Origin of the sequence: Catellicoccus marimammalium M35/04/3, from assembly GCF_000313915.1 — a bacterium.
Lineage (GTDB): Bacteria > Bacillota > Bacilli > Lactobacillales > Catellicoccaceae > Catellicoccus > Catellicoccus marimammalium.
Genome location: NZ_AMYT01000022.1, coordinates 57,672 through 115,342, shown reverse-complemented (window position 1 = coordinate 115,342; position 57,671 = coordinate 57,672). Strand labels below are relative to the sequence as shown.

General features: G+C 33.9%; 56 protein-coding genes and 1 other annotated feature (2 of these 57 cut by a window edge). Of the genes, 13 read left to right on the top strand and 43 right to left on the bottom strand.

The window, feature by feature from the left end; translation table 11 throughout:
• The 8 genes from C683_RS06100 to C683_RS06065 all read right to left on the bottom strand — a co-directional run.
• Window positions 1–298, bottom strand: the 5' portion of a protein-coding gene (locus C683_RS06100; protein ID WP_009492056.1) for a hypothetical protein. 35 nt of this gene lie to the left of the window's left edge; only the first 298 of its 333 coding nucleotides appear in the window; it begins with the start codon at window positions 296–298; its stop codon lies off the left edge, out of view.
• 186 nt (window positions 299–484) lie between these two features.
• Window positions 485–775 carry a bacteriocin immunity family protein gene (locus C683_RS06095; protein ID WP_009492054.1) on the bottom strand — a complete coding sequence of 97 codons (291 nt, stop codon included), beginning with the start codon at window positions 773–775 and terminating at the stop codon, window positions 485–487.
• A 693-nt stretch (window positions 776–1,468) separates the two neighbouring features.
• On the bottom strand, window positions 1,469–2,692 hold the full coding sequence (locus C683_RS06090) for a restriction endonuclease subunit S (protein WP_009492052.1): 1,224 nt from the start codon (window positions 2,690–2,692) through the stop codon (window positions 1,469–1,471).
• 93 nt (window positions 2,693–2,785) lie between these two features.
• Window positions 2,786–3,517 carry a sulfite exporter TauE/SafE family protein gene (locus C683_RS06085; RefSeq protein ID WP_009492050.1) on the bottom strand — a complete coding sequence of 244 codons (732 nt, stop codon included), beginning with the start codon at window positions 3,515–3,517 and terminating at the stop codon, window positions 2,786–2,788.
• A 52-nt stretch (window positions 3,518–3,569) separates the two neighbouring features.
• On the bottom strand, window positions 3,570–5,969 hold the full coding sequence (pheT, locus tag C683_RS06080) for a phenylalanine--tRNA ligase subunit beta (RefSeq protein ID WP_009492048.1): 2,400 nt from the start codon (window positions 5,967–5,969) through the stop codon (window positions 3,570–3,572).
• A gap of 1 nt (window position 5,970) precedes the next feature.
• Entirely contained in the window at window positions 5,971–7,014 is a 1,044-nt protein-coding gene (pheS, locus tag C683_RS06075; RefSeq protein WP_009492046.1) for a phenylalanine--tRNA ligase subunit alpha, read from the bottom strand.
• Between the two features lie 42 nt (window positions 7,015–7,056).
• Window positions 7,057–7,252: a binding site (T-box leader), on the bottom strand.
• Window positions 7,227–7,817 (bottom strand): HDIG domain-containing metalloprotein, encoded by a 591-nt coding sequence (locus C683_RS06070; protein ID WP_009492044.1) that lies wholly within the window; start codon window positions 7,815–7,817, stop codon window positions 7,227–7,229. It overlaps the preceding feature by 26 nt.
• A gap of 15 nt (window positions 7,818–7,832) precedes the next feature.
• The gene (locus C683_RS06065; protein WP_009492042.1) at window positions 7,833–8,582 is read right to left on the bottom strand and encodes a TrmH family RNA methyltransferase; all 750 of its coding nucleotides are present in this window, start codon (window positions 8,580–8,582) and stop codon (window positions 7,833–7,835) included.
• A gap of 91 nt (window positions 8,583–8,673) precedes the next feature.
• Here C683_RS06065 and C683_RS06060 point away from each other — a divergent pair, with 91 nt between their 5' ends.
• Window positions 8,674–8,946 carry an acylphosphatase gene (locus tag C683_RS06060; protein ID WP_009492040.1) on the top strand — a complete coding sequence of 91 codons (273 nt, stop codon included), beginning with the start codon at window positions 8,674–8,676 and terminating at the stop codon, window positions 8,944–8,946.
• 92 nt (window positions 8,947–9,038) lie between these two features.
• Entirely contained in the window at window positions 9,039–10,091 is a 1,053-nt protein-coding gene (gene yidC / locus C683_RS06055) for a membrane protein insertase YidC (RefSeq protein WP_009492038.1), read from the top strand.
• A 44-nt stretch (window positions 10,092–10,135) separates the two neighbouring features.
• On the opposite strand, the gene C683_RS06050 is transcribed toward yidC, so the two are convergent.
• From C683_RS06050 to C683_RS06020, 7 genes are all read right to left on the bottom strand, one after another.
• Entirely contained in the window at window positions 10,136–11,608 is a 1,473-nt protein-coding gene (locus C683_RS06050; protein ID WP_009492036.1) for a HAMP domain-containing sensor histidine kinase, read from the bottom strand.
• Complete coding sequence (locus C683_RS06045) at window positions 11,601–12,293, bottom strand: response regulator transcription factor (protein WP_009492034.1); 693 nt, start codon at window positions 12,291–12,293, stop codon at window positions 11,601–11,603. The genes C683_RS06050 and C683_RS06045 overlap by 8 nt, the downstream gene beginning before the upstream one ends.
• A 94-nt stretch (window positions 12,294–12,387) precedes the next feature.
• Window positions 12,388–12,567 (bottom strand): 50S ribosomal protein L32, encoded by a 180-nt coding sequence (gene rpmF / locus C683_RS06040; protein ID WP_009492032.1) that lies wholly within the window; start codon window positions 12,565–12,567, stop codon window positions 12,388–12,390.
• Window positions 12,568–12,622: 55 nt separating this feature from the next.
• Window positions 12,623–13,183 (bottom strand): YceD family protein, encoded by a 561-nt coding sequence (locus C683_RS06035; RefSeq protein WP_009492030.1) that lies wholly within the window; start codon window positions 13,181–13,183, stop codon window positions 12,623–12,625.
• Window positions 13,184–13,242: 59 nt separating this feature from the next.
• On the bottom strand, window positions 13,243–14,157 hold the full coding sequence (gene dnaI, locus C683_RS06030; RefSeq protein ID WP_244425059.1) for a primosomal protein DnaI: 915 nt from the start codon (window positions 14,155–14,157) through the stop codon (window positions 13,243–13,245).
• 14 nt (window positions 14,158–14,171) lie between these two features.
• The gene (locus C683_RS06025; protein WP_009492026.1) at window positions 14,172–15,455 is read right to left on the bottom strand and encodes a replication initiation and membrane attachment family protein; all 1,284 of its coding nucleotides are present in this window, start codon (window positions 15,453–15,455) and stop codon (window positions 14,172–14,174) included.
• A gap of 121 nt (window positions 15,456–15,576) precedes the next feature.
• Entirely contained in the window at window positions 15,577–16,254 is a 678-nt protein-coding gene (locus tag C683_RS06020) for a hypothetical protein (RefSeq protein WP_009492024.1), read from the bottom strand.
• A gap of 111 nt (window positions 16,255–16,365) precedes the next feature.
• On the opposite strand from C683_RS06020, the gene C683_RS06015 reads away from it, so the two are divergent.
• Complete coding sequence (locus tag C683_RS06015; protein WP_009492022.1) at window positions 16,366–17,175, top strand: DUF1189 family protein; 810 nt, start codon at window positions 16,366–16,368, stop codon at window positions 17,173–17,175.
• Between the two features lie 10 nt (window positions 17,176–17,185).
• Here C683_RS06015 and C683_RS06010 read toward each other — a convergent pair whose 3' ends face one another.
• From C683_RS06010 to C683_RS05970, 9 genes are all read right to left on the bottom strand, one after another.
• Window positions 17,186–18,931 carry a glycoside hydrolase family 13 protein gene (locus C683_RS06010; protein ID WP_009492020.1) on the bottom strand — a complete coding sequence of 582 codons (1,746 nt, stop codon included), beginning with the start codon at window positions 18,929–18,931 and terminating at the stop codon, window positions 17,186–17,188.
• Window positions 18,924–20,531, bottom strand: a complete 1,608-nt coding sequence (locus C683_RS06005) for an alpha-glucosidase (RefSeq protein WP_009492018.1) — start codon at window positions 20,529–20,531, stop codon at window positions 18,924–18,926. The genes C683_RS06010 and C683_RS06005 overlap by 8 nt, the downstream gene beginning before the upstream one ends.
• A 43-nt stretch (window positions 20,532–20,574) precedes the next feature.
• Window positions 20,575–22,830, bottom strand: coding sequence for a glycoside hydrolase family 65 protein (locus C683_RS06000; RefSeq protein WP_009492016.1), 2,256 nt, complete (start codon window positions 22,828–22,830; stop codon window positions 20,575–20,577).
• Between the two features lie 200 nt (window positions 22,831–23,030).
• Window positions 23,031–26,459 carry a discoidin domain-containing protein gene (locus tag C683_RS05995; protein ID WP_009492014.1) on the bottom strand — a complete coding sequence of 1,143 codons (3,429 nt, stop codon included), beginning with the start codon at window positions 26,457–26,459 and terminating at the stop codon, window positions 23,031–23,033.
• 177 nt (window positions 26,460–26,636) lie between these two features.
• Window positions 26,637–27,365, bottom strand: a complete 729-nt coding sequence (locus C683_RS05990) for an epoxyqueuosine reductase QueH (RefSeq protein ID WP_009492012.1) — start codon at window positions 27,363–27,365, stop codon at window positions 26,637–26,639.
• Window position 27,366: 1 nt separating this feature from the next.
• Window positions 27,367–28,032 carry a lipoprotein intramolecular transacylase Lit gene (locus C683_RS05985; protein WP_009492010.1) on the bottom strand — a complete coding sequence of 222 codons (666 nt, stop codon included), beginning with the start codon at window positions 28,030–28,032 and terminating at the stop codon, window positions 27,367–27,369.
• Window positions 28,020–28,781, bottom strand: coding sequence for a TIGR01457 family HAD-type hydrolase (locus C683_RS05980; RefSeq protein ID WP_009492008.1), 762 nt, complete (start codon window positions 28,779–28,781; stop codon window positions 28,020–28,022). Before C683_RS05980 ends, C683_RS05985 begins: the two co-directional genes overlap by 13 nt.
• Entirely contained in the window at window positions 28,774–29,244 is a 471-nt protein-coding gene (locus tag C683_RS05975; RefSeq protein ID WP_009492006.1) for a YutD family protein, read from the bottom strand. Before C683_RS05975 ends, C683_RS05980 begins: the two co-directional genes overlap by 8 nt.
• A gap of 15 nt (window positions 29,245–29,259) precedes the next feature.
• Entirely contained in the window at window positions 29,260–29,844 is a 585-nt protein-coding gene (locus C683_RS05970) for a lysophospholipid acyltransferase family protein (RefSeq protein ID WP_009492004.1), read from the bottom strand.
• Window positions 29,845–29,982: 138 nt separating this feature from the next.
• Between C683_RS05970 and C683_RS05965 the strand changes: the two genes are divergently transcribed.
• The gene (locus tag C683_RS05965) at window positions 29,983–30,705 is read left to right on the top strand and encodes a tRNA1(Val) (adenine(37)-N6)-methyltransferase (RefSeq protein WP_009492002.1); all 723 of its coding nucleotides are present in this window, start codon (window positions 29,983–29,985) and stop codon (window positions 30,703–30,705) included.
• Window positions 30,695–30,988, top strand: a complete 294-nt coding sequence (locus C683_RS05960; RefSeq protein WP_009492000.1) for a GIY-YIG nuclease family protein — start codon at window positions 30,695–30,697, stop codon at window positions 30,986–30,988. The genes C683_RS05965 and C683_RS05960 overlap by 11 nt, the downstream gene beginning before the upstream one ends.
• Here C683_RS05960 and C683_RS05955 read toward each other — a convergent pair.
• From C683_RS05955 to hisS, 4 genes are all read right to left on the bottom strand, one after another.
• A complete protein-coding gene (locus tag C683_RS05955; protein WP_009491998.1) occupies window positions 30,946–31,476 on the bottom strand; it encodes an ECF transporter S component in 531 nt (176 codons plus the stop codon). The two genes, C683_RS05960 and C683_RS05955, sit on opposite strands and share 43 nt — an antisense overlap.
• A gap of 91 nt (window positions 31,477–31,567) precedes the next feature.
• Window positions 31,568–32,452: a YitT family protein gene (locus C683_RS05950; RefSeq protein WP_009491996.1), complete on the bottom strand. Its 885-nt coding sequence runs from the start codon at window positions 32,450–32,452 to the stop codon at window positions 31,568–31,570.
• A 4-nt stretch (window positions 32,453–32,456) separates the two neighbouring features.
• Entirely contained in the window at window positions 32,457–34,220 is a 1,764-nt protein-coding gene (gene aspS, locus C683_RS05945; protein ID WP_009491994.1) for an aspartate--tRNA ligase, read from the bottom strand.
• Window positions 34,220–35,512 carry a histidine--tRNA ligase gene (hisS, locus tag C683_RS05940; protein ID WP_009491992.1) on the bottom strand — a complete coding sequence of 431 codons (1,293 nt, stop codon included), beginning with the start codon at window positions 35,510–35,512 and terminating at the stop codon, window positions 34,220–34,222. Before hisS ends, aspS begins: the two co-directional genes overlap by 1 nt.
• Before the next feature lie 224 nt (window positions 35,513–35,736).
• Between hisS and C683_RS05935 the strand changes: the two genes are divergently transcribed.
• On the top strand, window positions 35,737–37,041 hold the full coding sequence (locus C683_RS05935) for an N-acetylmuramoyl-L-alanine amidase family protein (RefSeq protein ID WP_009491990.1): 1,305 nt from the start codon (window positions 35,737–35,739) through the stop codon (window positions 37,039–37,041).
• A 42-nt stretch (window positions 37,042–37,083) separates the two neighbouring features.
• Here the strand turns inward: C683_RS05935 and groL are convergent, their stop codons facing one another.
• From groL to sufC, 8 genes are all read right to left on the bottom strand, one after another.
• Window positions 37,084–38,706 (bottom strand): chaperonin GroEL, encoded by a 1,623-nt coding sequence (gene groL, locus C683_RS05930; protein ID WP_009491988.1) that lies wholly within the window; start codon window positions 38,704–38,706, stop codon window positions 37,084–37,086.
• Between the two features lie 16 nt (window positions 38,707–38,722).
• A complete protein-coding gene (locus tag C683_RS05925; RefSeq protein WP_211204970.1) occupies window positions 38,723–39,028 on the bottom strand; it encodes a co-chaperone GroES in 306 nt (101 codons plus the stop codon).
• Window positions 39,029–39,219: 191 nt separating this feature from the next.
• Window positions 39,220–39,975 (bottom strand): nicotinamide riboside transporter PnuC, encoded by a 756-nt coding sequence (pnuC, locus tag C683_RS05920; RefSeq protein WP_009491984.1) that lies wholly within the window; start codon window positions 39,973–39,975, stop codon window positions 39,220–39,222.
• A gap of 289 nt (window positions 39,976–40,264) precedes the next feature.
• The gene (sufB, locus tag C683_RS05915) at window positions 40,265–41,641 is read right to left on the bottom strand and encodes a Fe-S cluster assembly protein SufB (RefSeq protein ID WP_009491982.1); all 1,377 of its coding nucleotides are present in this window, start codon (window positions 41,639–41,641) and stop codon (window positions 40,265–40,267) included.
• The gene (gene sufU / locus C683_RS05910) at window positions 41,641–42,084 is read right to left on the bottom strand and encodes a Fe-S cluster assembly sulfur transfer protein SufU (RefSeq protein WP_009491980.1); all 444 of its coding nucleotides are present in this window, start codon (window positions 42,082–42,084) and stop codon (window positions 41,641–41,643) included. Before sufU ends, sufB begins: the two co-directional genes overlap by 1 nt.
• Window positions 42,071–43,306, bottom strand: a complete 1,236-nt coding sequence (locus tag C683_RS05905; RefSeq protein ID WP_009491978.1) for an aminotransferase class V-fold PLP-dependent enzyme — start codon at window positions 43,304–43,306, stop codon at window positions 42,071–42,073. Before C683_RS05905 ends, sufU begins: the two co-directional genes overlap by 14 nt.
• Window positions 43,284–44,492: a SufD family Fe-S cluster assembly protein gene (locus C683_RS05900; RefSeq protein ID WP_009491976.1), complete on the bottom strand. Its 1,209-nt coding sequence runs from the start codon at window positions 44,490–44,492 to the stop codon at window positions 43,284–43,286. Before C683_RS05900 ends, C683_RS05905 begins: the two co-directional genes overlap by 23 nt.
• Window positions 44,492–45,244 (bottom strand): Fe-S cluster assembly ATPase SufC, encoded by a 753-nt coding sequence (sufC, locus tag C683_RS05895; RefSeq protein WP_009491974.1) that lies wholly within the window; start codon window positions 45,242–45,244, stop codon window positions 44,492–44,494. The genes C683_RS05900 and sufC overlap by 1 nt, the downstream gene beginning before the upstream one ends.
• Before the next feature lie 225 nt (window positions 45,245–45,469).
• Here sufC and C683_RS05890 point away from each other — a divergent pair, with 225 nt between their 5' ends.
• The 4 genes from C683_RS05890 to C683_RS05875 all read left to right on the top strand — a co-directional run bounded on the left by C683_RS05890 (window position 45,470) and on the right by C683_RS05875 (window position 48,399).
• Entirely contained in the window at window positions 45,470–46,291 is an 822-nt protein-coding gene (locus C683_RS05890) for a DUF368 domain-containing protein (RefSeq protein WP_009491972.1), read from the top strand.
• A gap of 2 nt (window positions 46,292–46,293) precedes the next feature.
• A complete protein-coding gene (locus tag C683_RS06425; RefSeq protein ID WP_009491970.1) occupies window positions 46,294–47,103 on the top strand; it encodes a DUF805 domain-containing protein in 810 nt (269 codons plus the stop codon).
• A 209-nt stretch (window positions 47,104–47,312) separates the two neighbouring features.
• Entirely contained in the window at window positions 47,313–47,756 is a 444-nt protein-coding gene (locus tag C683_RS05880; protein ID WP_009491969.1) for a universal stress protein, read from the top strand.
• 19 nt (window positions 47,757–47,775) lie between these two features.
• Entirely contained in the window at window positions 47,776–48,399 is a 624-nt protein-coding gene (locus C683_RS05875; protein WP_009491968.1) for an MBL fold metallo-hydrolase, read from the top strand.
• A gap of 35 nt (window positions 48,400–48,434) precedes the next feature.
• On the opposite strand, the gene C683_RS05870 is transcribed toward C683_RS05875, so the two are convergent.
• Window positions 48,435–49,271 carry an undecaprenyl-diphosphate phosphatase gene (locus C683_RS05870; protein WP_009491967.1) on the bottom strand — a complete coding sequence of 279 codons (837 nt, stop codon included), beginning with the start codon at window positions 49,269–49,271 and terminating at the stop codon, window positions 48,435–48,437.
• A 230-nt stretch (window positions 49,272–49,501) separates the two neighbouring features.
• On the opposite strand from C683_RS05870, the gene C683_RS05865 reads away from it, so the two are divergent.
• Window positions 49,502–49,951 carry a PTS sugar transporter subunit IIA gene (locus tag C683_RS05865; RefSeq protein ID WP_009491966.1) on the top strand — a complete coding sequence of 150 codons (450 nt, stop codon included), beginning with the start codon at window positions 49,502–49,504 and terminating at the stop codon, window positions 49,949–49,951.
• Window positions 49,952–49,984: 33 nt separating this feature from the next.
• Here the strand turns inward: C683_RS05865 and C683_RS05860 are convergent, their stop codons facing one another.
• From C683_RS05860 to C683_RS05840, 5 genes are read right to left on the bottom strand one after another with little or no spacing between them, the layout of a single operon-like run.
• Window positions 49,985–50,308, bottom strand: a complete 324-nt coding sequence (locus tag C683_RS05860) for an iron-sulfur cluster biosynthesis family protein (protein WP_009491965.1) — start codon at window positions 50,306–50,308, stop codon at window positions 49,985–49,987.
• Between the two features lie 9 nt (window positions 50,309–50,317).
• Window positions 50,318–50,950: a GDSL-type esterase/lipase family protein gene (locus C683_RS05855; RefSeq protein ID WP_009491964.1), complete on the bottom strand. Its 633-nt coding sequence runs from the start codon at window positions 50,948–50,950 to the stop codon at window positions 50,318–50,320.
• 2 nt (window positions 50,951–50,952) lie between these two features.
• Window positions 50,953–52,401, bottom strand: a complete 1,449-nt coding sequence (locus C683_RS05850; RefSeq protein WP_009491963.1) for a glycoside hydrolase family 3 protein — start codon at window positions 52,399–52,401, stop codon at window positions 50,953–50,955.
• A 17-nt stretch (window positions 52,402–52,418) separates the two neighbouring features.
• Complete coding sequence (locus C683_RS05845; RefSeq protein WP_009491962.1) at window positions 52,419–52,664, bottom strand: GlsB/YeaQ/YmgE family stress response membrane protein; 246 nt, start codon at window positions 52,662–52,664, stop codon at window positions 52,419–52,421.
• A gap of 8 nt (window positions 52,665–52,672) precedes the next feature.
• On the bottom strand, window positions 52,673–53,605 hold the full coding sequence (locus C683_RS05840; RefSeq protein WP_009491961.1) for a serine hydrolase: 933 nt from the start codon (window positions 53,603–53,605) through the stop codon (window positions 52,673–52,675).
• Window positions 53,606–53,945: 340 nt separating this feature from the next.
• On the opposite strand from C683_RS05840, the gene C683_RS05835 reads away from it, so the two are divergent.
• Both C683_RS05835 and C683_RS05830 read left to right on the top strand, forming a co-directional pair.
• Window positions 53,946–55,211 (top strand): glycosyltransferase family 2 protein, encoded by a 1,266-nt coding sequence (locus C683_RS05835; RefSeq protein WP_009491960.1) that lies wholly within the window; start codon window positions 53,946–53,948, stop codon window positions 55,209–55,211.
• Between the two features lie 64 nt (window positions 55,212–55,275).
• Window positions 55,276–56,661 (top strand): Ig-like domain-containing protein, encoded by a 1,386-nt coding sequence (locus C683_RS05830; RefSeq protein WP_009491959.1) that lies wholly within the window; start codon window positions 55,276–55,278, stop codon window positions 56,659–56,661.
• Between the two features lie 82 nt (window positions 56,662–56,743).
• Here the strand turns inward: C683_RS05830 and C683_RS05825 are convergent, their stop codons facing one another.
• Window positions 56,744–57,671 carry the 3' end of a YhgE/Pip domain-containing protein gene (locus C683_RS05825; RefSeq protein ID WP_051011340.1) on the bottom strand. 1,859 nt of this gene lie beyond the right edge of the window, so the window shows 928 of its 2,787 coding nt (coding positions 1,860–2,787); the start codon falls outside the window, past its right edge — the gene reads right to left on this strand; the stop codon is at window positions 56,744–56,746.

Below are 57,671 nucleotides of genomic sequence, written 5' to 3'. Positions count from 1 at the left end.
ACGCTCCTATTTCTGCAAACTTCTCCATCAACTCTTCAATAGGCTCTGGAAAATGATAATATTCATTATTTGTGTCATCATAACGAGTGGATGCTACATGAAGTAGCTCTCGTTCTATTTGATAAGCAATGTATTCAGGATTTTTCCCTTTTTCTAAATTTCTTATTCCTTTAATAAAAATTTTTTCTACTTCTGGATCCAATGGTTGAACTTTTTGATGTACTTTTTTTATTTCTGAAATGATTGTTTGTTTATCTTCTTCTTTTTTCCTCTTCTTATTTTTGAAATATCTAATCATTATTTATTACTCCTTATGTTATAGCCCTACATATCCCTCTATTTTAGTCTACTATATTCCTATTTTTTTTACTGACCAGCAACCTTTTATTATTTTTTCTTATCTTTATCAAAATGAACAAAATAAAGAAGGTCCCACTATTTTAGTTGGAACCTCCTTCTCTTTTATAACTATCAATTATCGATTTTATCCCCAAAAAGGACCTAGTGCTATATCTTCCATCATCAAATATTGTTTTCTAATTTCTTGTACTAATGTATTTAATTTCCCAACATTTTTAGGAATATTTTTCAAATGAGCCAATACATAATGGTTACAAGGAAGCGCAATTTTAGCACAAATAATTTTATAATTTTCTCCCTTTTGAATCTTTTGATATGCTTCTAATAACATTTTTGCAAAATCATTATCTGTATCTTTTACTTCTTCATATGCAGCATGCAATAATGTTACTACTTCATCTTTTTTATTACTCATTTTTAATCCCATCCTCTGTACCCTTACATGTATTTTAAACTGCTTTTTTAAAAATTTTTTTCTATCTATGAAAATAAAAGCACCAAGAAAAATCTCCAGTGCTTTTTTAGTTTATATAAAATCATTATTATCAACTAACATTTTCAATATCCATATGATATACTTTTAAAAGTAAACTAAATAAACAACAATTCCTAGTTCTCAAATAACAGGAAAAGGAGTGATGCGTATGAGTTTATACGTATATAAATCTTTTTTCGAGTCTTGAGAAAGGAAAAGTGTTCTGATGGATTGGCTTTGCGAGCTAATTCTAATAACTGCCGAACATCCATTCGCTAGTGGATTCGTGATTATTTCACTTATCGTACTAGCAATGATTATCAAAAGTGGTAATTAATGTCTTTTAGGACATAAAAAAAGAGCACTTAATGTTGTTGCGAAGACGTTAGTGCTCGAGAAGTCTTGAGAACTAGTGTTTGTTACTAGTTTACTATGCCAGGTGTTGGTAGCACCTGGTTTTTTTATTGCTTTTACACTTATATGTTACCATACACATTTCAAAAAGCAAGGACGAGCTATCTCTGTTCTTTGGAACAAAGTATTACAGATAGCTAAGCTACAACCAATAAATATTTGATAATTTTATCCCCAAAAAGAACTTAATTCTATAGCTCTCGTCCTTTATCTTTACTTTTAGACAAACATTTGTTGCAATAAGCCTTTTTTCTCTTGTTTTAATAAATGTAATTTTTCTTGTTCCTTTTCAATTCGTTGATCTAACAGACTTAAAAAGTTCGCAATTTTTTCTTGTTCTGGTAAAGAAGGAAGTTGGATTTTAATTTTTGATAATCCTTTTTGATTAATACCTTTCGCTGTTGTTCCTGTACTTCTTTTTTGAATTTGATTTTCAAAAGTAAAATCATTCATACATTGAAAAATAAATTTAGGATTACAGTTTTCATTTGTTCTTAAAGCAATAACACGCTGACTTAAAATATATTTTTTATTATCTGGAATTAAAGCTGTATTTCCTAAAGGAGCTTCTGTTGTAAATAAAATATCATCTTGTTTTAAATCTCCCTTCTTCATCCATGCACTATAAAGGTCTTCAGACCCCATATGTACATCTGCATTCCAATCAATATATCCTTTCTTTACATTTAATGCAGATAATGCTTTAATATTTCCATTTCCCCAATCTAATCCTAATTTCTTAGGAGTTTTCCCTCGATAATCTATGATTAATGAAAAAGAATCTAGGAATTTCTTCTCTTCCCAGTCTGGATAGTTATTTCCTTCTTCATCTTTAAAGCGTAGCTCTTGATTGAATATCTGTTGCATATATCCCTTTTTCTCTTCTTCCAATAAAGCTACTTTTCGTTCTTGTTTCTCAATTCGTTGATCTAGCAAAGAGAAAAATTTTCCTATTTTTTCTTGTTCTGGTAGAGATGGACAAAACGTACTTATATTAAGAATTTCTGATTTTGTAATTCCTTTGATGGATGTTCCTTGTAGATAAAAAGATTGCTTATACATCAATTTAGATATTTCATAAAACCAATATTGAGGATTTCCATATACATTTACAAAGGATAAAAAATCTTGACTCGTACTATATTCATGATTTAATAACGCAACTTTTCCAACTCCAACTCTTGTAACTACAGCAATTGATGAACTAGGAATCAATTTAGCTGCACTATTTTTTAATGCCTTATCAGATATATGCTTCTCAACATTTACTTTTCCACTGTTTTTATCAATATCAGAACTTTGAATCCAAGCAATATCTCCATTCCAATATTCTGGTACTTTTGTATTAGGTGTTCCACCACCAATAAAATTTTCTGCAATCTCCCCTAATTTCTTCTCTTCCCAGTCGTCGGTAAATTCTTTAAAACGTAACTTTGGTTTCATTCTTGTTCTCCTATGTATTCTTCTTACTTATCATAACGAAAATATAAATCATTTAAAAGAAAAAAACGCCACTCGCAAAGAGTGACGTCTAAATTAAAAGAATAATTGGATTAAATTATAAGTACCTGCGACCATCATCATTAAATAGGCTAAGCGGCGGACCATAGACATAGAAATTTTATGTAAAATCTTCATTCCTACAAGAGTTCCCACTAAGCAAGAAACAATCGTGAAACAAGCAGGTAAAACAAGGGAACTAGTAAAGTTTCCATGTAAAATATTATTCACGAGCGTACTGCTACAAGTTAAAAAGAAATACACTTGTAATGTAGATTGATAAGTTAATGAATCATCCACAATCGCATCAAAATAAGCAACCATTGGTGGTCCACCAATCGTAAACATTCCACTCATAAATCCACTAAGCGAACCTGCAACAAGTCCAATCCAAGGATTATCCCCTTTTAATTTTACTTTTGGTGCAAGGAAAATCATGTATAACGCAAGCACCCAAAGGAAAATTCCTAAAATTAAGTGTAACGTGCGGTCACTTAGGCCTAACATGAAATTCACACTAATACTGCTACAAATGATTGAACCAATCGCTGGTAAAATTAATAATTTCCACGAAATATGTTTCCAAAGTCGTACCATCACGACAACTTGTAAAAACATACAAGTAAGTAAAATCAATGGTACAGCCTGTTTATAAGGCATAACCATAGGTAAAATCGCTGTACAAACAATACCAAAACCAAAGCCACTCGTACTTTGGACAATGGCCGCAATAAATACAACGATGACCATCAAAAGAATACTGCCCATATTCTTCCTCCTTTCTCAATAAAAAAGGAAGACCAAAGTCCTCCTTTTATCATTAACGAATGACTGCTTGATACGTTTCTTCCAGTGCCGCAATAATTTTATTCATTGCTTGTTCAATTTCTTCATCCGTTAATGTGGCATCTTGTTTATTAAAGGCACATTGATACGCCATAGATTTTTTATCTTCCGCAATATTTTCACCCATGTACACATCAAATAATGTGACTGAACGTAACCATTTTCCGCCTTTTTCTTGGATTAACGCTTCGATTTCTCCGTTAGTAACTGTACGATCTACTAAAATCGCAATATCACGAGTAACGGTTGGGAATTTAGATACTTCTGCAAATTGAATACCTGCTTTTGCGATATCATTTAAAGCATCGACATCTAATTCTGCGACATAAACACGAGATAAGTCACGGCGTTTTGCATCTGTTGGGTGAATTTCTCCTACATAACCGATGATGATATCACCAATTACGATATCGGCACAACGTCCTGGATGCATTCCTTCACGTTGACTCGCTACATATTGTACAGTTTCTACTGGATTTAAGTAAGCAAGAATTCCTTCTACCAATCCTTTTGCATAGAAGAAGTCCACTTCTTTTCCTTTTTCTTGCCATGTATCTGGAGTTTGCTTTCCTGTTAAGGCAAATGCTAAATGTGTACGTTCGATTGGTAAACGATCTGCTCCTTGTTCAAAGACTGTTCCTACTTCGTAGAATGCTAAGTCTTTATTTTGACGAGCCATGTTAAATTGTAAGTCATTTAATAAGCCTGTAACTAAGCTTTGACGTAAAAAGGCATGTTCTTGACTCATTGGGAAGTCTAAAGCGACATTTTTTCCTTCAGCTAAAGCATAACGATTCGCTTCGTCTTCTGTCAATAGTGCATAACTTATCACTTCCTGACAACCTTGTCCCTCTAATTGATGACGGAATTGACGAATCATTTTTTGTTTTGGTGTTAATTGTCCGCTTTCAACAGCCCCACTTGGTAAGGTGCTTGGTAAGCGATCATAACCATAAATACGAGCTACTTCTTCAATTAAGTCTGCTTCGATATGGATATCAAAACGACGAGCAGGAACATGAACATGAATTTCCTCTGCCATTACTTCTGTTGGGAATTGTAATGCACCAAAAATTTCAACCACTTCTTCTGTACTTAAGCTTGTGCCTAATACATGATTAATACGATCTGTAGTAATTGTAATTTCTTCTGGTTTTACTTCTGTTTCCACAACATCTAAACGGCCTTCACAAACTTCTCCACCAGCTAATTTTTGAATAAAGAAGGCTAACGCATCAATCGCTTGTTTTGGCATTGCGGCATTTACCCCTTTTTCAAAGCGTTGGCTAGATTCTGTACGTAAGTGATGACGTTGGCTTGTTTTGCGAATCATACTTGGTGCAAAGATTCCTGCTTCTAAGATTACATCTGTAGTTGTATCTTGTACGGCACTACTTTCGCCACCCATAACACCAGCTAAACTTAAAATTTGATGTTCATCGCGAATGACTAAGTCTTCCGCTGTTAATGTATATTCTTCTTCATTTAATGCTTGGAAAGATTCTCCTTCTTTAGCAAAGCAAACTTCCATGTTTCCAACTTTACTTGCATCATAAGCATGCATTGGTTCACCAAAGGTTAACATCATGTAGTTTACAGCATCAACTACGTTGTTCATTGGACGAATTCCCATATGCATTAAACGATTTTGTAACCAACGAGGACTTGAAGCTACAGTGACTCCTTTTACTTTACGTAAATAAAAATCAGAAACTGCTTCTGTTTCTTTCACAGTAGCCTTTACTTCTAACGCTGTTTTTGGTCCTGTTTCTTGTCCAGTAAAGCTTGGTACAGTAACTTCTTTATTGTAAATTGCGCCTACTTCATACGCTACACCATACATGCTTAAAGCATCCGCACGGTTTGGTGTAATCGCTAATTCTAAAATTGCATCTTCCATTCCTAAATATGGGAAGACAGAATCTCCGTTTACAGCATCTTCTGGTAAGATGTAAATTCCATCGGCATATTCTTTTGGTGTTACTGCTTGTGGAATATTGATTTCTTCTAACGCACAAAGCATTCCATTAGATACTTCTCCACGCATTTTACCTTTTTTGATTTTAATATTATCGACAATGCGAGCTCCTGGTAAAGCAACAATTACTTTTTGTCCTGCAGCCACATTAGGTGCTCCACAAACAATTTGTGTAACTTCTTCTCCTGTATCTACTTGGCAGATATGTAGGTGGTCACTATTTGGATGGTCGATACATTCTTTTACTTCACCAACCACAATTTTTTTCAAGCCAGCACTTAATTCTTTGACTTCTTCAATCTCGATTCCTGTACGAGACATTTTTTCTCCTAATTCTTCTGGAGTAATGCCATCTAGAGAAACCCACTCTTTTAACCATTGGTAAGAAACGTACATTCTATTCTTCCTCCTTGTTAAATTGTTCTAAGAAACGGATATCATTCGTATAGAAGTTACGAATATCATTTACCCCATAACGCAACATTGCGATACGGTCTGGTCCAATACCAAAGGCAAATCCACTATAAACGCTAGAATCAATTCCAGACATTTCTAAAACATTTGGATGTACCATACCTGCACCTAAAATTTCAATCCATCCGGTATGCTTACATACAGAGCATCCTTTACCACCGCACTTAAAGCAGCTAATATCTACTTCTACAGAAGGTTCTGTAAATGGGAAGTAAGAAGGACGTAAACGAATACTGCGGTCTTCCCCAAACATTTTTTTCAAGACTAATTCTAAGGTCCCTTTTAAATCCGCCATTGTAATATTTTTATCAATCACTAATCCTTCAATTTGGTGAAATTGATGACTATGAGTCGCATCATCGGTATCACGACGATATACTTTCCCTGGGCTAATCATACGTAAAGCCCCTTTACTAAAGTCATGTTTTTCCATTGTACGAGCTTGGATTGGAGAAGTATGCGTACGTAATAAAGTATCTTTTGTAATATAGAATGAATCTTGCATATCACGAGCTGGGTGATCTTGTGGTAAGTTCATACGTTCAAAGTTATAGTAATCTTCTTCCACTTCACGTCCATCGACCACTTGATAACCCATTCCTAAAAATAGATCTTCAATTTCAGTAATAACTTTTGTTAAGACATGAGAACCGCCAATAAATCCATTTGCACTTGGTAAAGTAACATCAATCGTTTCTGCTTTTAATTGTTCTTCTAAGGCTAATTGTTCTAAATCTTCTTTTTTCGCTTCTAATGCATCATTTAATACATCGCGAATTTCGTTTGCAAAAGCTCCAATGATTGGACGTTCTTTTGGATCAACATCACGCATTCCACGTAATACTTCTGTAATTGGCCCTTTTTTCCCTAACGTATTTACGCGAATTTCATCTAATTCTTTTAAATTTTTCGCTGCTAAAATCGCTTGTAGCGTTTCGTCACGTAGCGCTTCTAATTTTTCTTTCATGACAAATCTCCTTTCTTTGGCAAAAAAAAAGTCCTCATTCCGTAAAGGAACGAAGACACCCGTGGTACCATCCTTATTTATGATCACTCATACACTCAAAGAAGATAACGGCTCCCACCGGTTTTATCAACAATTCAGGAAGTGAACTTCATTTTCCCTCGTCTCTTCTACTTTCAGCCAAGGTAGAAGTCTCTGGATTCGGAGTTGGAAAACTACTCTTTTCCCTCAACATTTTTCGCTAATGGTTTCATTTTTTCTTTTTTGATTTTATCAAATTTCTCTTTACATTTCAATGTTGTCTCATGATTTTGCACAAAGGATTTTGTCTTATCTTTTGTCTTTTGCCAAAATGGAGAGCTCACATCTTTAATCGAACAATACTTATCCATTAACGTAACAATATAGCTTTCTTTGTAATGAGGAACCGTCATTGTAGCTCCAAACATATGGCTATGAATAATATCTTTTTCAAGATCACTTAAATCTGTAATTTGAGCGGCATTTATCGCTGCAATTTGTGGATGCACTTTATAATGATTTTCCCCATTCAATACTTCTTTTGCGGTTTCATTATCATAGTAATACATATCATGAAGCAAACCTGCTCTTGCGACAGCTCGAGCATTAGCATGCATCTTTTTTGCAAGTAAATAACTATAATACGATACCGCAATCGAGTGATCTAAACGATTTGTATAATGATGATGTTTATAATTTTTTAATTCTTGTACTTGTGGTTTTTCTAGTAAATCATCGACATAAGTTCGATATTCTGCATCATAACACCAATCTCTTTTTCCCATTTTTATCCTTCTTTCTTATTGCCAAGCAAATAATAAAATGGCAGTTGCGATGGCGACATTCAAACTTTCCGCTTGCCCTCTCATTGGAATAAAAACATTTTGATTGGTTTGATCCAATAATTCTTTCGCAACGCCTTTTCCTTCATTCCCCATTAAGATGGCATAATCTCCTTGTGGATGTACTTCTCGATAATCTTGAGCATTTTTATCTAATTTTGTGCCATAAACTTTTCCACCTTGAGCTTTAAATTGTGGGATAATTTCGGTTAATGATTTTTCGTAAACCGGAATGTGATATTGGCTTCCTTGCATCGAACGCAATACTTTATCATTATAAAGGTCCGCACATCCTTCGCCTAAAATCACACCTTGATATCCTGCCGCATCTGCAGTACGAATAATGGTTCCCACATTTCCTGGATCTTGAACTCGATCTAAAAAGACCCAAGCTCCCTCTAACGTTAATTCTGGATATTCCCATTGTTTAGCAATCGCTAATACTCCTTGTGGTTTTTCTGCACTACTCATTGCTTTTAAAACAGATTCTGTCACACAATAGACAGGAATTCCTTCTACTTCTTGTAACCGTTCTTGTTGACTTTCTAAAACAAAAATTTGTTCAATTTTGGCTCCTGCTTTTAACGCTTCTTCTAGCAAATGCCATCCTTCTAAAATAAAACAGCCCGATTCTTTACGTCCTTTTCTTTTATATAAAGTCTTTACGGTTTTCACCCATTGATTTTTCGTTGAAGTAATAATCTCCATCTTTTTCCTCCTTTAGTATAGTCTTTATTGATATTCATTCTCAAATAAACTGCACTCTTTCTTTGCTATAATAACACTAGGAGGGATTTTTATGAAGACAATAAAGATGAATGTTCAAGGTTGTGTCCAAGGAGTTGCTTTTCGTTACACAACAAAAATGAAAGCAGATGAACGAAATGTCCATGGTTATGCTAAAAATTTAAATGATGGTTCTGTAGAAGTCATTCTTCAAGGCAATGAGGAAGAGGTAGATGACCTAGCGACCATCGTTCAACGTTGTCCCAGTCCCGCTGGATTTGTTACTTCTTATACGAAAGAAGTCGTTTCCAATGAGCCACAATACACTCATTTTTCCGTACTATAAATTTAATTTTCCCCTTTCTTTCTTGGGATGAATATTGATTATTCTTCCTGTTTCCTTTATAGTTAATCTGTATATTTAGAAAGGGGAAACATATGAAACAACGCAAAAAATTATATCTTTTTGGTGGCTTATTGTTTTTAGCGGTCCTTTTAACAGGATGTGTACAGACGGATGCTTCTGGACATCCTACAGGAGACGGTTGGGTATATAACTTATTAGTTCGCCCAATGAGTGCAGCCATTCATTTCTTTGCGAATAACCTACACCTAGGATATGGATTAGCAATTATCGTTATTACCTTAATTGTTCGTCTATGTATCTTGCCATTAGGATTAAGTCAATCCAAAAAAATGATGCTACAACAAGAAAAAATGCAAGCCATCCAGCCAGAGATGCAACGAATTCAAGAAAAAATGCGTTTAGCTCAAACCGAAGAAGAAAAACAAAAATTGACCATTGCCTATGGAGCGTTGATGAAAGAAAATAACATCAGTTTATTTGGTGGAATGGGATGTTTACCATTAATCATCCAAATGCCATTCTTTACTGCGTTATACTTCTCTGCTCGTTACACACCAGGGATTGATCAATCGGTCTTTTTAGGTTTCTCATTAGGAAAAGCAAGTATGCTATTTGCTTTAATCGCGATGGGTGCTTATTTCTTACAAAGTTACTTAAGTTCTCTATCTGTACCAAAAGAGCAACGTAAACAGATGATGATGCCAATGATGGTAAGTCCAATTATGATTGGTATGATGTCCTTTAACGCTCCTGCTGGAGTAACTTTATATTGGATTATTGGTGGTATTTTCAGTTGTATTCAAACATTAATCATCAATTTCTACCACAAACCACGTATCAAAAAACAAGTGGCAGAACAATTGAAGAAAAACCCACCAAAAACAACGATTGATGTGGATGAAATCATCCCACAAGACATGATTGACCGTCACCGTGAACGTCAAGAGCGTCAACAAGTGCAAGCTCAAGGACAGACAGAAGATCATCGTCGTAATGCCGGAAAACAAAGACATCGTCATGATACTCATGACGTTGTAAATCAAAATAACGAACCAACTTCTGACGAATCAACCTCTAACGAAGATCATCGTCGTAATGCTGGAAAACAAAATCATCCACATTAAGAAGTTCAAACAAAAAAGCAGAGAGAACAAAATTCTCTCTGCTTTTATTTTTCCTTTTTAATTGGTAATTCGATATGGAAAACCGTACCTTCATCCAAAATGCTATCCACAGATAATTTTCCGTGATAAACCTCGACTAATTTTTGCGCAATAGCTAATCCTAATCCATTTCCACCCTTTTGACGACTTCTTGCTTTGTCTACTCGATAGAAACGATCAAAGATTTTTTGTAAATCTTCTTTAGAAATTCCTTCTCCAAAGTCTTGAACGGCAATTTCTAAATGACGAGTATTCGCAGATAAAGTCACATGAACGACTTTTTTATCCGTTGAATATTTCACGGCATTATCAATTAAAATGACTAACAATTGTTCTAAATGACGATGACAAATACAAACTTCTACAGGCTCGAGTAATTCATCATTTAAAACAAATGAAAAGTCTGGATATAAAATTTGGAAATTATTTAAAACTTGTTGCACTAAACTGCGAGCCACACAAGTTTCATTTTGATATTGTAATTCTTCTTGGTCAATTCTTGTTAAATCAAGCATTTCTTGGACTAATGCTTTCATTCGGTCAATCTCTTGTAAGGACGCCTCTAATGATTCAGATAAAATTTCTGGATCATCTTTTCCCCAACGGTTTAACATTTGAAGATGCCCTTCAATAATCGCTACCGGCGTTCGCAATTCATGAGATACATCTTCAACAAACTGCTCTTGTTGATGGATATAGCGCTGAACTTGATCCATCATATGATTACTTGATTTGGTTAATTCCCATAATTCATTTTTATCTTTAGGTAACGGCGTTCTTTCATCGGTCATTGGGTCTTCTTGCATTATTTTCATCGTATTCACGAGTTTTTGTAGTGGATCTAAGAAGTAATGCGAGATTAAAATTGCTCCTAGGAAAGAAATAATTAAACCAATAACCACAAAAATTTCAATGTTATGAACAATATCTTTGCGAATATGGTTCAAATCATCCAATTCATAAAATAGCTGGACGTAACCGACTACTTTATTTGTTTTTTTCGAACGAACTTCCTTTCCTACAACAAACCCTGGCATTCCATTTACGCGGCGTAAGTGAATATTTTGAACCAATGGTTTTGACTGGTAGTCTTTTTTTGGTCTTGTTTCCACTACCAATTTTTTATCTGCAGAATAAACATAAGCATAGAGCTCATCTTGTCCTAATTCAGCGATTAAATTTCCAACATTTACGGTATAGTTTCCTTTTCCACCAGAAATTTTAACCGCTTTAGACAATAGAGTATTCGATGTTTTTTTATCAAGAGACTGGTCCGATTGTGATAATTGACGTACCATATCCTCAATTGTCAACTCAATATTTTTTCTTCCTTCAATGGACATCATTTGTGTCGCATTGTAATAAATAAAGGTAGAAAAAATTAAAAACATCCCTAAAATAAATGTTAATGTTAATGTGACCCATTTGACCCGTAAAGATTTAATACGAAATTTTTTAAAGGAATGTTCCTTATTCATTCGTACGCATTACATAGCCGGTACCACGAATCGTTTGAATATAGCTTTCTGCGCCATAGACATCGATTTTATTACGTAAATAACGAATATAAACATCTACTACATTGGTTTCAGAGACACTTTCGTAGCCCCAAACATTTTTTAGTAATACTTCACGTGATAGAACCACATTTACATTTTCCATCAACATTACTAATAGTTCATATTCTCGTTTAGTGAGTTCAATAATCTCATTATTGCGACGAACAATGCGATTTTCCTTTTCTACCACTAAATCACGATAAGTTAAGGTTGTCTTTTTGTGTACATTTTTATCTACTTCAATATCAATTCGACGTAATAAAGCACGTAAACGGGCTAATAATTCTTCAATCGCAAAAGGTTTTACGATATAATCATCGGCTCCATGATCTAAACCAGAAACACGATCAATCACAGAATCACGTGCAGTCATCATAATAATTGGAGTATCTTTCACTTGGCGAATGCGACGGCAAACTTCCAATCCATTTAATTCTGGTAACATTAAATCTAATAAGATTGCGTCCCAATCTTCATTCAACGCTGCTTCTAATCCTGTACGTCCATTGTAATGAACTTCTGTCTCATATCCTTCATGTTTTAACTCCAATACAACAAAACGAGCTAAATTCTTTTCATCTTCAATAATTAAAATTCGATGCATTGTAGTTTCCCCCTATGTTTATTTAAAAAAAAACCTCAAGACTCCATGGTTGCCTTGAGGTTTTGATACTCCACTATAATTCAGTATCTTATTATTACGCTTCGTTGCCACGAACGTCTTGACCTTTATAAGTTCCACAAGCTGGGCATGCATGGTGACTACGTTTCATTTCACCACAGTTAGGGCAAGCGCTTAAACCTGGCATTTGTAATTTATAATGTGTACGACGTTTTGCTTTTTTAGCTTTAGAAGTTCTTCTAGCTGGTACTGCCATTAGTCCATATACCTCCTTATTTATTCATGACAAAAGTCATGTATTCCAAACCATCTTACTCTTCTTCCTCTGTTTCTGCAAACAAAGTTGATAATTTAGCAAGACGGGGATCAACAGTTTCTTCTTGTGTTCGTTTCTTCTGTTCTTCGTAATCACTTTCTAAAATGACTTCCCAACCTTGTCCCATTGGTAAATCTTCTCCTGCTTCTTCTTCTGGAGATAATACTTGAATGGGTAGGTTCAATAAGAGATTATCCTCTACTGCTTCTGTAATGTCAATTAAATCTTTTTCTAAGACAAAAACAATTTCATCTTGTAAAGATTCTGGACGATTACGATCTTGTTCGGGTGTCATATAGATTTCTTGAAAATCGAAATCTAAAGGAACCGTCACGGGAGTCAAAGAACGACTTGAAGGTAAAGTCACTTCACAAGTAACATTAGCGTTCAAAAGAAAGTCACTATCTTCAATGACTAAATCTCCTTGAACATGTATCGGTGATACATCGATAAGTTCATCATCACGAGCTAATAAACTCGCTTTGACATCCATTGTTTCATCAATGTGTACCACAGCCTCATTTTTTTTTCGTAATTCTTGAATCGACCATTTCATACAATCACCTCTACCTATAACAAAAATTATTATAAGCATTGTTTTTTTATTTGTCAACGTTATTTTCTTGACACCTGACGATTATTTTTATCTTCCACTAAGAATGGATCGGCTAAAAATAGGATACGTTCCATTAAGCGTTTGGCTTTTAAATGATTCGTACTCGTTCTTGTGTCGGCAAAATGCTCTTCTAGTTTTTGAGGACTTAAATTTGAAGTAAAACAAGTCGTCTTTTCCTCTTGCATGCGATATTGTAATACAGGCATTAATATATCATCGCGTACCCAATCACTCATTGATTCCATCCCAATATCATCCATTACTAATACCGATACCGTCTTCATTTTTTGCAAAATATGCTGACTATAACTGCGATATTCAGGAGTCCCCATTTTTTCTTTTAATTCACTAATAAACATTGAAAGATTAATCAATAAAGAAGAAATATGTTTTTTGGCTAGTTCATTACAAAGAGCTGCCATCATAAAGGTTTTACCCACACCAAATTCACCATAAAGGTATAAACCAGGTACATAATTTCCTTGTCTTTCATCTAAGGCTTCAATCATATGTAAAATTTTAGGGAAAAGTTTGCTTTTATTGCCTTTAAAATTCACTTGTTCTAAAGAGACGGTTTGTAAAGAACGTGGTAGATAAAGACAATTCATATAAGATTGCTCTTTTTCTTGTTTTTGACGTCTCTTTTCTTGTTCTGATAATTGATACTCGACTAAAGCATGACCTTCCTGCCAAACTAATACAGGTACATAACCTGGAAAATGAGTCAATTTCCCTTTTGCTTCTATTTCTTTTTTTTCTTCATAATATTGTTGCAACACTAAGAAATTATCATTGATTTGTGATGCAGTTAATTGTTCTTTTTGTAAAAATTCTTGAATGCATGGGGCAGTCAAAATTTTTTCTTTTTGCTCGGCCATCTTTTCTTGTAAAAAAGGTGGCAAAGGTTGTATCATTTCTGTCACTTTTCTCATTTCTTATTCCTCAACGCTTCTAATTGTGCCAATAAATCTGCTTTTTCTTCCTCAGAAGCTTCTTGAACTGGTTTTTTCTCTTTTCCTTCCCACTCTGGACGAATCACTTTCTTTTCTTCTTTATTTTTCGTATAAGAAGCTTTTTTAGCTACTGTCTTTTTATGTTTTGGATCTAGGTTTGGTAATGCTTGCCAAATTTCTAAAACATCTGTGTATTGATGCTTTCCTAGTTGATTGATGATGCGTTCAAATCGATTCCGAGGCAATTCTGGTTCTTTTTCTACAATCAATAAATAATACAAAACAATGTTAATCAAGAAAGGATGGATTTCTTGTTGTAATAAATCTGTAATCGCAAATTTCTCTGTAGTGATAATACTACCGTGTGTTTGCTTTTTGATGGAAGATAGAAATTCCAAAGGTTTCAATTGTTTTGCAATTTCAAACATCTTTTGTAATCGTTGATCTTTCATTTTGGGAATAGAAATACTGTCTTTTACTTCTTGCGGTTCTTTTTTGCCTTCTTGTTGTAATTGAAGAACTAATTTTTGTAATTTTTCTCCATCTAAAACTCCATCCATTGGATCACAAGAAGCTTTAATTAATTCTACCCAATAAAAGTCAGAAAACTGAAACGAGCGATGTAAAAACAAAATTCGTTTTCGCTCGCGTTGTACTGAAGATAAATCAACTTCCATTTCTGGAAGCAATTCTAGCCATTGTTGGAACCATTGATCATCTTCTTTTGTCGTTTTAAATAATGGCTCTACACAAGGAGTAGATTCTTGATATAGATAAGGTTGTGCTTCTTGGAACTGCTGTTCAGAAAATTCATATACCTCATCAAATCGTTTCGTAATTTCTTGATATCCCGTGAATTCCTTTTTGGGTAGGAAATAATTTTTCAATCGTTGGAAGCTATACTCGCCAATTTTATGAAAAAGTAAAAAGCTTAAAATATCATCCGCAAAAAACTGCTTCGCTGATAAGGGCGAGAATAATTCATAACGATAATTTTGACCTTCTTCCTCTTGATACGTTTTTAATAGACCCATGGCTTCTAAATGAGATCGAGCGGTCAAAAATTCCTCTTGGCTACAAGATAAGAAAGAAAACATCGCCTCATGTAAGAAATTATTTTCTTCAGGTAACACAAGTAAAAAACGATAGACGCTAAGATCAAAAGGCTCTAACATCGGTTGATAAAGTAAGGTTAATACTTCTTCTTTAAAATCTTGAAAGCGATAATTTTTAAATACTTGGTAACAACTTTCGTTCATCATTTCCTCCTTTCTTTTCTGCTCTTTGAATGTAGTTTTATCTTACCATATTTACCTCTACTTTTTTTCTCTAGAAAGAAAAAAAAGATGAGGAACTACTCCTCACCTTTTTTGGTTTCAATTATTTATCTTCTTTTTCTTTCGCTTTTTCTTCTTTTGCTTCTTCTTTCGCTTCTTTTTTCTCAGCTCTTTCTTTTTCGTATTGAGAATATTTTGCATGCCATTCTTCTTTACGAGCTTCACGTTTTTGTTCACGTGCTTCTTTTTTCTTTAAGCGAAGTTGTTCTTTTGCTTCTTTAGCAATTTTTTTATTTAATTCTTTTGTTTCTTCGATTTCTTCTTTAATATCTTCCATAGAATAACGAGTAATCATCGCATCTAAGCCATCAATAGTATGATTAATGACATCGTAGTTATCTTCATCAACTACAGCGATAATAGATAAATGATTATCATGTAATTTTTTACTCATATCGGTTAATAAAGAATTATCTTTATTATCTTCGTGGTCATCTACCATTGCACCAACTAAAATCCCAACAGAAGTCCATAATGCCCAACCTAAACCACCAGTGAATAAGCCAAACAATAGACCAATGAAACCACCAAATAAAGTATTAGATGTAGAGTCTTCCGCAATACCAAAAGATTCTTTGATTTCTAAGTTTCCGTTGTCTTCTTTCACCAATGCAGCTTCTTCTACACTACTTTGTTCTACTTGAACATTTTGTAATTTAGAAAATCCTTCATAAGCATCGGCTTCATTTTTAAAATCGATTAATAATACATTTTTCATCATCAATCACTCCTTTTCTTTCTATCCTTATTTTATAACAAGAGGATTATTTTTTAAAATAAAAGCTATCGATGATATAATAAATTTTGTTAATAAGAAATATGGGAGGTTATTATGAACTTTTTTACCATCATTAAAAATGCTCTGTTTCATCCCACACGTCTTGCCCAACAAAAATCAATAAAAACTTCGCAATGGATTTTATATTTATTTTTATTGGCGTTTCTTTCACTATTACCTTTACTTAATTATGGTGTCTCTTTAACTCATGAGATGAAAGAAACGATGCAAAACTATGTGGAAAATCTGCCAAAAGAAATGAAGATTAAAGATAATGAATTAGACGCTCCTTCAGACAGTGGATTCATTTATCAAAATGGAAACTTCACCCTTTCTTTTGACCCAGATAATAAACAGTCCGAAAAACAATTACAAAAAGAATTAAACAACGATGAAGTTGGTATTAGTTTACAAAAAAAGAACATTATTTTTGCTTTTCCTAATAACTCTATTGCTAGTTCGATGCTACCAGAAAATCCAACAAAGGTTTCTTATAAGCAACTCGACTGGAATGGAATTACAAAAAATAAACTAGAAAACTTAGTAGACAGCGTTGAGCCAACTATCCCATTGATTTTATTTGGGATTGTAATCGGGATTTTCCCAATGCTTATTCAATTATTGGTGAACTTAGTGATTACTGCGGCAATCGCGTTTTTCTATTGTAAGATGGTCCGCATTCAAGTTCGTTTTTTACCTGTCTTTAAATTAGTGACTTTATGTAGTACATGGCCAACGATTTTAACGATTGTGAGTCAAATCTTCTTCCCACAATTTTTATTTGCCAACTACATTTCAGTCTTGACGATTATTATTTTCATTTTTGTTGTCAATATGGCACAACGGCCAAATCGATCCAATTAAAAAGAACCGCTTAGCGGTTCTTTTCTTTTTCTTGCCAAAGGATATAATCCCAAGTTCCATCACTTCTTTTTTCCCCAGCGATTTTATTGTCTTTTTCTACTACAATTCCTTCTTTTCCTTGAGCAAAACAGCCGATGATTTTTTCTTTATTTCTTGCTCGAACTACAGTAATTTGTTCTCGTTCCTTATCATATTGAAATTCAATCGTGCCATCACTTAAAATCATCGCGTATTTTTTCCGCCATAAAATCATCTCATGCATCTTTTCCCACAACGATTGATTCCAAGTACTTTTATCCCAATTCATACAAGCTCGATTCAATGGATCTGGTCCACCTTCCATCCCAATTTCTGTTCCATAATATAAGCAAGGAGTTCCAGGTTGTAAAAATAAAAAAGCAAATACTTTTTCTAGTAATTCAACGTTTCCTTTCATCTGCGTTAAAATTCGCTCTGTGTCATGAGAATCTAGTAAATTCAATTGATAGCGATTTACCTCATCCTGATAAAGCATGAGTTGTTGATACAAAACAGAGATGAACTGTTCTTCATCGATTTCTTTTTGTACAAAATATTGGACAATACTCTCACAATAAGCATAGTTCATCGTGCCGTGGAATTGATCCCCTTGTAGCCAAGGTTGAGCACTATGCCAAATCTCACCTAATAAATAGATATCCTTTTTTTCTTTGACACAAGCCTCTTGAAATTTTCGCCAAAATCGGTGATCTACTTCATTGGCTACATCTAACCGCCAAGCATCGATATCTGCTTCTTCAATCCAATAGGTTGCGGCTTGTAATAAATATTCTTGTACTTTAGGATGAGCTGTGTTCCATTTTGGCATGTGTGGATTAAAGGCAAATGTATCATAATTTAAGTTTTTCCCTACTTCTGCATTTTCTGTTACTTGATATTCTGGTTTTTCTCCTTCAATATGATACCAAGAATAATAAAGAGAATCTTTTCCATAATGTTGTACTTCTTGCCAAAATGCCACTTGATCTCCTGAATGATTAAAGACAGCATCCAACATCACTTTCATCCCTCGTTGATGGGCTTCTTGAACTAAACGTTGAAGATCTTCTTTTGTCCCAAATTGAGGGTCAATCATAAAATAGTTCCAAGTATCATATTTATGATTAGAAGAGGCACAAAAAATCGGACAAAGATATAATCCGTTAACTCCTAATTTTTCTAAATCATCGAGATGATCTATAATTCCTTGTAAATCTCCACCAAAAAAGTTTTCTCGTGTAGGAGCTGTAGAGCCCCAAGGTAAGGTCCCTTCTGGATCATTACTAGAATCACCATTCGCAAAACGCTCTGGAAAAATTTGATACCAAACCGTTTCTTTAACCCACACTGGTGCTTGATAGGCATCCACTTCATGTAAATAAGGCAAAGAGAAATAAAAATTTGGAATGGTGTAATATTCTTTTTTTAAAGGATAAATTCCTCGATCTCCATAAAAAATACATTCGGTTTCATCACAAACCTCAAAGGCATATTTTAAACGGCGATACGGAGGATGAACAGAAACTTGCCAATAAAAATGTTCATTGGTTTTAGCGACAAGTTTCATCTTTCTTTTTTCTTGTAGCCATTGTTCTCCGTCTAATTCATAAGGGTCTCCCCATAAGAGAAAAACTTCCTGAATCTCTTTTCCAGTTTTTAATCGAAGATGAACTTCTCCTTTTCGATAAAGATATGCATATTCACTTTCTGGTCGATGTTCAATTGCTGCTTTATTCATCTTCTTCCTCCTCAATCACTACACTTGCCCATGGGGCAAAAATCCAAGTTTTCCCTTCTCTTTTTATTCCTTGCTCTAACAGAACTTTTCCTGTAAATTTAGAAGTCATTACTTCTTTTTCACTTACATTACAAAGAACATACGCTTTTTTTCCTTGATATTCTCTTTGATACGCATAAAGTTCTGGGTAATGTAAACGTTGATAAGTTCCTTTCGTAAATAATTCCGTCTTTTTCAATGCTAATAACTGTTGATAATAATGCCAAATGCTATCGACTTCTGTCTTTTGATCGTGGACATTATAGATTTTTTCTTGATTGCCTCCAAGCCAAAAGGAAGACGAACCAAATCCTAAATCTTCTGCATCCTTCCATTGCATAATGCCTCGACTAGCATTTCTTGTTTTTTTAGCCAGTTCAGCTAATACTTTTTCTTTTTGTTCTCCGTTGGCAATTCGCACTGTCGCTTCTTTTTGTAACTCTTTTTCTTCTAACTCATCGATGGAAGAAAGTTCATAATTTTTCATGCCAATTTCTTCCCCATACAATAAAATCGGAATTCCTTTTTGTAAATACATTAAAGTTGCCAGCGTTTTTTGACTCTCTGCTCGATACGTTTCACTTCCAAAACGACTGACCATCCGTGGCATATCATGATTATTCCAATATAAAGTAGGATATCCTTTGGTTCCAATCTCTTCTTGCCACTCATCCATCGTTTGTGCAAATTTTTCCCAAAACGCTCGACTTCCCTCTTTTTCATCAGGAAAATAACGAAAAGAAATTACACTATCACATTCTGTTTTCTTGGGAAATACATAGCTTTTTGCCTGTTCTACTCCAGCACTCGCCGCTTCTCCTACAAAAAAGAGGTTTGGAAATTCTTGGCGTAACGTTTGGCAAAACTCTTCTAAATACGTATGAACTTCTGGAAGATGGGCATAACATTCTTCTTGAATTTCATACTCTCCTTTTTGTTTTCCTTCTGTAAAATTTGCTTTTCCTAAATGAATAAAAGCATCTAAGCGCAAGCCATCAATTCCTTTTTTTGCCCAAAAGCGAGCAATTTCTAACATTTCTTCTCTTACCTTTGGTTCCTTCCAATTTAAATCGGGCATTTTTTTATCAAAAAGATGGAAATAATATTCTCCATTCTTTGTTTGGTCAAAAGTAGAACCGCCAAAAAAGGAAGCCCAAGCATTCGGACGCTCTTTAGTAAAATAATAGTAAGAATGATAAGGACTCTTTGTATCTTTAATCGCTTCTTGGAACCATGGATGTTGGTCAGAAGTGTGGTTGAGTACAAAATCAAAAATCAATTTCATATCCCGAGCATGCACTTCCTTGATGAATTGTTCAACATCTGCCATTGTGCCAAATAAAGGATCAATCGTTTGATAATCGATAATATCATACCCATTATCTACTTGTGCTGATAAAAAAATAGGATTCAACCATAACGTATTCACTCCCAGTTCTTTTAGCGTATCTAGATTGGCAATAATTCCTTGAAGATCTCCTACACCATCTTTATTTTGATCCATAAAACTTTTAGGATAAATTTGGTAAATGATTGCTTGTTGACACCATAAATCGTTCATCTTTTCCTCCTAGCAAAAAAGAGCTGACCGAGCAGCTCTTTTTTTATTTTTCTAATGGAACATATAATTCATTTTCTAATGAATATTCTTTATCATAAATAGAAAGTACCATTGGTTTTCCTTCTAATAATTGTACTTCAACGCCCGCTTCACTAACTTTGATGAACAATAAACGTCCACGATAGTTGATATGGAACGCATATTGTTTCCATTCTGTTGGTAAGAAAGGTTGGAAATGCAGTCCATCAAAAGTACGCATTCCAGCAAAACCTTCGACAATAGATAACCAACTTCCTGTCATTGAAGTGATATGTAGGCCATCTTCTGTGTCATTGTTATAATTATCTAAATCTAGACGAGCTGTACGTTTATATAATTCCACTGCTTTTTCATTTTTCTTCAATTCAGCGGCTAAAATCGCATGAATACATGGAGATAAACTTGATTCATGTACTGTCATTGGTTCATAAAATTCAAAGTTACGACGTTTTTCTTCTAGCGTAAATTCATTATTGAAATAATATAGTCCTTGTAATACATCGGCTTGTTTAATAAAGCAAGAACGTAAAATTTTATCCCAAGACCAGTTTTGATTTAATGGCAAATCTTCTTTGGCTAAATCAGAAACTGGCATTAAATCTTTATCTAAAAACGTATCATGTTGGACAAAGATTCCTTTTTCTTCATCTTTTGGTTCATACATATGTTCAATAATATCTGTCCATTTTGCTAGTTCAGCTTCAGAAATTCCTAGCTCTTCTTTACGATATGCATAAGTATTTAATGTTTCTTTGGTGTAAGATAACACCCATTTGGCTAAGCGGTTGGTTAACCAGTTATTGTTGACATTATTTTCATATTCATTAGGTCCTGTTACCCCATGAATCATGTATACACCTTTATTTTTTGCATAATGAACACGATCTGCCCAGAATCGAGCAACTCCTGTCATCACTTCTAATCCTTCATGTTCTAGATAGCTTGTATCTCCTGTATATAGCGTATAGCGATAAATAGCGTAGACCATTGCGGCATTACGGTGAATTTCTTCAAACGTAATTTCCCATTCATTATGACACTCTACTCCAGTAAAGGTTACCATTGGGTATAACGCACCTTTTAAACCTTGTTGGCGAGCATTATGATAAGCTTGTGGCAATTGTTGGAAACGATATTCCAATAAATTACGAGCAACTTTTTGATCAGTTAGTGCTAAATATAAAGGTAAGCAATAAGCTTCTGTGTCCCAATACGTTGCCCCACCATATTTTTCTCCAGTAAATCCTTTAGGTCCAATATTTAATCGTGCATCTTCTCCATAATAAGTAGAGAATAATTGGAATAAATTAAAACGAATTCCTTGTTGGTCTTCGACAGATCCTTCAATTTCTACATCTGCATATTTCCAACGTTCTAACCAAGCATTTTCTTGTTGCTCTTTTAATTCTTGATAAGAAAGAGATTGTAAGCTTGCTTGTTTTTCTTTTGCTTTTGCTAATACTTCCTTTTCTTTATAATCACGAGAAGTCGTCACAATAATACGTTTTTCAAATTCAATTGCTGTATCAACATCCACTTCTCCAAAGAAGTTCATTGTTACTTGAAGTTCTTCTTCATTATGTCCGCTATAGCTTAAGTTTTGGACACGATGATCCATATTTGCAGCGACCGTAAATTGCTCAATACCAAAGGCATTAGGAATCGTTTGCACGACTAAGCCACCTTCTTCTTTCGCGATCGATTGCCAAAACATTTCATCATAGTTCGCATCTTCATTTGTCACTTCATTATCTAAATAAGAAATGATTTCAACCTTTGCTTTTTGATTACTTGTGATTTTTACATTCACAGCACATAATTCTTTTGTTGTTAGAGAAACAAAACGCTCAAACGCTAATGTAATTTTTTTGCCTCCACGTAAAATCGTATAGTGACGTTGTAAAATTCCATGCTGTAAATCTAAGCCTAAATAGAAATCTTCATATTGTTCTGTAGCTAAATCAACTTCTTTGCCATCAATGGTAATTTGTAGGCGTAAAAAGTTCATTGCGTTGATCACTTTTCCAAAGTATTCTGGATATCCATTTTTCCACCAGCCGACACGAGTTTTATCAGGATACCAAACACCACCTAAATAAATTCCTTGATGATGATCTGCAGAATACGTTTCTTCAAAATTACCACGCATTCCCATATATCCATTCCCTAAGGAAGTAATGCTTTCTTGTAATCGTTTATCTTCTTTATCTAATGTTGTTGTATAAACCTTCCATGGATCTACTGCAAATTTTCGTTTCATCGTGATCCTCCTCTCTTTTCTTCTTTTTCAGATTATCATGCAACCGATTGCATGTCAAATCTATATTCAATATTTATAGATAATAACTAAAATACACTGCGATATTTTTGCAATCGATTGCAACTTTGTGCAATAAAAAATCCCAGGTCATAGACCTGAGATTTTACCTTTATAATATAAAGCTATCTTATTAGGGACATTTAATTTTTCTGACGAGCTTCACCGACAAGCATAGAAACTTCAACTGGACTTGTTGCCATCAAAATACTATCTTTGTAGTATTCTTTATCTTCTTTTGAAAGATTTGAACAAGCTTCTAATTTTTTCAATCCAGATTCTTGGAAACGTTTCATTTCTTTTTGATTTTCTGCATATACTTGGTTGAAAATTTCATTCATTTTATCTACAGAATGTGCCTTTTCAATTTCTGTTTTGGCTTGATCTGTATCTACTAAAGCTAAATCTTCTAATTGGTTGATTAATTGTGTACGAACGACAGCTACATTTCTATGTTGCTCTTTTACTTTTTCAATCATTTCTTGCACTTTTTTCACAGCATCATATTTTACTGCTTTTAATAAAGCTGCTTTTTGGTAATGATTGACTTCTAAACCTTTCACTTCTTTTGCTAATTCTTCTTTTGATTGCTCTTTATCTGCTACTTTCGTATCTGCTTCAAAGAAGTTTAATAATTGACCAGAGAAGAAGCGATTTAATATTTTACCATAAGTTTGGTTTGCTTTTAATGCTACATATTTAGCTTGGACTGGTTTGTCTAACGTAAATGTTTTCATTTCACGACTAGCAGAAATATTAGTAAAGGTTTGTGCTAATTTCCACTCTTTACCATCTAAACTTGTGTAAATAGAAACTTCTTTTAATTTACCATTATCATTTCCCGCTTGACGAGGTAAATATTGGATAGTTTTTAAGTTTTTCACTTGGTTAAATTCTACACTGTAGAATAAGTTATCATTTCCGCCCCAATCATTGTGCCATAATGTGTTTTTATCACCATCAATCATATTTTTCGCAGCTTCATCTGTATTGTTGTGTTCGGAACAGAATTTGTATAAGGAAATATCAGAAACTGGAATATATGTTTTTTGGTCTGTACTTGCCGTAAAGTTAAATTCTTGTGCTGAACTTGCCATTTGTTGACCATGAGCTGCAGAACGGAATTTCACTTTTTGATCCCCAGCAAAACGAACTGTATTTGTATACGGTTTCCATTGACCATCTTGATCTTGATATTCTAATGGTTGGTTTGAGCCTAATAAACGGTTTTCTAAATCATTGACATGGAATTTCTTATCTAAGTTTCCATCTTCAATTTCAATTTTATGAATTTCATCCGTTCCTACAAATGAAATTTGAATTCCATCTTTTGCATTGATTTTAGCAATTTCTTCTGATGATAATTTTAATTTTTTATCATTTACTTCTTTTTTCGTTTTGCCACCATCTAATGAATATTCCCAACGAATATCAGAATCTTGATAACGTTCATTCATTACGATAGTACCTGCATCTTTTCCATCAAAAGAGAAAGTAGCTACAGTCATATCACGATCTCCTAATAAGAAATCAGCCATTCCACGACAAACGTTCGCTTGGATATATTCTGAATCACTTACTTTCTTCATATCTTTCAATGTGCGTAAGCGTAAAGAATCAATCGCTGCTTTATCATTTGCAGATTTCATTTGAGAACGAATTTCATTCATCACATCAACAAATGGTAGTGGATAATATTTCAAGTTTTTCGCTACTTCTTTTGCAAAGCGTAAGTAATCTGCATCAGAAACATTTAATGATTTCATATTTTTTAATAAGCCCATAATGGAGTCCATATTTAGTCCTTCAACTTCTAATGCTTTTTGATATGCTTTCACTTTATCTTCTGGTGAGTTAAAGCTATTTGCTAATAAATTGTAGTAGTTTGCATTCATAAAGGCACGATAATCATTTAATGCTGCTTGAGCTAATAATACATAACTACCATTATAATTTGTAGAAGAATATTTAGGTCCCCAGAATAAGAAATCTCCACGATCTGATTTCATAAAGCCAAAGATATCATTATAAATATTCCATACTGGTTTTCCATCTTTTTTATCATAGACAAAAGATGCAGCATGTCCTGGTTGTCCACAAACTGCAGCAGGTAAACCAAATACTTGTTGGACATTAGTGTAAGTTTTTGCTAATCCACCACAAACAGAACCTTCCTCAAAGACTTGCCATAAGTGTTGAATGTTTCGGTTGGTATATTCTTCTTCACTCGCATATAATTCTTTGAAATCGTATTTTTTATTCCATTTTTCTGCTTGTTTTAAATCATGATATTCTTCTTTACCATAGTTATAGCCATCTGTATAGTTAATGTAATTATAGGCATCTAGGTAATTACGACCTTTATCTTTTTCTTTTAAGGCATAATTTGCAAACCAATTAATTTCTGGAGTGTGCATTTTAGCATTGACAACCCAACGTAATAATACAGGTGGTAATGTTTCAAAGTCTTTAATATTTCCTGTACGGATTCCTTTGGCCATTGTTCCATTCTTATATAATTTTTTGAATGAAGCATAACGCTCTGTAGCTACAGAAGGTTGTCCAGAACCTGTCCAGAAATAAATATCACTACCATGAGTAATCGCTGTCGCGATTGCTAATTTTAATAAGACTGGACTTGTGAAATCATCATGGTAATTTTTATATAATTCAGTCCAAGATTTGATTACTTTATCTGTTGAAGCTGCACGGTCCATTTCTCCTGCATGGATAAAATGAGATAAGGCATTGTAGTTATTTAATAACCAGTTTAATGCTTCGGTTGTTTCTTGGCTATTTTTAGTTAATTTATTGATTGTATGATATCCACAACGAGCAATAAAAGTACGTTGTAAGATCAATTTTTTAATCGATTCATTTAAAGTATTGTTATTTGCTGCGTATGCTTTTTTAATTTCTTCATCATAAACGCTAACTGGTTTCACCACAGCTAATGATTCTCCAGGTGCATCACTATACTCTTCTGTTGTTAACATTGGATTTCCGTAAGCAGCATGATCATCGCCATTTCCATGGTTATCATTTGCTTCTAAACGAATATATTTTGCTCCTTTAACGTTTACGCGAATTAATTTTGCTTTAGAATCAGCACTTAATACTTCGGTATGATCGACTTCTTTCCAATTTTTATTATCTTCTGATGTATATACTTTAAACGAAACAGAACCACGATTTCCACGTGAATAATCTACACCGACATACGTTTGGAAAATTGGATATTTTTCTGAATATTCTGAGATATTATATTCTACTTTTGAATAGGCATGAGCAACAATTCCTTCATCAAAAGTAAATACTTCATCATTATCCAACTTCAAGCGGATTGGCTGATTGTCCAAGTTTTTATTGACTTTCAATTCGCCCCAACCAATTTTTGTATAACAAGGGGTTAGTTTTGTTAAAGAAATACGTTCATCTTTATGTTCTTTAACTGCATCTACTGTATGTTTTTTATCATTTTCTTCTTCTGCAGCAAATGCATCGACGTTTGTTAATAAACCAACGCTAAATAAGCAACTTGCGACTGTTGTATATAGTGTTTTCTTTTTCATTTGGGGTATGTTCTCCTTTATACGTGTCATTTATTAATTCAATAGTACAAGATTCACAATAAAATGTGTTATCAATATTTTCTCATACTTTAGATATTTTTCAAAAAAATACTATTAATAAACACGGAAATTAAAGGAAAATTAAAAAGCTCAGTCGATCTTTGACTGAGCTATTTTCTATTTTTGATTCTGTTGAATATTCCATTCAATTTGTTCTCGTAATTTAGGAATGGCTTCTTTTGCTTCTTTGCTAATTGCTTTTAAATCTAATTCTTGTTGTCTTGCCGCAAAGACACAACCACAATAACATTGACGGTAAATATCATAAATTTCACACATCTCTACTGTTCTACGATAGCCATTATTCTTTTTAAAATCACTAGGTAGATAAGAGACAGCACGCTCTTCTTCTACATCTAATCCCACTTCATTGATCACTTGGCTATTTTTGTGCGGAGAAACTGTCAATGCACTAGCAAAATAGTCATAACCTAATTCTGCTGCTTTATCCGCTACAGAAGAAAGACGCATATCAAAACATAAATGACAGCGATCTCCGCCTTCTGGTGCTTCTTCTAATTTAGCTTCTTGAACCATTTGGACAAATTTTTGTGGCTCATAAGGAGCAGAAATCAATTGAATATTTGTTCCATAATCACGATTAAAATCTTGGACAAATTTTTCTTGTACTAAGCGACGACGTTCATACTCCGTTGCAGGATGAATATTAGAATTCGCAAAGTAAATATCCACATCGGCATATTTTGTTAAATATTCTAGAGTATATGTACTACAAGGAGCACAACAACTATGTAGTAAAATTTTAGGTCGAAATGCTTCTTTCTCCCATTCTTGAACCATTTTTTGTAGTACTCGATCATAGTTAATCTTTTGATTTTTGTGCATTTTATCTAGCACTTCTTTTGCTTCTATCACTATAGTTTTCCTTTCTCTTAATATAAATTTTTAATGCTATACTGATTATCAAAAGCAGCATTCCCCAATAACAGAAATAAAATTGGAATAACGATTCTGGTAAAAGGTAAATAATTGAATCTTCTGGTAAATGAAAAAGCCATTTTTGATTAGGAAAAAGTAACAAATGGAATACCGTAAATAACGGTCCAAATGCTAAAATCATTAAGCCAAAAAGAAGGAAAAATCCTTTTTGTAATGAAGAAATCCACTGTTTAATCCAATACCATTGATATTTCAAACGAAAAAGGCTCCAATAGGCTGGTAAACTTAATAAAAGACCTACACTATTGTTTAATATAAACCAAAAACGCACCTCTGCAAAATGTTGCTTTGCTGCTAAAGAAGCAGAAAAAGGAGCGAGTGGTAATGTAGATTGCCATCCTTGAAGATAAAATAATAGATGACGAAATAAGCTTTCTAATTCGCCTACAGAAGTATGTGTTTTCTGAGCAATATCAGAGGCAAAAAAGAAATCAAAGCAAAAATAACTATTCCACACCAAAAAATTACAAAAACAAAAGACAAAGAGAGTGACCCAAAATAGAGCCTGCTTTGTCGATTGTTTTCTTTTAAAATAAGTTTTTATAGTTTCCATTCATCTAATGAATTTAAAACATGAGTCGGTTGTTCTGGTAAAGTAGGTACTTGTTCTTTTTTAGTAAAGCCTGTCAATACTAAAATCGATGGAATATCATTATGAATTCCTGCTAAAATATCGGTTTCATAATTATCCCCTACCATTGCGACTTCTTGTTTATCTAGTCCTAATCGTTGAACAGCCCCTTCCATCATAATCGCTTCTGGTTTTCCAATGACAGTGGCTTTTTGTCCTGTCGCAGTTTCCAAGTAGGCAATGGATGGGCCAGCACTTGGCATTAATCCTTCATGGGTAGGAATATTGCGATCTGGATTCGTTCCAATAAAAGTCGCTCCTTTTTGAATCGCTAAAGATGCGGTACTTAATTTTTGGTATGTTAATTCACGGTCTAAACCAACCACGACAAAAGATGGATTTTTTTCTTCATAAGAATATCCATGAGCACTCAAACTTTGTTTAATTCCTTCATGACCAATCCAATAAACCGTTTTTTCTTTTCCTAAGCGATCCATATAATCTGCTGTCGCTTGGGCAGAAGTATAAACGTGGTCTGTCGTTACTTGGATAGAAAATTTCGTCGCTAACATCCGAACAACTTCTTCTGGTGTACGACTACTATTATTCGTCACAAATAAAAAAGGAATTTTTTCTTCTTGTAAACGTTCTACAAAACGTTTCCCTGCTGGAATAATTTCATCTCCTAAATAGATGGTTCCATCTAAATCAATCAAATATCCTTTATACATTGCGTTCTCCTCTTTTTTTTCTTTTCTTTGGATTTGGTTTTTTCTTATTTTTATAATTTGGTTTCTTTTCTTCTTGTTTCTTATGGTTGCGTTTTTTCGGTGGAATATAACGACCTTTTTCTCCACTTAAACGTTCTAAAACAAAATAAGGACAACCAAAATTACAATATTCATATAAATAATCTTCTAAAGTAGAAATTTTCCATTCTTTTGGTGTATTTTTCACATCATCATAGAAAAAACCACGAAGACGTAATTGTTCAAATCCCCAATCTCCCACGATAAAATCGTATTTTAATAAAAGATCAATGAATTTTTCTTGAAATACTTCTAGTTGAAACGCATCGCGATAATTTTCTACTAATTGAAAAACAACATCTTCTTGGTAGACAAAAGTCTTTCCTTCTACCGTCGAAAGCTGCCATAGTGGCGCTTCTTGAATTGGTTCTTTTTCTTCTTTCATCGTATTCATCTCTTTCTATTTTTCCTTATGTAATTCAGAAAAGGCTTCATTTAACTGTTCCATCAATTGTTCACGCCCTGCTTCATCTGTGGTTACTGTCTTTGTATCAATAGGATCACCAAAGCGAATCGTCATTTTATGACGTAACAAAATATCTTTAATAGTAAGTGGTCCTTCATATACGGCAGGAACAATCGGTACACGACTCATTTTAGCAATCAAAGCAATCCCACCTTTTAACTCTTCTGAATGACGTGTGCCAGAAGGAAAAATCATTAAGCTCAAATCTGTTTTTTTCAAACGTTGAACTGGAAGTTTAATCGCACTAGGTCCTGGATTTTTACGGTCTACTGGGAAAACATTCACTTTGCCTAATACCCAAGAGAAGAATTTATTTTTAAATAATTCTTTTTTCGCCATAAAAGTAAATTGTTTAGGTAAACAAGCAATCGCTAGCACTAATGGATCCCACCAAGTTTTATGGGGAGCCGCTAAAATATAATTCCCTTCTGGTAACTTCTCTTTATTTTCAACTTTAATTTTGCCATTTAAAATATAAAAAATTCCTTTAATAAAGGAAAATGCAACTTTGTAAAACATAATTTCCTCCGTTCTTTTCTCTGTTAGAATACCATATTTATTTCAACTTTTCATGATTTCTTCGGAGTGCTCTTCCTTTTCCTTTTTTGATTATGGTACCATAAGAAAGAATGTAAAAGAAGGAAGGATACTAATTTTATGGAACGAATAGATGATTTAAATTTCAATGGATTAAAAATTATTCAAAGTAATGAAGTATTTTCTTTTTCTATCGATGCGGTTCTTTTAGCTCATTTTGGTTATGTCCCTAAAAAAGGAAAAATCATTGACTTATGTGCAGGAAATGGCGCAGTTGGCTTACTTTGTACTGAAAAAACAAAAGCGAGCATTGATTTTATAGAATTACAACCCCGCTTGGCAGAAATGGCCGAACAAAGTATTGCTTTAAATAAAAAAGAAGCACAGTGCCATGTCCACTGTGCTGATTTAAAAGAACTCTCTCAATATTTTGCTCATGATACCATTGATGCTATTTTATGTAATCCACCATATTTTCCTGTAAGAGAGCAACAGTTACAAAATCCTAATCCGCATTTAGCGATTGCTCGTCATGAAATTTATGCCGAAATTGAGGATATTATGCAACAAGCCAGTTATGTTTTAAAAACGAAAGGGCATCTTTCTTTAGTCCATCGTCCAGATCGTTTCCTTCCCATTTTAGAAGCGATGCAAAGACACCAAATTACTCCTAAAAAGGTTCGCTTTATTTATTCAAAAATGGACCGTCCTGCAAAAGCGATGATTATTGAAGGAATCAAAAATGGAAGTAAAGAAGGATTTATCGTTGAGCCTCCATTTATCATCCAAAACGAAAATAATGAATACACTAAAGAAATGATGGATATTTTCCATGGAAAATAAAATTCACTACCTTTATGTTGTCGAATGTAAAGATCACTCTCTTTATACTGGATATACTACAAATTTAGAACGAAGAATCAAACAACATAACTCCGGAAAAGGAGCCAAATATACTCGTGCTCGCAGACCAGTTATTTTACGTTACTATGAAGAATATCCAAATGCTTCTAGTGCTTTAAAAGCGGAATATGCCTTTAAACAAAAAACGAGAGCACAAAAAATACAATATATTCAACAATACTATCCAATGCGTTCCTTTTTAGAAACAAAAGGTAATTTTTGACATTCATGGACAATCCAATGGACAAGTGCTGTTTTGACGATTAAATATGGCAATAACGCACAGAATAAGTAAATACATAGTGAATATGGTAGTTCAAAATGTAATAACATCTCGTACGCTGGCAATAAAAAGAAAATATTGGCCAATACTGAGACGATAAATTGCAAGATGATTTGTTTCCATAATGATTTGATTTTTGGATAGCTACAAATATAAGTCCAGGTAAAGACTAGATGACCCACTAAACCGATCAATACAGGCAAAGAAAAAGCTTGTATACTCCAATATAACAACGCACTTAAGATACTACCAACAAGGGCATATCGACGCTTTGTCATCTGTGCTAATAAAAGTAAGGACACATCGCTAATGTCTACCGTCAAAAAAGGAGCCAAGGGGATAATCGGGATGGCGATAAACATTAAAATTGTAGCTAGGGCACTAAAGACAATCATTTGGATTTGCTTACGCATTGATTTTATTTTCATACTAAACTCCTCTCCTTTATAACAGTAAGGGAAAGAAAAAAAACTGTCAAAAAAAAGAGACCTTTACAAAGAAAATGTAAAGGTCTTTTGTTTATTCCATTCCAGGATCATAGAAATTACCCAAAATTTTAATATTATCCGCAATCGATACGAACGCTTGGTCATCCGCTTGTTTCATTGCTTTAGATAATTGCGGTAATTCATAGCGTGTAATAACTGTAATTAAAATCGTTTGACTATCATGACGATAAGCTCCTTCTGCTCCATGAATAATCGTAATTCCACGACGCAATTGTGCTTGAATGGTATCGATTACTCGTTGTGGGTGACGAGTTACAATCATGACTTGCATTTTTTGTTGGCGAGTATAAATTGAATCTGTCATTTTTCCACTAATAAAGATGGAGAACATACTATAAAATGCATGTGGCCAACCGAATAAAAATCCAGCCGCTAAAATAATACAAGCATTAAAGAGTACAGAAATCGATCCGACACTCTTTCCTGTCTTTTTCCGGATATAAAGAGAAATGATGTCCAATCCACCTGAAGATACTCCGTTTCGCATCGCAAATCCAACACCAATTCCGTTAATCGCCCCACCAAAGATCGCACAAATTAGTGGATCATTGATTAATGGCACTTCAGGAACAATCTGAATCATCACTGCAGAAATCGTAACACTTAAAATCGTAAATAAAGTAAATTTTCGCCCTAATTTAAACCAAGCTAAGATAAATAAGGGGATATTAATTCCATAAATGACCATAGAAATAGGAACATTGATATGAAGCATATGAGAAAGAAAATTATCAATTAACTGAGCAAACCCAGTAATTCCACTAGCATAAATATTTCCTGGTTGCCAAAAAACATTCAAGGCAATCGCAGAAACTAATCCATAAGTAATCGAAGCAGAAAATTTCTGAGCATAATCTGACTGCATAATCTTCCCATCATTGCGCTGTATATTCATGATTTTATCCTTCTTTAGTTTGAACTTCTAACGCTAATTCTTCTAATTGTTGTGGAGACACTAAACTTGGAGCTTGTGTCATTACATCCATCGCTTTACTATTTTTAGGGAAAGCAATCACTTCACGAATATTATCTTCTCCTGCTAATAACATCGCAAAGCGGTCTAATCCAATCGCTAATCCACCATGTGGAGGGAAGCCATAATCCATTGCTTCTAGTAAGAAACCGAATTGTTCTTCTGCTTCTTCTTTTGTAAAGCCTAAAGCAGTAAACATTTGTTCTTGAACTTCACGTTGATAAATACGTAAAGAACCACCACCTAATTCATATCCATTTAAAACGATATCATAGGCATCTGCATGAACTTTTTCTGGAGCAGAAGCTAATAATTCTACATCTTCTGCTTTTGGCATCGTAAATGGATGGTGCATTGCTACATAACGGTTTGCTTCTTCATCAAATTCTAGTAATGGCCAATCTACAATCCATAAGAAATTAAAGGCATCATGATCGATTAATCCTAATTCTTCTCCTAATTGTAAACGAAGTGCTCCTAGACTTGCGGCAACCACATCTTTTTTATCTGCCACAAATAATAATAAGTCGCCTTCTTTTGCTCCTGTTGCTTCTAATAAAGAAGTTTGTAATTCTTCATTAAAGAATTTCGCTACAGGACCTTTCACACCTTCAGCATCGACTTTCAACCAAGCTAATCCTTTAGCACCAAATTGTTTTAAGTGTTCTGCAATTTTATCTAAGTCTTTGCGAGAATAACGATTAGCTGCTTGTGGAGCACAAATAGCTTTTACTTCTCCTCCATTATGAATAGCATCTGCAAATACTTTGAAGTCGATATCTTTTAAAACATCATTTAAAGCAATTAATTCCATACCAAAGCGAGTATCTGGTTTATCACTACCATAACGACTCATCGCTTCATGATAGCTCATACGTGGGAATGGTAAAGTCACTTCGATACCTTTCACATCACGCATTGCTTTTTGAATCATGCCTTCTACTAAAGTTTGGATTTGTTCTGCACTTAAGAAAGAAGTTTCTAAGTCTACTTGCGTAAATTCTGGTTGACGGTCTCCACGTAAATCTTCGTCACGGAAGCAACGTACGATTTGGTAATAACGGTCAAATCCAGCAGCCATTAATAATTGTTTTGTAATTTGCGGACTTTGTGGTAAAGCATAGAAATGTCCTTCATGAACACGAGAAGGTACTAAATAGTCACGCGCTCCTTCTGGTGTTGATTTTGTCATATATGGAGTTTCAATGTCGATAAATCCTTGTTGATCCATATATTCACGAATGCTATGAGTTAATTTAGAACGTAAAGCTAAATTCTCATACATTGGTTTGCGACGTAAATCTAAATAACGATATTTCAAACGTAATTCATCATTAACTTTTGTTTCTTCTGTAATTTCAATCGGTGTAGTTTTTGCACGATTTAAAATATGAATTTCTGAAGCAATAATTTCTACTGCTCCTGTTTTTAATTCCGGATTTTCTTTTTCACGTTTTTGGACTGTACCACGAATTTCTAATACATATTCCCCACGACATTCATTGGCAATTTCCCATTGCTCTTCATTTCGTTTTGGATCAAAAACAATTTGTACAATTCCTTCGCGGTCACGTAAATCAATAAAGATTAATCCACCTAGGTCACGTCGTTTTTGGACCCAACCTTGAACGGTTACTTCTTCTCCTACATATCTTTCTGTAATTTCTCCACAATATGCTGTTCGAATCATTATGCTTCCTCCATCATTTCCATATACAATGCGTTAAAATCTTCATAAATTGAAGCTAATGGCACTGTTTTTTGTTCCCCAGTATTCATATTTTTCAAGTTAATTTCTTGTTTTTCTAATTCATCTAATCCTAGGGTCAATACAAAACGAGCATTCATTTTGTTTGCTGTTTTAAACTGTGCTTTTGGTTTACGATTTAAATAATCGCGTTCTACCTTGTATCCTTGGTGACGTAAAGCAAGCGCTAATTTTAATGTTTCTACGTTTACTTCTTGACCAATTCCAACAATATAGACATCTAATGAATCATCAATCGGTAATTCGATATTTTCTGCTTCTAATGTCAATAGTATACGTTCAACTCCTGAAGCAAAACCAAAGCTTGGTACTTCCGGTCCACCTAATTCTTCCACTAATCCATTATAGCGACCCCCTGCACAAACTGTAGTTAATTTTCCATCAAAAGCTTTACTATCACTCATAATTTCAAAAATAGTATGATTGTAGTAGTCTAACCCACGTACCATATTCGTGTCGATAATATAGTCAATATTTAATTCTTCTAACATCGCTTTTACTTCTGCAAAGTGAGCTGCACTTTCTTCATTTAGATAATCCAAAATAGAAGGTGCGTTCGCTACAATTTCTTTATCTTCTGGTTCTTTACTATCTAAGACACGTAAAGGATTTTGATAAAGACGACGTTTTGAATCTTCACTCATTTTATCTTGTAAAGGTTCTAAATAAGCAATTAATGCTTCACGGTAGCGTAAACGACTATCTTTATCTCCTAAAGTATTAATAACCAATTTCAAATCTTTAATTCCCAAACGAGAGAAATATTCTAATGCCATGCTAATTCCCTCTACATCGGTAGCTGGATTTTCTGAACCAAACATTTCGACTCCAATTTGATGGAATTGACGTAGACGTCCTGCTTGTGGGCGTTCATAACGGAACATTGGTCCAATGTAATACGTTTTATATGGTTTTAAAAAGTCATTCCCAAATAATTTATGTTCAACATAAGCACGAACAACAGGAGAAGTTCCTTCTGGGCGAAGAGTAATATGGCGATCTCCTTTATCATAAAAATCATACATTTCTTTTTGTACGATATCTGTAGAATCTCCTACACGGCAAACCACTTCATAATGTTCAAAAATAGGAGTTCTTACTTCTTTTACTGCATAATCTGCAAATAAGTCACGAGCTACTTGCTCTACGTATTGCCAAGCTTCCACTTTTCCTGGCAAAATATCTTGGGTTCCTTTTGGTTTTTGTAAAGCCATAATTTCCTCCTCTAGTAAAATCAAAAAATTAAATTTATCGGGAAAAAAGCATTCTTTTTTTCTTTTCCCTTTTATTTTTCCGATCTTTTCTTCTTATTATGTCTTATAGTATAGCACGAAATCCGTTGTTTTTTCTATCCTATCTCCTCTTTTTATGGTATCGTTCTTTATTAAAAAATGATAGAATAATAAAGGAAAACGTTAACGGAGGAGGAATGTCCTTTTTGCAACTGAAAAAGAAAATAAAGAAAAAATCTTTTTTTATTTTTCTGTTTCATCTAGGAATCATCTTACTTTGCGGTCTATCTATTTTTCTATGTCAAAAGCAAGAATCTGCGACAGTAGAAAATTTAGCTTGGACGATTTATGAAAAACCAAATCTCCATAGTTCTCGTATTACACAAATTCCTTATGGAAAAAAAATTAAAATTTTGAAAAAATTAGATTACTGGTATCAAATCTCCTATCAAGGAAAAGAAGGCTGGGTACCAAGTTGGATTGCAGATACAAAAGAAAAACCAAATACAAAAGAAAAAACTGCCTACACGATGAAAAAGGTAGCGTTAAAAGAAAATGATTATGAAACAAGTCCAACGCTGACCTCCTTAAGCAAAGGAGAAAAAGTCGAAATTTTAAAAGAAAAATGGAATTGGTCTTTTGTTAAAGTAAAAGATGATTATGGTTGGATTCCAAGTAGTAACCTAAGTGAATTGAAATACAACACCAATCCTGTACAAACAGAAGAACAAAAAAATAAAGTAAATCCTCGTATCCTTTATGTTCGTCAACAAGATACAAAATTACGAACAAAACCAAGTACTAAGAGCGAATCTAAACAAACGCTACGTGCTGGTGCCAAAGTAACCGTGTTAAAAAACAAAACCGATCAATGGTACTATGTACAGACAGCTAGTGGAGAAAAAGGATATATCGCAAGTTGGCTATTAACTACAGAAAACTTAAGTCATGATAATAAGCGAAAAAATAACCTCAAAGGAGCAGTCATTGTCATTGACCCTGGACATGGTGGACAAGATGCAGGATCTGTTTCTCAAGATAATCGCTATGAAAAAGATGCTACTTTAGCGACAAGTAAATGCTTAGAAAAAGAATTGAAGAAACAAGGAGCTAAAGTCATCATGACTAGAAACGATGATGAATATGTTAGCTTAGAAGAACGAACAGATATTTCTAATAAAAATGAAGCAGATGCTTTTATCTGTATTCACTTTGACTCTACAGCCTCTTCTAATGTAGCCAGTGGGACTACAACCTATTACTATCATGAAAATAGTAAAGGATTAGCGAATAAGATTAATCAACAAATTAAAAAATTACCATTACCAAATCGTGGAGTTCAATTTGGAGATTATCAAGTAACTCGTGAAAATAATGAACCTGCTGTATTACTAGAACTAGGCTATATGAGTACAAAAAAAGATGAAAAATATATTTTCTCTAAAGAATATCAACAAGACGTAGCCAATGCAGTCACAAAAGGATTACTAAACTATTTTTCAAACCAATAAAAAAAACTGAGTTCAAATGAACTCAGTTTTCTTTTTTATTTTTTACATCATTCCACCCATGTTTGGGTCATTTGTCATTCCGTTATCTGTTTTTGGTAAATCAGCTACTACTGCTTCTGTTGTTAAGATTAATGCAGCTACGCTTGCAGCATTTTGTAAAGCAGAACGAGTTACTTTTGTTGGGTCTACAATACCACTTTCAATCATGTTTACCCATTCTCCTGTAGCAGCATTGAAACCAATACCTTCGTCAACATGTTTTAATTTTTCTACGATTACTGCGCCTTCTAAGCCAGCATTCATTGCGATTTGACGAATTGGTTCTTCTAACGCACGTAAAACGATTTCTACCCCTGTACGTTCGTCACCTTCTGTTTCTGCTACTAATTTTGCAACTTCTTTTGTTGCTTGGATTAATGCAACTCCACCACCAGAAACAATACCTTCTTCTACTGCAGCACGAGTAGCATTTAATGCATCTTCAATACGTAGTTTTAATTCTTTTAATACAGTTTCTGTTGCAGCACCAACTTTAATTACTGCTACACCACCAGATAATTTAGCTAAACGTTCTTTTAATTTATCACGGTCAAATTCTGAATTTGTTTCTCCAATTTGGCTGCGGATCAATTCGATACGTTCTTTGATTTCTTCTTTGTTACCAGCACCTTCAACGATTACTGTTGAATCTTTATCTACGATTACTTTATTAGCTTGACCTAAATCAGCTAAAGTTGTAGAAGCTAATTCACGACCTAAGTCTTCAGAAATCACTTGTCCACCAGTTAAAATTGCGATATCACGTAACATTTCTTTACGACGGTCACCAAATCCTGGAGCTTTAACCGCACAAACATTTAATGTACCACGTAATTTGTTTACTAATAAAGTAGTCAAAGCTTCTCCATCCACATCGTCTGCAATGATTAATAATGGACGATTTGCTTTAATGATTTCTTGTAAAACAGGCATTAAATCTTGAATGTTAGATACTTTTTTATCTGTAATTAAGATGTAAGGTTTATCTAATTCTGCTTCCATTTTTTCGTTGTCTGTTACCATATATTGTGATAAGTAACCACGATCAAATTGCATACCTTCTACAACATCTAATTCTGTTTCAATTCCTTTAGATTCTTCAATAGTGATAACACCATCGTTTCCTACTTTTTCCATTGCAGTAGCAATTAATTCACCAACTTCTTCATGACCAGAAGAGATAGCAGCTACTTGAGCAATTTCTTCTTTAGAACTTACTTCTTTAGACATTGTATGTAAAGCATCTACTGCTGATTTTGTTGCTTTTTCAATTCCGCGACGGATACCTACTGGGTTTGCTCCTGCAGTAACATTTTTAATTCCTTCTAAAACAATCGCTTGAGTTAATACTGTCGCTGTTGTTGTTCCGTCTCCGGCAATATCATTAGTTTTTGAAGCTACTTCAGAAACTAATTTTGCTCCCATATTTTCAAAATGATCTTCTAATTCAATTTCTTTTGCGATAGAAACGCCATCATTAGTAATTAAAGGTGTACCAAATGATTTTTCTAAAACCACGTTACGACCTTTTGGCCCTAAAGTTACTTTTACTGTATTCGCTAATTTATTTACACCTTCTACTAATTTAGAACGTGCATCATTATTATATTTGATTTCTTTTGCCATTTTTTCTTCCTCTTTTCTAGCCTTCTGTTACAATTGCCATAATATCTTTTTCATGCATGACAACGTATTCTTCTCCATCATGTTGGATTTTAGAACCAGCATAAGATTCAAACATTACTGTATCATCAACGTTTACTTCCATTGGAATACATTGTCCATCTTCAGAAACTCTTCCTTTTCCAACAGCAATTACTGTTCCTAATTTTACTTGCTCTTGATGATTAGAGGTTAAGATAATTCCTCCAACATTTTTTTCTGTTTCTTTTTCCGCTTTAATGATTACGCGGTCTGCTAATGGTTTTAGCACGATGAACCCCTCCACTTCTATTTTTAGCACTCTCTTTATCAAGTGCTAACTACATTTATAATAATATCATGATTCTAATATAATGCAAGAATATCACCTCATTTTTTGTAATCGATTTCATGTTTTTTTCGTTTTCCTTAGAATACGCTTCTTTTTTTACAAAAAATCAGTAACAAAAAAGAGCAATGAAACCATTGCTCTTTTATTTATTCAATTTTTTCTAGACCCATTTTTTTGCGTCCCATGTTAAACCATGGAGATACAGTAAAGGCAATGATATCATTGACCAAGTAAACAGAACTAGAAACTAACATCGCGATTGTTGCATCGCCTTGAGCATAGGTTAATGCCCATAATATAATTTGGAAAATGCTAGAAAATGTCCACCAGAAATATTGATTATTATAGCGTAAGAAACAAATAATTCCTCCAGTGACACTTACTGCAAAACTTAATCCATCGATAACTGGACGGGGATCATTGGTAAAAGTACCAATTAAATAAGTAGAAATTCCCCAAACGACTAAAACAGAACATAAACTGATTACCCAATTTTTCTTTGTAAACTTCTTCAAATGGTGCACGGTATCTTCATTCCAAGATTTTACTGAGAAAATCACCGGTAAGTCTAATGTAATAATATAAGCTAATTCTTCTAACATCACTAAATAGTTATGGGCACTATACCCGACATAAATTTTACATGCTGCTGAAATCAATCCTAAAATTCCATTCACAGATTTTGCGGCATTGATACTTACAATACATAACGTTCCTAAAATCGTTCCGATAAAAGTAATTGTTGATAATAGCGTAATTGGTTGAGTCACATAAATCATCAACTGTGATCCGACTGCAAACCAAAATAAACAATAATTGGCGGTATGCCATCCTGTAATTTGTTGTTTAAACCAAGTCCATGGTTGGTTAAACATTGTAACTTCTTTTGTTGTACTACTCATTTAATAATCCCCTTTACATTAATAGCTTTCATGCAAGACCATATTCCGTTCTTTCCATCTTGCACCGCTTGTGTTTTTTAGTACGGGATTTATTGTAGCAAACAAAAAAAATAAAAAATAGGACTTGATAAAATAGAAAACTCCCTCATTCCTTTAAACATCATCATAAATAACTTAAAAATTTTATTTTTATTCTTATTTAATTGAAAGTTAAACCTTATACAAAGACAACATTGTTCTTTTCAAAAAATAAAAAAGGCAAGAGAAGTTCTCTTACCTTTTTGTTATTCTATCCAATCGCATCCTTCATTTCATAGCCAATTAAGCGGTTTAATTCTACTGCATATTCCATTGGTAACTCACGACTAAATGGTTCTACAAAGCCCATAACAATCAATTCTGTCGCTTCGTCTTCAGATAATCCACGACTCATTAAGTAGTACAATTGTTCTTCTGAAACTTTAGAAACGGTTGCTTCATGTTCTAATACCACATCTTGACAATGCGCTTCATTAATTGGAATTGTATCACTCTTCGAACGATCATCCATTAACATCGTGTCACATTCAATATGTCCTTGACTACCATGAGCATGGCGGCCAAAATGAACAATTCCACGATAGTTCGTTGCTCCTCCATCTTTTGCAATTGATTTAGAAACAATAGAGCTTGATGTATTCGGCGCTAAATGAATCATTTTTGCTCCAGTATCTTGCACTTGTCCTTCTGTTGCCATCGCAACAGAAAGCATCATTCCTTTTGCTCCTTCTTCCGCTAAAATTACGGCTGGATATTTCATAGTTACTTTAGAACCGATATTTCCATCTACCCATTCAACCGAAGCATTTTTATAAGCTTTTGCACGTTTGGTTACAAGGTTATAAACATTGTCAGACCAGTTTTGAATTGTACTATAACGAATGCTTGCATCTTCATGTGCATAGATTTCTACAATCGCTGCATGCAAGCTTTCACTGGAATAAGTAGGAGCGGTACATCCTTCAATATAGTGAACACTTGCTCCTTTATCGACAATAATTAATGTTCGTTCAAATTGCCCTGCATTTTCTGAATTAATACGGAAATAGGTTTGCAATGGAACTTCTAGTTGCACTCCTTCTGGAACATAAATAAAGGTTCCTCCAGACCAAACGGCAGAGTTCAACGCTGCTAATTTATTATCACTTGGAGGAACTAATTTACCAAAGTATTTTTTAAATAACTCTGGATATTCCTTTAACGCAGAGTCTGTATCGGTAAAGATAATTCCATGTTTATCAAATTCTTCTTTCATATTATGATAAACCACTTCTGATTCATATTGAGCAGAAGCTCCTGCTAAAAAGGCACGTTCCGCTTCTGGTACCCCAATTTTTTCAAAAGTATCTTTAATTTTTTCTGGTACGTCTTCCCAATCACGTACGGGACGATCACTGGCTTTTTGGTAATATTTAATTTTATCAAAATCGATTTCAGATAAATCTGGACCCCAATCCGGTAAAGCTTGCTTTTTAAAAGATTCATATGCTTTTAAGCGAAATTCTAACATCCATTCTGGTTCTTCTTTTGCTTTTGAAAGTGCACGGATTACATCTTCATTTAATCCAGTACCGGTTGTATATACGGGAGATACATCATCTGAAAATCCATAACGGTAATCTTCCATTATTCTTTTCCTTCCTTATTTTTTTCAATCATTGATTCTACTGCTTTCCAAGCTAACGTCGCACATTTCACACGCGCTGGAAATTTTGATACTCCAGATAATAATTGAGCATCTTCTAATTCTTCATTTTCTACTTCTTGTCCTTGAACAAGAGATAAGAAATCTTCTAATAGTGCTTCTGCTTCTGGTAAAGTTTTACCAATTAATACATCACACATCATACTTGCACTTGCTTTGCTAATTGAACATCCTTCTCCTTCAAAAGCAATATCTGAAATGACTCCATCTTTCATTTTCCATTGAATTTGAATGACATCTCCGCAAGTAGGATTGTTTAATTCCAAAGCATCTGTTTCTTCTTCTAACGTTCCATAATGATGAGGATGACTAGAATGATCTAAAATCACTTGACGATATAGTTGATCTAATTTACTCAATGCCATATTGGAAATACTCCTTTACTTTTTCAATTGCTTCTAAAAAGCGATCAATTTCTTCTTTTGTGTTATAGAAATATAAACTTGCACGCACTGCAGCAGGAACAGATAATTCACGCAACAATGGTTGTGCACAATGATGTCCTGCTCGAACAGCAACTCCTTCCATATCTAAGGCAGTCGCTACATCGTGTGGATGGATCCCTTCAATATTAAAAGAAATTACTCCTTTATGGTCTTTTGGATCTTTTGGTCCATAAACCGTTACTCCTTCGATGGCTTGTAAGCGAGGTAAAAGATCTGCCATCAATTCTGCCTCATAAGCTTGGATTTGGTCCATTCCTAATTTTTCTAAATAATGAATCGCTGTCGCTAATCCAATCGCTCCAGCAATATTAGGAGTTCCTGCTTCAAACTTCCAAGGTAATTCTGTCCATGTACTATCTTCTTCATAGACAAAATCAATCATTTCTCCACCAAATTCGACAGGATCCATCATTTCTAACCATTTTTGTTTTCCATATAACACACCAATACCTGTAGGACCACACATTTTATGGCCACTAAAGGCAAAAAAGTCACAATCTAATGCCTGAACATCAATTTTTTCATGTGGTGCAGATTGTGCGCCATCGACTACAAATACTGCATCATATTGATGAACTTTTTTAGCTAAACGAGCAATAGGATTTTCTGTTCCTAACACGTTAGAAATTTGTGATAAGGCAACGATTTTTGTCTTCTCATTTAATAACTCATCCAACACTTCTTCATCTAAAAATCCTTCCTTTGTAAAAGGAACATAACGTAGCACGGCTCCTGTTTTTTGTGCCACTTGCTGCCAAGGAATAATATTGGCATGATGTTCCATTTTAGAAAGGATAATCTCATCGCCTTCTTTTAACACTTTTTCAGCGTATCCACGAGCAATCCAATTCAAACTCGTTGTTGTTCCACGAGTAAATAAAATTTCTTTTGTGGAAGCAGCATGAATGAATTGACGTACGGTTTCTCTTGCCTCTTCATATTCTTGTGTAGCGGCTTCTGATAACGTATGGACTCCACGATGGACATTTGCATTATTTTCTTTATAAAACTGCATTTCTTTATCTAAAACACAAAGTGGCTTTTGTGTTGTCGCTGCATTATCAAAATAAATTAAAGGTTCATCATTTACGGTTTGTTGTAAAGCAGGAAAATCTGCTCTAATCTTCTCTACGTCCCACATATTCTTCCTTTCTTGCCCAAAGAGATAACCATTCATCATGTTTTCCGTTTTGAGCTAAAAATCCTTTGGCATATAATTGGACGGCCATTTCATAGGTCAATCCACGACTTAGCATATAATATAATTTATCTTCAGAAAGTGCACCAATCGCCGCGGCATGGTTCGCTTTTACTTCATTATTATCAATTAATAAGATAGGGTTAGCTGTACCTCCACTTTTTTCTTCTGCTAGTAATAAATCACTCTTTTGGACTGCAGAAGAATAAGGAGCATTTTTTTGAATATGACTTGTTGCATTCAATAAAACTTTTCCTTTTTTGGCAGCTAAACCACGTAAAACTAAATCACTTTCTGTATGATGATTACTTTGTAAAATTTGAACATCTACTACTTTTTTCTCTTGAGTAGCTCCATAAGTTGATAAATCAACCATACATTTTGCTCCAGAGCCTTCTACATGAACATCAATACATTCTACATGTACCCCACTGTTCAATAATTGACCACGGAAGGTTAATTGACTATCTTGTTGTAAAACAAAATCACGTTGTAAAAAAGTAGTCCCTTTTCCTTCACCAATACTTTGACTAAAGTAATCTAATTGGCTATTAGCGCCAAGAATTAATTGTACAGCTTGGTTGTTATATGTATTTCCTTTATATTCCCAATTTTCTTTTAAGGATAACTGGCAATTTTCTCCAATAAATAATATAACATGTTCCCAATTTGCCAATTGTTCTTGTAAAAATTGCAAATGAATTGGTTCTTGAATAACTGTATGATCAGGAATATATAAAAGCATTCCTTCTTCATTATGTAAAAAGTGAACCATACTTTGCTGGTCTTTTGATAATGGTTGTTCCATATAAGGACGAAGTTTTTCACTAAATACTTCATCCCAAAGAGCTTCTTGTAAGTCCATCATCACTACTCCAGCCTCAATAAGAGACATCGGTAATTGCTCTACATAGACTTGTTGCTCATTTTGAATCCATAATGGTTCATCTGAATATGCAGAAAAATCATAAACAGATCCTTCTACTTCTCCTTCTTCTACTGGATATTCTGTAGGTAAAGAATTCCAAGAAAAATCGGCAATATGACGACTTTTCGCTTCTTTTACGCAAGAAGCAACGTTTGCTTGTGCTTCTTCTAACCATAACGGTTTTGTTGTCCATCCTGTCATTATGCTTCATCCTCTTCTTTCCAAGTAGAATAACCATCGCGTTCTAATTGATCGACTAATTCCATACCTCCTGTTTGAATGATTTTTCCATCCAACATAATGTGAACTACATCAGGTTCGATATAGTCTAATAAACGACGGTAGTGAGTTACTAATAAAGCACCAAATTCTGGGCTACGCATCGCATTAACTCCTTTTGCGACTACTTTTAACGCATCTACGTCTAATCCAGAATCAATTTCATCTAAAATAGCAAACGTTGGATCTAACATTAACATTTGTAAAATTTCGTTACGTTTCTTTTCTCCACCAGAGAACCCTTCATTTAAGTAACGTTCTGCCATTTCTTCTTTCATGTCTAAAATCGCTAATTTTTCATCTAGCTTTTTCAAAAATTTCATTACAGAAATTGATTTTCCTTCTGGTTGACGAGCATTTAAGGCAGCACGTAAAAAATCAGCCGTCGTTACGCCTGGAATTTCGCTTGGATATTGCATTGCTAAAAATAAACCTTTACGACTACGTTCATCTACTTCCCAATCAAGGATGCTTTCTCCATCCCATAAAATATCTCCTTTTGTGACTTCATAACGAGGATTTCCCATTAACACGGCAGCTAAAGTAGATTTCCCTGCTCCGTTTAGTCCCATCACAGCGTGAATTTCACCTGTTTTCCAAGTTAAATTCACTCCTTTTAAAATTTCTACGCCTTGAATTGACGCATGTAAATCTATAATTTCTAAGGTATGCATAACATTCTCCTTCATTCATCTTTTCTCTCAAAAATACTTCTATTTTTGCATATATTTTAGCACATTATAAACAGACAAGCCGAAAAAATGCTTAAATCATAAGAATCTTCTCTTCCTTTTTTAATAAGAAAAGAATAAAAATTTTATTTCTCCTTATTCTTTATAAGGCAACTTTATAAGAATATGGTACACTAGTGCTATATTATGAAATTGAGGAGGTTTTTTATGGATTGGTTGTTACGATTCATTAAGGGTATGTTTATTGGCTCAGGCTTTATTTTACCAGGAATTTCTGGTGGAGCATTAGCCGCTGTATTTGGCATTTACGAACCATTAATTGCCTTTTTGGCACATCCATTTAAAAAATTAAAAGAAAACTTTTCTTTTTTCCTACCCATTGCACTAGGAGGATTAGCTGGAATTTATCTGCTTTCCTTTGCGGTTAGTTTCTTATTAGGAACTTATCAAACCATTATTTTGTGGTTCTTTGTAGGAGCAATTGTAGGTACTGCACCATCTTTATGGAAACAAGCAGGAAAAGAAGGAAGAAATAAAAAAGATTATTGGATTATGGGCATCACTTTTGTCCTTGCACTTTTATTTTTAATTTACGGAAAACACTTATTCAGCGCTTCTGTTCCTCAAAATACTTGGACTTGGATGTTAGCTGGAGGATTAATCGCTTTAGGAATTATTGTTCCTGGTTTAAGTCCTTCTAACTTCCTATTATATATGGGAATGTATAAAGCAATGTCTGACCATATTAAAGGATTAGATTTTTCAGTGTTAATTCCTATCGCTATTGGAGGACTATTAGTTCTTATTTTGTTATCAAAATTATTTGATCATATCTTTAAAGTGGCTTATAGTCAGTTATTCCACTTTATCTTAGGAGTCGTAGCTGCATCTACGATCATGATTATTCCATTAGATTATCAAGGATTTACCTTTATGGGATACTTCATGTGTGCAGTACTTTTAGGATTAGGAATTCTAGTAGGATACTTTATGGCTCGCTTAGAAGATAAGGTTGTACCGGAGGGATAAAAATGAAAATTCAAGGAAAAATTCAAGAGAAAGGAAAAGTAACTTTTATCCAAGCAATCAAAGACTTTTATAAAGGTTACATCGACTTTGGTGGACGTTCTACCCGTGGTGGTTATTGGTGGGCGACACTATTTACTTTTATTATTACACTTTTATATGGAATTGGACTTATTGCGGCTACCGCTAGTTTTATATTAAGCAATAGCTCTGATCAAATCTTAGGCTTGGTGATTATTTTAGGAGGAGCAATCTTAGCTTGGATTTTCCTCTTCCCAGGATTCCCATTAACTTGTCGTCGTATGCGTGATGCAGGAATGACCACAACGGCAATTGTTGTATTTTATATTATATCTATTGCTGTTGCTATGGTATCTTCGATTCACGAAGATAGCACTTTCTTTGCTTTTGCGACAAGCGTTATTGGTTTAGTTCAGTTTGTTATCACTCTTCTACCATCTGACCAATTGACAGCTGATAGTCAAAATCCATGGGCACAAAAATTCTTCCGTCAAAAAGAAGTAAAACCTTTGACAGGAAAAGAAGCTAAACCATCAACTGTAATTCAACGTGCAATGGAAAATGAAGATGGAACAAAAGTTGTTCCAGCCTTAGCAGAAGAAAAAGAAGTAGTAGCAAGCACAACAGAAGTTACTTCTATTCAAGACGAAACTTCTTCTACCACAGAAGAAAAACAAGAAGATAGCGTTTCTAAAGATTCGATTTCTACACAAGAAATAGAAGAAAAAACAGAAGAAAATTGCTCTTCTTGCTCTCATCTAACTGAAGAAAATGCAGATGAAAAAAAAGATTAAAAAAATAACGATGAAAACCTTTACATTTTATTATTTATCCTTTATTATAATGAGTGTAAAGATCTTGTATATTTTTCTTTCGACAGGCGCATGATACGAAATGTATCATGCGTTTTTCATCATCTATCTATTTTTTTCCTTATTTTTATAAAATGAGTTATGATAAAGATAGGAAGATGACTATCGTAAAAAGAAAAAGAGGGATGAAAATGACACAATTATACAAAAATATTTTAGTTGGTATTGATGAAGGTCCATTATCACAAAAAGCTTTACATCAAGCAATTCAATTAGCAAAACAAAATCAATCTACATTATATGTAGTTACCGTTTTAAGTGAAGAAGAAGTTACAAAAGGGACCGATGAATTCGTTGCGACAGAAGAATTTTTCAAATTGGAACGCGAACGAGCAGAAAAATTATTACATGAAGCCAAAGAAGCTTTCACAAACGAAGGGGTTACTGGAGATTGTTATTTACAATTTGGTTCCGCTAAAAAATTATTAGCAGAAACTTTACCTGAAACTTGGGATATTGATTTAACAGTAATTGGTGCTCCAGATAAACATTTAGAAAATTACTTTGGCATTGGTTCTGTGGCTTCTTATGTGGTTCGTCACAGTAAAAACAATGTCTTTATCACTAAACAATAAAAATGAAATGGGAGAAATTATGAAATATACAGTAAAAAAAATTATCACCGGATTTTTACAAGAAAATTGCTATATCGTTTCTAATGGACATAACGCTTTAATTATTGATCCAGGAGCAGATGCCCAAAAAATCATTCAATATATCCATGATGAACAATTAGTACCACGTGCTATTCTATTAACTCATGGACATTTTGATCACATTGGTGCTGTAAATGCTCTAAAAGAAACTTTTGCAATTCCTGTCTTTATGAGTGAAAAAGAAGCTGATTGGCTAGAAGATCCTGAAAAGAACTTATCAAATACTTTTAGTCCTCATCCAGTTTATGCTGATAAAGCAGAATTTAACTTGGATGTACAAAATTGTGATCGTTGCCTAGGAGATATCCACTTTACAATGATTCCAACTCCAGGACATTCAGAAGGAAGTATTTCTTTCTTATTTGATGATTTTATTATTGTAGGAGATACGCTTTTTTATGAAAGTATTGGTCGTAGTGATTTCCCAACTGGAGATGCAAACACTTTATTAAATACTATTCGTCAAAAATTTATGACCTTACCGGATGATATTATCGTTTATCCAGGACATGGGCAAGCAACAACGATTGGACATGAGCGTCAACATAATCCATATTTATAAAATAAAAATACGCCATCTTAAGATGACGTATTTTTTTATCTCATCGCAATAAACCAATATCCTAATAGTAAAATACCTAAAATAATACGGTACCAACCAAAGGCTTTAAAGTCATGTTTTTGAATATATTTCATTAAGAATTTAATCGCTAAAACTGAAACAACAAAAGAAACGACACAGCCAACAAGAAGGACCATTCCATTTCCAAAAGTAATTGTGTTTCCTTTTAAGAAAAATTTTACCATCTTCAAAGCGCTGGCTCCAAGCATCGTTGGAATTCCTAAGAAGAAAGAAAATTCTGCTGAAACATAACGGGAACAGCCAATTAAAATAGCTCCTAAAATAGTAGCTCCAGAACGACTTGTTCCAGGAATCAGTGCTAAAACTTGGAACATTCCAATAAAGAAGGCTGTTTTCCAAGTTAAACCGGGAAGTGTAGTTACTTTTGGTGTCACATTTTTATTCCGATTTTCGATAATAATAAATAAAACCCCATAAACAATTAACATCACTGCTACAGGAACAAAATGATAAAAATGTGCTTCTAGCCAGTCATCAAATAATAATCCAATGACAGCACTAGGAATACAAGCAACAATTACTTTTCCCCATAGTGTCCAAGTATCTTTCTTTTCAATTTCATTTTTTTGTGGAGAAAATGGATTTAATTTATGGAAATAAAGTAAAACCACAGCTAAAATCGCTCCCAATTGGATAACCACATTAAACATTTCCATAAAAGCAGCCGATTCTCTCATCTTAATAAACTGATCGACTAAAATTAAGTGACCCGTACTACTAATCGGCAACCATTCGGTAATTCCTTCTACAATTCCCAAAATGGTAGCCTTTATTATATTCATAATTTCCATAGGCGATCCTTTCTAATTTTATTGCTTTTTTAGCATAGCATACTCTTAAAAAAATTCCAGTCTCTTCACTGATTCTTAACTTTTTTACAATCCTTTCTCCTTCATAAAGATAAATCTTTTGGCTTATGATTAATTCATGATAGAATGAATGTAAAGAAAGGAATGAAATTTTAGAGAAAGGAGATTTGTCTCACTATCTTCCACCTTTCTTTTGGAGACAAATAGAACATATGAGTACTTCTCATCTTCCAAGCTTACATGCGGCCAGTACCGGAACTTTAATTTCTCTTTCTAAAGTTGAAGATGCATTATTCTCTTATCGTGTTTTAGGTGACGGATACTGTATTTTAGCAAAAGAATCGCAAGTAGTTGCTCCTTGTGATGGAACAATTACCATGACTTTTCCTACCAAGCATTGTTTTGCGTTACAAACAAAAGAACAAGAAACGATTTGGATTACTTTAGGTATTGATACGATTCAATTAGAAGGTAAACCATTTATTTCTCATGTTCATGTAGGGCAAACCGTGAAGACAGGAGATCTTTTATGTGAAATGAACCTTTCTCTACTTGATGAGTATCATCTCGCGCCTTACGTGATTGTAACCGTACCAGATTGTATGCAACTTCCTTTTTCGATTGCCGAACAAGAAGTTCAACAATCTCAACCCCTAACATAAAAAGCTTCACCTAGTGTGAAGCTTTTTTGTTTTCTATTTTTCCACCCAACGTAGATTTGGCGTAATATAACCCATCATTTTTCCTTTTAATTCTAAATGATGTTCTCTTTCATTAAAATCAATTTTATTTTCTTCATCTAAATATTGGATTTTATCTTTTTCCATGGCAATTTTTCCCAAATTAGACTCTACAAAAATAGCATCTTTTGGATACTCTGTACTATTCTCTAAATAAAAAACAGCATCATTGGAACAAATGCATCCAATCGGTTGATAAAGTAAAGATAGGCACTCTTTTCCTTCGCCTTTTTTTGCTGTAATATATTCTTTAGCTTTTGGTGTGAACTCGATTTTCATAAATATCTCCTATTCAAAATGTTCTAATAAACGTTGTGCAATAATGTGGTGTGTTGCTGGATGATAAGTCATTCCATCTTCAGCAATATAAGCTTGATTGCCATAACGAATGGCTAATTCATTGATAATTCCATCCAGTGCTACATATTCACATTGACAATCACGAGCAATTTCTCGTAAAATTTGAATTTTTTGATTCATATCAATACGCAAAGCACGTGTTTGTGAATTGACATCTAATAAGAAGGGTTCTAATAAGATAATTCTTCGAGTAACTGTATTTTGAATTTCTTGAATTAACTGACGTAAATTTCGGTTAAAACGAGAATATTCTTTTAATGTAGCTTGCTCATGATGTTGTTCTGCTAAAATTGCATCTTGATGGCCAGCAAAAATAATTACTACATTTGGCTTTTGCTCAATACAACGTTCATTCATCGATTCCATCATAATTTGTGAATTATCTCCTAATTGTGCTGCATTTGCAAAGCGTAAGCTTAAATCAGGATGTCTTGCATCTAATGCAGCTGCTGTAATCATAGCAAAACCACGTCCCATATCAGAAAAGTCATCGTATTTACGACCGGCTCCTGTATTTAATCCACCTAAAAATAATATCTTATCATCTTGTTCTAATCGCATAATTATTCATTTCCTTCTTCTATTGTTCCTAAAAATGGTGTATTTTGTTTTATTTTTTCTAGTAAAGAAAGTAAAGTTTCTTCTTCTTGATCAAAAATAATGATCTCTTCAATTTCATTTTGTAACGGTACTTCTGGATTTCCACAAGTTAAAATACATTGTGCATCAGAAATTTTAGTTGTTCCATCTTGGCGAACCGTAATCACAAAGTCATCAGTTGTCTCTCCTAAAGGTAAAACATAAAACTGTGCATCTTCCCATTGCTGAACGATCGATTGTACCAACGATTCTTCTTTTGGACTTGCTGGTTGTAAAGCAATTTTATGTCCTTTCGTTTGACGTAATCCTCCGTGATCATTACGTAAAACAATAGCTTCATTAGAAATTTTTCCTTGATACAATTGATTTTTCGCTTGATGAACCTTAGCTAATTCTTGTTTTTTATTGCACACTTCTAAAAATGGGATATTGTCACATAAACCAAGCATTGCTTTAACTCCTAGAATACGTTGCAATGATTGTTGCAATTGATGCTCGGTAAACACGCCAAAATGTAATCCTTCTTTTAATGCCGCAATTACAGTCTCAATCGGCTCCTCTGTATAAACCATATCACATCCTGAACCAATCGCTAAGGCATAATCTGCAGATTCTGCTGGACGAACATTTGCTACAATTACACCTGAAAATTGTAATTGTTTGCGCAACAATTGCTCTGTAATATAAGTGGAATAATAACTTGCACGTTGTTGTTCTTTTTCTTCTTCACTATACATTTGAATATAATCTGAGAAAGGAGTAGCATCCAAAAGAAGAACACTTCCTCCTTCTTTAATCCAACGACGAGCATAAGCTCCATTTTGTTTTCGCCAGTCCCCTAAGCTAATTTTTTCATCGAATAAACCATAACCCATGGCGATAACATCATTTTCAGTAACTCCTTGAGCAAAAGAAGAAAGAAATTCTCCACGATTCTTTGTCCAATAGCGAGTTTCTTCTTTTCCTTCTTTTGTCGAAAAGTTTGGTCCCTGAATAATATTTCCTCCAATTGCGCCCCATTCTAAAGCACTAACCCAACCTAAAGTATAAGCATTTTCTTCTTTACCTGTAGCGCTAATTTTCAGAGGAGAACCAATAAAGGTTCCTTCTTCAATAGCTTCTTTTGTCCCTGTTACTAACTTACTAGTAATAAAAGCTGGTACTGCATAATGAGTCTGTAAAAAACGACATTTTTCATAAAGATGGGCTTTACTATCTTTTTGTAAATATAGTCCTCCAACTCCAAAACTAGTAATTTCTTTATCTAGCGCTGAAATCTCTTCTTCTTGTGGCTGATAAAAAATTAATTGTGCTAATTTCTCTTCTAATGTTAAAGAATGAATTTTATTTTTTACCCACTGAATTCCTTCATCATCTAAATAAAATGGACTTTCATTCAAACGTACTTTCATCTTTTTCCCCTCTATTTCTAATCCAATCGATTCATTACAAATTGTAAAATAATAATCACAATCACTGCTCCTAAAATTGCAGGAATAATAGCAATTCCAGCCAAATGGAATCCCCAGTCACCAAATAATCGCTCACCAACAAAAGATCCAACTAAGCCAGCAATACTATTTTTCAAACATCCACCAGCTCCAGAATCTCCTACAATCATACTTGCGATGGCTCCTACAACGGTACCAATGATTAATAACCAAATCGTATGCATGTCTTCTTTTATCCTTCCTTTTGTACCATTTTATAAACATCATCGGAAATTTGTCCAATAATATAGTCTCCGTCACGATCTCCTTTAGTATAAATCGTTACAATATAAGGATGTGCACCATAATAAATTCCAATATCATGATAATTTTCTTCTCTAAAAGAAGAACGGTGAGCCATTTTTTCTCGTGTTGTTTTTGTTGCTAATCCACTATTTCCTGATTTCAATAACCATTTTTGAATTTTGATATATTCAGGATTATTCGTTGGATTTTCATATAATAAACGCAAATAATATAAAGCAGTTCCTGCTGTTAAGCAAGGTTCTTTCTCTTTTACTGGCTGATTTTTATCATAATATTGTTGCAAATATTGCAGCACTTCTTTTTCTCCACCTAATACTTGGACTAACATTTCATAAGCAATCGAATCATTATAGGCCAACATTAAGCGAAGAAGGTCCTCAATCGTATAACTTTCTTTTGGATTTTTATAAATTTCTCCTTCATTCACTTCTGGCGTAATTCCTTCATAAGGAATCTCTTCTTTTGGATCTAATTGCTTAGCATAAATTTTATCTGCCACAATTAATGCAACAGGAATATAAAAAGTACTTCCTGCTTGAAAAGGAATGTTTGCATTTAAAGAAAGAGTTTCTTTTGTTGTTAAATCATAAAAAGAAAATCCAACTAAAGCGGATTGATTTTTTAAAAGGCTTTGAATCTCTTCATTTAGGAGTGATAATCGTTCTTCTTCTTTTTCTTTTGCTTTCTTATACTGCATTTTTTCCTTATTTTGTTCTTGTTTTACTTCTTTTGCTTCATTTCTTTGTGTCCATTCTTGTAAATATAGTCGTCCACTTTGAAATAGAAAAATACCAACAAAAAGAAGAGCACAAAGACCAAAAAAAGAAAGTACTATTTTTTTCTTTGGTTTTTTTTCCACAAATTTACTGTTCCTCCTCTTTTATTTTGCCCTTTTATTATACCATGAAACCTAAACTTCGCTCGTCTATCTTCTTTTTCTTCACGCTAAAAAATCGTTTTTTCCCTCTTTTATTTTTTCATTAAAAATCGTTTTTAAAAAAACAAAATTGTCGAAATTAGTAACTTTTTATCCACTCTCATCATTCACTCATAAAGCTTGTTTTATGCATAAAATCAATGTCTTTGTATATTTATAATATATAAACAACAATTTTGTTTTGTATTTATAGAAATTTCCTCTCCTTTTTTCATTTACAATCAATAACAATTGACTATGGTTATCATAAGGGGGTATAAATTTGAATATAGGGTTTTTAGACATTGTTTTCATCATCTCTTTTTTTGGGATTGTCTATTATACCATTTGGGTCATTCTACTAATTATCCATTCGATTCATGATCCAGAATATCGAAAGGATTTTGAAAATATTGATCCAAAGCTACAACTCTTTGTCCTAATTCCAATGCTCAATGAAGCAGGTGTAGTTCAACAAACACTTTCTAAATTTCTTGAGCATACCCAAACACTACCACAAGTTCAATTAGGGGTGATTGATGATTGTTCTAGTGATGGGACAGCTGATTTAATTCAAAAATTTATTGAAGAAAATCAATGTGAGAAAAAAATTCATTTGATTCGTCGAACTTTTCCTAATGCGCAAACAGGAAAAGGTGATGCTTTGAATTATGGACTAGAGTTTATTCGACAAACTATCAAAGTAAAAGAAGATGAAACGATTATTGGAGTATTGGATGCCGATGCAATTATGAAAGAAGAAGACTTCCAAAAAGTTTTACTTCAATTTTCAACGGCACCAAAATTAGCATTACTACAAACAAAAGTACGGATGATTCATGCCAAAAATTGGTTGCAAAAAATGCAAGATATTGAGTTTGCAACCATTAATGATTGGATTCAACGCGTACGTAATAAAATTAATAATGCAGCCGCTTCAGGCAATGGACAGTTCATTCGTATGTCCAGTGTAGAAGGTAATGATACACCTTGGGGAAATGCATTATTGGAGGACTTTGAATTTAGTACAAATTTCTTGCTAGATAACAAAGAAACCTTCTATCGGACAGATATTGTGGTTTATCAAGAAGCCGTAGACAAGGTTAAACCATTTATTCGTCAACGTTCTCGTTGGGTTCAAGGAGGATTAGATTGTACTTTTAAATATATGAAACGAATCTTCCATAGTCCGTATTTAAAATTTTGGGCTAAATTTGAGATGATTTTCTTTATGCTTTTACCATTCTTTACCATAATGGTAGGATTTTGCAATTTCACCTCATTAATCTTTGCACTTTGTAATATTGATTTGTTTTTTAATTTGATTTTAGGTCTAACAGGAATTAATTTTTTATTAGCTACGCATACAGCTGTAAAATATTGTGGTCATGATCAAAAATTAAAGTTCAAAACAATTTTTTATTGTGGTGGAATGATGATTTATAATATTATCCTCTTTCCAGCCATTATTATTGCTTTCTATCGTAAAATTACGAATAAGAAAACTTGGATTAAAACCACACACGGCGTATCTACTGCGTCATCTTAATTTGCTTTAAAATCATAAAATGATTTTAAATAATAAATTTTTTAATTTTTAGGGGGTATGAATAATGAGTACAACACTTACTCGTACAAAAACTCGTTTTTGTGGTTTAGCTGTTGCCACACTAGCGACAGTCGCACTGGGAATAGGGGCCCATGCACAAAAAGTTCAAGCAGCAGAATTACCAATTCAAGGTGCGTCTGCCAAAGATGCAATCATTACTACAGATGATGGAAAAAATGTAACTGGACAGACAAATTTAAATAAATATGTTTATTATAATGCAAATTACAAATGGTCTTTACCACAAAATGTGACTGTGAAAAATGGAGACACTGCACAATTTGAACTACCAAATAATGTAGAAGTTCGTGTCGCAGATACAAAATTTGACGTTAAAAATGAGAAAAACCAAACAGTAGGTACCTTTGATATTAAAAAAGGTTCTCATACTGGGAAATTAACTTTTAACTCTTATTTTGCTAATCACAAAATGAAAGATATTCATGGTCGTTTATCTTTTAAAGTTAGTGGTACAGAAGAAAATGCGCCGGGTGAATGGTTCCTAAATAAATCTGGTTGGCTAGATAATGATGGAAACGCCAATTGGACAGTAGTTTATAATCCACAATCTAAACATTTAACTAATGTGCATTTAGATGATATTTTACGTAATGGACAAACTTATGTCGACGATTCTATTCAATTATGGTATGGACACGTAGAAAACAACCAATTTGTAGCAGAAGAAAAAATTACTGACCCTGTAAAACAAGGACTAGTTCATGTATCTGAGAATAATGATATTCTTTCTTTCTACTTTAAAAAATTAGATAAAGCTGTTCAACTATACTACAAAACAAAACCAAGCACAGCTGAACAATATCAAAACTTAGATTTAGTCAATGTTGTAGATGCAAGTTGTGATCAAATTGCCATGAATACAATCAGCTGTAAAATTGCAGTTGGTGGTAATGGTACTGCAGATGGTACACAAACGCCAACAGACAAACCTGACAAACCAAGCAAACCTGATCAACCAGGTAAACCTGACCAACCAAGCAAACCTGACAAACCAAGCAAACCTGATCAACCAAGTAAACCTGATCAACCAAGCAAACCTGATCAACCAAGCAAACCTGATCAACCAAGTAAACCTGATCAACCAAGTAAACCTGACAAACCAGGCAAACCTGACAAACCAAGTAAACCTGACAAACCAGGCAAACCTGATCAACCAAGTAAACCCGATCATCCAAACTGTAAACCTGATTGGCCAAACTGGCCTGGTTGTCCTGACTGGCCTTTAATTCCAAACTGGCCTGGTTGTCCTGACTGGCCTTTGATTCCAAACTGGCCTAGTTGCCCTGATTGGCCTTTAATTCCAAACTGGCCTGGTTGCCCTGATTGGCCTTTAATTCCAAACTGGCCATGTTCACCTTGCAATAAATAATAAAACGAATCCTTTGCTATAAAAGCAAAGGATTTTTTTCATAAAAAAAGTGAGCCTTCATAGAAGACTCACTTTTATTGTATTAACTGAAGAAGTGAGTTTTTTCAATTCCTTCTTCAATTTTTTCAAATGGTTTTTCAAAGCGTTCACATAACCAAATTCCTAAAACAATAGCGACAATCGCAAATAAAGCTAGAATTAAAATGTCATGTAACGCATTTGGCCAATAGATTCCTCCTGTTGATTCACGAATCAAGTTTACCCCATAAGTAAATGGAAGGAATGGATAAATCGCTTGGAAGAATGGTCCTGATAATTGGATTGGGAAGTTTCCTCCTCCTCCAGAGATAGATAATACCAGGATAATGACACACGCTGCTTTTCCGACATCTTTGAATAATCCGACAAACATATAAATCAAAGATGTAAATGAGAAAGCTACGAGTAAAGCAAAGAAGAAATACCAAACTTTATTATAGGCATAAATATCTAAAATAAAGAAGTTTCCTAAAGTTACTGCTGCTGCTTGAATAAAGGCAATCGTTAGGAAGATAAGCATCTTCGCTACATAACCTTCACGTAATGTGTAATATGTGTCAGAAGAAGCACGTGAGTTCGCATCTTCTAGTTCTCGTTCTTCTTTGGACATTGCTTTACGACGGCGACGATTTGGACCAAAGAATGGAGTGGCTGATAAAAGACTTGAACTTAATAATCCTCCTACCCATAAACAAAGTACAGTGTAGAATGGAGCACTTTGTGAACCATAGTTTGGTACAGGATAAATATTTTCTTCTTTTAATTTAATTGGATCTTTCATGAAGTCCACTTCTTCTTTGACATCATTCTTCAACAATTTAACAATGTCTTTTAAATCTACTTTTGTAGCACCATCTTCCATTTTCTTCGCTAACTTACGGATGGATTGTTGTAATTTTGGCCATTCGCTGTTAATGATGGCAGAAGTAGTATTTAAAGCAGAAGTAATAGTTGGTAATTTTGCATCCACT

Excerpts from the sequence above, each read along its gene's own strand:
- C683_RS06095 (WP_009492054.1), bottom strand. The coding sequence starts at position 775 with ATGAGTAATAAAAAAGATGAAGTAGTAACATTATTGCATGCTGCATAT.
- C683_RS06090 (WP_009492052.1), bottom strand. The coding sequence starts at position 2,692 with ATGAAACCAAAGTTACGTTTTAAAGAATTTACCGACGACTGGGAAGAG.
- C683_RS06085 (WP_009492050.1), bottom strand. The coding sequence starts at position 3,517 with ATGGGCAGTATTCTTTTGATGGTCATCGTTGTATTTATTGCGGCCATT.
- pheT (WP_009492048.1), bottom strand. The coding sequence starts at position 5,969 with ATGTACGTTTCTTACCAATGGTTAAAAGAGTGGGTTTCTCTAGATGGC.
- pheS (WP_009492046.1), bottom strand. The coding sequence starts at position 7,014 with ATGAAAGAAAAATTAGAAGCGCTACGTGACGAAACGCTACAAGCGATT.
- C683_RS06070 (WP_009492044.1), bottom strand. The coding sequence starts at position 7,817 with ATGGGAAAAAGAGATTGGTGTTATGATGCAGAATATCGAACTTATGTC.
- C683_RS06065 (WP_009492042.1), bottom strand. The coding sequence starts at position 8,582 with ATGGAGATTATTACTTCAACGAAAAATCAATGGGTGAAAACCGTAAAG.
- C683_RS06060 (WP_009492040.1), top strand. The coding sequence starts at position 8,674 with ATGAAGACAATAAAGATGAATGTTCAAGGTTGTGTCCAAGGAGTTGCT.
- yidC (WP_009492038.1), top strand. The coding sequence starts at position 9,039 with ATGAAACAACGCAAAAAATTATATCTTTTTGGTGGCTTATTGTTTTTA.
- C683_RS06050 (WP_009492036.1), bottom strand. The coding sequence starts at position 11,608 with ATGAATAAGGAACATTCCTTTAAAAAATTTCGTATTAAATCTTTACGG.
- C683_RS06045 (WP_009492034.1), bottom strand. The coding sequence starts at position 12,293 with ATGCATCGAATTTTAATTATTGAAGATGAAAAGAATTTAGCTCGTTTT.
- rpmF (WP_009492032.1), bottom strand. The coding sequence starts at position 12,567 with ATGGCAGTACCAGCTAGAAGAACTTCTAAAGCTAAAAAAGCAAAACGT.
- C683_RS06035 (WP_009492030.1), bottom strand. The coding sequence starts at position 13,183 with ATGAAATGGTCGATTCAAGAATTACGAAAAAAAAATGAGGCTGTGGTA.
- dnaI (WP_244425059.1), bottom strand. The coding sequence starts at position 14,157 with ATGATACAACCTTTGCCACCTTTTTTACAAGAAAAGATGGCCGAGCAA.
- C683_RS06025 (WP_009492026.1), bottom strand. The coding sequence starts at position 15,455 with ATGAACGAAAGTTGTTACCAAGTATTTAAAAATTATCGCTTTCAAGAT.
- C683_RS06020 (WP_009492024.1), bottom strand. The coding sequence starts at position 16,254 with ATGATGAAAAATGTATTATTAATCGATTTTAAAAATGAAGCCGATGCT.
- C683_RS06015 (WP_009492022.1), top strand. The coding sequence starts at position 16,366 with ATGAACTTTTTTACCATCATTAAAAATGCTCTGTTTCATCCCACACGT.
- C683_RS06010 (WP_009492020.1), bottom strand. The coding sequence starts at position 18,931 with ATGAATAAAGCAGCAATTGAACATCGACCAGAAAGTGAATATGCATAT.
- C683_RS06005 (WP_009492018.1), bottom strand. The coding sequence starts at position 20,531 with ATGAACGATTTATGGTGTCAACAAGCAATCATTTACCAAATTTATCCT.
- C683_RS06000 (WP_009492016.1), bottom strand. The coding sequence starts at position 22,830 with ATGAAACGAAAATTTGCAGTAGATCCATGGAAGGTTTATACAACAACA.
- C683_RS05995 (WP_009492014.1), bottom strand. The coding sequence starts at position 26,459 with ATGAAAAAGAAAACACTATATACAACAGTCGCAAGTTGCTTATTTAGC.
- C683_RS05990 (WP_009492012.1), bottom strand. The coding sequence starts at position 27,365 with ATGCACAAAAATCAAAAGATTAACTATGATCGAGTACTACAAAAAATG.
- C683_RS05985 (WP_009492010.1), bottom strand. The coding sequence starts at position 28,032 with ATGGAAACTATAAAAACTTATTTTAAAAGAAAACAATCGACAAAGCAG.
- C683_RS05980 (WP_009492008.1), bottom strand. The coding sequence starts at position 28,781 with ATGTATAAAGGATATTTGATTGATTTAGATGGAACCATCTATTTAGGA.
- C683_RS05975 (WP_009492006.1), bottom strand. The coding sequence starts at position 29,244 with ATGAAAGAAGAAAAAGAACCAATTCAAGAAGCGCCACTATGGCAGCTT.
- C683_RS05970 (WP_009492004.1), bottom strand. The coding sequence starts at position 29,844 with ATGTTTTACAAAGTTGCATTTTCCTTTATTAAAGGAATTTTTTATATT.
- C683_RS05965 (WP_009492002.1), top strand. The coding sequence starts at position 29,983 with ATGGAACGAATAGATGATTTAAATTTCAATGGATTAAAAATTATTCAA.
- C683_RS05960 (WP_009492000.1), top strand. The coding sequence starts at position 30,695 with ATGGAAAATAAAATTCACTACCTTTATGTTGTCGAATGTAAAGATCAC.
- C683_RS05955 (WP_009491998.1), bottom strand. The coding sequence starts at position 31,476 with ATGAAAATAAAATCAATGCGTAAGCAAATCCAAATGATTGTCTTTAGT.
- C683_RS05950 (WP_009491996.1), bottom strand. The coding sequence starts at position 32,452 with ATGAATATACAGCGCAATGATGGGAAGATTATGCAGTCAGATTATGCT.
- aspS (WP_009491994.1), bottom strand. The coding sequence starts at position 34,220 with ATGATTCGAACAGCATATTGTGGAGAAATTACAGAAAGATATGTAGGA.
- hisS (WP_009491992.1), bottom strand. The coding sequence starts at position 35,512 with ATGGCTTTACAAAAACCAAAAGGAACCCAAGATATTTTGCCAGGAAAA.
- groL (WP_009491988.1), bottom strand. The coding sequence starts at position 38,706 with ATGGCAAAAGAAATCAAATATAATAATGATGCACGTTCTAAATTAGTA.
- pnuC (WP_009491984.1), bottom strand. The coding sequence starts at position 39,975 with ATGAGTAGTACAACAAAAGAAGTTACAATGTTTAACCAACCATGGACT.
- sufB (WP_009491982.1), bottom strand. The coding sequence starts at position 41,641 with ATGGAAGATTACCGTTATGGATTTTCAGATGATGTATCTCCCGTATAT.
- sufU (WP_009491980.1), bottom strand. The coding sequence starts at position 42,084 with ATGGCATTGAGTAAATTAGATCAACTATATCGTCAAGTGATTTTAGAT.
- C683_RS05905 (WP_009491978.1), bottom strand. The coding sequence starts at position 43,306 with ATGTGGGACGTAGAGAAGATTAGAGCAGATTTTCCTGCTTTACAACAA.
- C683_RS05900 (WP_009491976.1), bottom strand. The coding sequence starts at position 44,492 with ATGACAGGATGGACAACAAAACCGTTATGGTTAGAAGAAGCACAAGCA.
- sufC (WP_009491974.1), bottom strand. The coding sequence starts at position 45,244 with ATGCATACCTTAGAAATTATAGATTTACATGCGTCAATTCAAGGCGTA.
- C683_RS05890 (WP_009491972.1), top strand. The coding sequence starts at position 45,470 with ATGGATTGGTTGTTACGATTCATTAAGGGTATGTTTATTGGCTCAGGC.
- C683_RS06425 (WP_009491970.1), top strand. The coding sequence starts at position 46,294 with ATGAAAATTCAAGGAAAAATTCAAGAGAAAGGAAAAGTAACTTTTATC.
- C683_RS05880 (WP_009491969.1), top strand. The coding sequence starts at position 47,313 with ATGACACAATTATACAAAAATATTTTAGTTGGTATTGATGAAGGTCCA.
- C683_RS05875 (WP_009491968.1), top strand. The coding sequence starts at position 47,776 with ATGAAATATACAGTAAAAAAAATTATCACCGGATTTTTACAAGAAAAT.
- C683_RS05870 (WP_009491967.1), bottom strand. The coding sequence starts at position 49,271 with ATGGAAATTATGAATATAATAAAGGCTACCATTTTGGGAATTGTAGAA.
- C683_RS05865 (WP_009491966.1), top strand. The coding sequence starts at position 49,502 with ATGAGTACTTCTCATCTTCCAAGCTTACATGCGGCCAGTACCGGAACT.
- C683_RS05860 (WP_009491965.1), bottom strand. The coding sequence starts at position 50,308 with ATGAAAATCGAGTTCACACCAAAAGCTAAAGAATATATTACAGCAAAA.
- C683_RS05855 (WP_009491964.1), bottom strand. The coding sequence starts at position 50,950 with ATGCGATTAGAACAAGATGATAAGATATTATTTTTAGGTGGATTAAAT.
- C683_RS05850 (WP_009491963.1), bottom strand. The coding sequence starts at position 52,401 with ATGAAAGTACGTTTGAATGAAAGTCCATTTTATTTAGATGATGAAGGA.
- C683_RS05845 (WP_009491962.1), bottom strand. The coding sequence starts at position 52,664 with ATGCATACGATTTGGTTATTAATCATTGGTACCGTTGTAGGAGCCATC.
- C683_RS05830 (WP_009491959.1), top strand. The coding sequence starts at position 55,276 with ATGAGTACAACACTTACTCGTACAAAAACTCGTTTTTGTGGTTTAGCT.